At 65.1% G+C, this 53,861-nt stretch carries 63 protein-coding genes (2 of these 63 running past the window's edge); 33 read left to right on the top strand and 30 right to left on the bottom strand.

Annotated features, from left to right (window positions below; all coding sequences use genetic code 11):
* On the top strand, positions 1-645 hold the 3' portion of the coding sequence (locus BJF89_RS01335; RefSeq protein WP_075811575.1) for an MsnO8 family LLM class oxidoreductase. 276 nt of this gene lie to the left of the window's left edge; 645 of the gene's 921 nt are visible here — the last part of the coding sequence; its start codon lies off the left edge, out of view; its stop codon occupies positions 643-645.
* 3 nt (positions 646-648) lie between these two features.
* On the opposite strand, the gene BJF89_RS01330 is transcribed toward BJF89_RS01335, so the two are convergent.
* On the bottom strand, positions 649-1,518 hold the full coding sequence (locus tag BJF89_RS01330; RefSeq protein WP_075811573.1) for a helix-turn-helix transcriptional regulator: 870 nt from the start codon (positions 1,516-1,518) through the stop codon (positions 649-651).
* Positions 1,519-1,651: 133 nt separating this feature from the next.
* On the opposite strand from BJF89_RS01330, the gene BJF89_RS01325 reads away from it, so the two are divergent.
* A complete protein-coding gene (locus tag BJF89_RS01325) occupies positions 1,652-3,106 on the top strand; it encodes an MFS transporter (protein ID WP_075811672.1) in 1,455 nt (484 codons plus the stop codon).
* 97 nt (positions 3,107-3,203) lie between these two features.
* Here the strand turns inward: BJF89_RS01325 and BJF89_RS01320 are convergent, their stop codons facing one another.
* Positions 3,204-3,638 carry an NUDIX hydrolase gene (locus BJF89_RS01320; RefSeq protein ID WP_075811571.1) on the bottom strand — a complete coding sequence of 145 codons (435 nt, stop codon included), beginning with the start codon at positions 3,636-3,638 and terminating at the stop codon, positions 3,204-3,206.
* Between the two features lie 24 nt (positions 3,639-3,662).
* The gene (locus BJF89_RS01315; protein WP_139311830.1) at positions 3,663-3,896 is read right to left on the bottom strand and encodes a hypothetical protein; all 234 of its coding nucleotides are present in this window, start codon (positions 3,894-3,896) and stop codon (positions 3,663-3,665) included.
* An 84-nt stretch (positions 3,897-3,980) separates the two neighbouring features.
* On the opposite strand from BJF89_RS01315, the gene BJF89_RS18385 reads away from it, so the two are divergent.
* Entirely contained in the window at positions 3,981-4,133 is a 153-nt protein-coding gene (locus BJF89_RS18385) for a DoxX family protein (RefSeq protein WP_222843787.1), read from the top strand.
* Here BJF89_RS18385 and BJF89_RS01310 read toward each other — a convergent pair.
* Positions 4,114-4,716 carry a TetR/AcrR family transcriptional regulator C-terminal domain-containing protein gene (locus tag BJF89_RS01310; RefSeq protein WP_075811670.1) on the bottom strand — a complete coding sequence of 201 codons (603 nt, stop codon included), beginning with the start codon at positions 4,714-4,716 and terminating at the stop codon, positions 4,114-4,116. The two genes, BJF89_RS18385 and BJF89_RS01310, sit on opposite strands and share 20 nt — an antisense overlap.
* Before the next feature lie 73 nt (positions 4,717-4,789).
* Here BJF89_RS01310 and BJF89_RS01305 point away from each other — a divergent pair, with 73 nt between their 5' ends.
* The 3 genes from BJF89_RS01305 (at position 4,790) to BJF89_RS01295 (ending at position 7,327) form a co-directional block, all read left to right on the top strand.
* Positions 4,790-5,653, top strand: a complete 864-nt coding sequence (locus BJF89_RS01305; RefSeq protein ID WP_222843786.1) for a siderophore-interacting protein — start codon at positions 4,790-4,792, stop codon at positions 5,651-5,653.
* 62 nt (positions 5,654-5,715) lie between these two features.
* Positions 5,716-6,231 (top strand): MarR family winged helix-turn-helix transcriptional regulator, encoded by a 516-nt coding sequence (locus BJF89_RS01300; protein ID WP_075811567.1) that lies wholly within the window; start codon positions 5,716-5,718, stop codon positions 6,229-6,231.
* A complete protein-coding gene (locus BJF89_RS01295; protein WP_075811565.1) occupies positions 6,224-7,327 on the top strand; it encodes a DNA alkylation repair protein in 1,104 nt (367 codons plus the stop codon). The genes BJF89_RS01300 and BJF89_RS01295 overlap by 8 nt, the downstream gene beginning before the upstream one ends.
* 1 nt (position 7,328) lies before the next feature.
* On the opposite strand, the gene BJF89_RS01290 is transcribed toward BJF89_RS01295, so the two are convergent.
* Positions 7,329-7,766 carry a MarR family winged helix-turn-helix transcriptional regulator gene (locus BJF89_RS01290; RefSeq protein WP_075811563.1) on the bottom strand — a complete coding sequence of 146 codons (438 nt, stop codon included), beginning with the start codon at positions 7,764-7,766 and terminating at the stop codon, positions 7,329-7,331.
* 86 nt (positions 7,767-7,852) lie between these two features.
* Here BJF89_RS01290 and BJF89_RS01285 point away from each other — a divergent pair, with 86 nt between their 5' ends.
* Complete coding sequence (locus tag BJF89_RS01285; protein ID WP_075811561.1) at positions 7,853-9,238, top strand: MFS transporter; 1,386 nt, start codon at positions 7,853-7,855, stop codon at positions 9,236-9,238.
* Here BJF89_RS01285 and BJF89_RS01280 read toward each other — a convergent pair.
* Entirely contained in the window at positions 9,227-10,240 is a 1,014-nt protein-coding gene (locus BJF89_RS01280; RefSeq protein WP_075811559.1) for an aldo/keto reductase, read from the bottom strand. The genes BJF89_RS01285 and BJF89_RS01280 overlap by 12 nt on opposite strands.
* A gap of 72 nt (positions 10,241-10,312) precedes the next feature.
* On the opposite strand from BJF89_RS01280, the gene BJF89_RS01275 reads away from it, so the two are divergent.
* Complete coding sequence (locus tag BJF89_RS01275; RefSeq protein WP_075811557.1) at positions 10,313-11,290, top strand: zinc-binding dehydrogenase; 978 nt, start codon at positions 10,313-10,315, stop codon at positions 11,288-11,290.
* Complete coding sequence (locus tag BJF89_RS01270) at positions 11,287-11,598, top strand: cupin (RefSeq protein ID WP_075811555.1); 312 nt, start codon at positions 11,287-11,289, stop codon at positions 11,596-11,598. The genes BJF89_RS01275 and BJF89_RS01270 overlap by 4 nt, the downstream gene beginning before the upstream one ends.
* A gap of 19 nt (positions 11,599-11,617) precedes the next feature.
* Here BJF89_RS01270 and BJF89_RS01265 read toward each other — a convergent pair whose 3' ends face one another.
* Genes BJF89_RS01265 through BJF89_RS01255 form a run of 3 tightly spaced genes read right to left on the bottom strand, consistent with a single transcriptional unit; the run spans position 11,618 to position 13,938 of the window.
* Positions 11,618-12,388, bottom strand: a complete 771-nt coding sequence (locus BJF89_RS01265) for a MerR family transcriptional regulator (RefSeq protein ID WP_075811553.1) — start codon at positions 12,386-12,388, stop codon at positions 11,618-11,620.
* Positions 12,389-12,403: 15 nt separating this feature from the next.
* Positions 12,404-13,171: an ABC transporter permease gene (locus BJF89_RS01260; protein WP_075811551.1), complete on the bottom strand. Its 768-nt coding sequence runs from the start codon at positions 13,169-13,171 to the stop codon at positions 12,404-12,406.
* Positions 13,168-13,938 (bottom strand): ABC transporter ATP-binding protein, encoded by a 771-nt coding sequence (locus BJF89_RS01255; RefSeq protein ID WP_075811666.1) that lies wholly within the window; start codon positions 13,936-13,938, stop codon positions 13,168-13,170. The genes BJF89_RS01260 and BJF89_RS01255 overlap by 4 nt, the downstream gene beginning before the upstream one ends.
* A 316-nt stretch (positions 13,939-14,254) precedes the next feature.
* Here BJF89_RS01255 and BJF89_RS01250 point away from each other — a divergent pair, with 316 nt between their 5' ends.
* The 7 genes from BJF89_RS01250 (at position 14,255) to BJF89_RS01220 (ending at position 19,036) form a co-directional block, all read left to right on the top strand.
* Positions 14,255-15,271 (top strand): tripartite tricarboxylate transporter substrate binding protein, encoded by a 1,017-nt coding sequence (locus BJF89_RS01250; RefSeq protein ID WP_083650423.1) that lies wholly within the window; start codon positions 14,255-14,257, stop codon positions 15,269-15,271.
* On the top strand, positions 15,271-15,786 hold the full coding sequence (locus BJF89_RS01245; protein ID WP_075811547.1) for a tripartite tricarboxylate transporter TctB family protein: 516 nt from the start codon (positions 15,271-15,273) through the stop codon (positions 15,784-15,786). Before BJF89_RS01250 ends, BJF89_RS01245 begins: the two co-directional genes overlap by 1 nt.
* Positions 15,783-17,420, top strand: coding sequence for a tripartite tricarboxylate transporter permease (locus BJF89_RS01240; protein ID WP_083650422.1), 1,638 nt, complete (start codon positions 15,783-15,785; stop codon positions 17,418-17,420). The genes BJF89_RS01245 and BJF89_RS01240 overlap by 4 nt, the downstream gene beginning before the upstream one ends.
* Positions 17,417-17,896, top strand: coding sequence for a universal stress protein (locus tag BJF89_RS01235; protein WP_075811543.1), 480 nt, complete (start codon positions 17,417-17,419; stop codon positions 17,894-17,896). The genes BJF89_RS01240 and BJF89_RS01235 overlap by 4 nt, the downstream gene beginning before the upstream one ends.
* A 72-nt stretch (positions 17,897-17,968) precedes the next feature.
* Entirely contained in the window at positions 17,969-18,439 is a 471-nt protein-coding gene (locus tag BJF89_RS01230; protein WP_075811541.1) for a universal stress protein, read from the top strand.
* A gap of 19 nt (positions 18,440-18,458) precedes the next feature.
* Complete coding sequence (locus BJF89_RS01225; RefSeq protein WP_075811539.1) at positions 18,459-18,713, top strand: hypothetical protein; 255 nt, start codon at positions 18,459-18,461, stop codon at positions 18,711-18,713.
* 23 nt (positions 18,714-18,736) lie between these two features.
* On the top strand, positions 18,737-19,036 hold the full coding sequence (locus BJF89_RS01220; RefSeq protein ID WP_075811537.1) for a hypothetical protein: 300 nt from the start codon (positions 18,737-18,739) through the stop codon (positions 19,034-19,036).
* On the opposite strand, the gene BJF89_RS19855 is transcribed toward BJF89_RS01220, so the two are convergent.
* From BJF89_RS19855 to BJF89_RS01180, 8 genes are all read right to left on the bottom strand, one after another.
* Positions 19,033-22,377 carry an ATP-binding protein gene (locus BJF89_RS19855; RefSeq protein ID WP_304441319.1) on the bottom strand — a complete coding sequence of 1,115 codons (3,345 nt, stop codon included), beginning with the start codon at positions 22,375-22,377 and terminating at the stop codon, positions 19,033-19,035. The genes BJF89_RS01220 and BJF89_RS19855 overlap by 4 nt on opposite strands.
* A 2-nt stretch (positions 22,378-22,379) precedes the next feature.
* Positions 22,380-23,036 carry a DUF4194 domain-containing protein gene (locus BJF89_RS01210; protein WP_075811533.1) on the bottom strand — a complete coding sequence of 219 codons (657 nt, stop codon included), beginning with the start codon at positions 23,034-23,036 and terminating at the stop codon, positions 22,380-22,382.
* Positions 23,033-24,532 carry a DUF3375 domain-containing protein gene (locus BJF89_RS01205; protein ID WP_075811531.1) on the bottom strand — a complete coding sequence of 500 codons (1,500 nt, stop codon included), beginning with the start codon at positions 24,530-24,532 and terminating at the stop codon, positions 23,033-23,035. Before BJF89_RS01205 ends, BJF89_RS01210 begins: the two co-directional genes overlap by 4 nt.
* 343 nt (positions 24,533-24,875) lie before the next feature.
* Positions 24,876-25,058 (bottom strand): hypothetical protein, encoded by a 183-nt coding sequence (locus BJF89_RS01200; protein WP_075811529.1) that lies wholly within the window; start codon positions 25,056-25,058, stop codon positions 24,876-24,878.
* Between the two features lie 79 nt (positions 25,059-25,137).
* Positions 25,138-26,193: an SGNH/GDSL hydrolase family protein gene (locus BJF89_RS01195; protein WP_075811527.1), complete on the bottom strand. Its 1,056-nt coding sequence runs from the start codon at positions 26,191-26,193 to the stop codon at positions 25,138-25,140.
* A 79-nt stretch (positions 26,194-26,272) separates the two neighbouring features.
* Entirely contained in the window at positions 26,273-27,478 is a 1,206-nt protein-coding gene (locus tag BJF89_RS01190) for an MFS transporter (protein ID WP_075811525.1), read from the bottom strand.
* The gene (locus tag BJF89_RS01185) at positions 27,475-28,683 is read right to left on the bottom strand and encodes an MFS transporter (RefSeq protein WP_083650421.1); all 1,209 of its coding nucleotides are present in this window, start codon (positions 28,681-28,683) and stop codon (positions 27,475-27,477) included. The genes BJF89_RS01190 and BJF89_RS01185 overlap by 4 nt, the downstream gene beginning before the upstream one ends.
* 5 nt (positions 28,684-28,688) lie before the next feature.
* The gene (locus BJF89_RS01180) at positions 28,689-29,255 is read right to left on the bottom strand and encodes an alpha/beta hydrolase (protein ID WP_075811521.1); all 567 of its coding nucleotides are present in this window, start codon (positions 29,253-29,255) and stop codon (positions 28,689-28,691) included.
* Positions 29,256-29,312: 57 nt separating this feature from the next.
* Here BJF89_RS01180 and BJF89_RS01175 point away from each other — a divergent pair, with 57 nt between their 5' ends.
* Positions 29,313-29,672 (top strand): MerR family transcriptional regulator, encoded by a 360-nt coding sequence (locus BJF89_RS01175; protein ID WP_075811519.1) that lies wholly within the window; start codon positions 29,313-29,315, stop codon positions 29,670-29,672.
* On the top strand, positions 29,659-31,443 hold the full coding sequence (locus BJF89_RS01170) for an ABC transporter ATP-binding protein (protein WP_075811517.1): 1,785 nt from the start codon (positions 29,659-29,661) through the stop codon (positions 31,441-31,443). The genes BJF89_RS01175 and BJF89_RS01170 overlap by 14 nt, the downstream gene beginning before the upstream one ends.
* On the opposite strand, the gene BJF89_RS01165 is transcribed toward BJF89_RS01170, so the two are convergent.
* On the bottom strand, positions 31,440-32,102 hold the full coding sequence (locus BJF89_RS01165) for an NAD(P)H-dependent oxidoreductase (protein WP_083650420.1): 663 nt from the start codon (positions 32,100-32,102) through the stop codon (positions 31,440-31,442). The genes BJF89_RS01170 and BJF89_RS01165 overlap by 4 nt on opposite strands.
* A gap of 51 nt (positions 32,103-32,153) precedes the next feature.
* On the opposite strand from BJF89_RS01165, the gene BJF89_RS01160 reads away from it, so the two are divergent.
* Positions 32,154-32,429, top strand: coding sequence for a helix-turn-helix transcriptional regulator (locus tag BJF89_RS01160; protein WP_139311829.1), 276 nt, complete (start codon positions 32,154-32,156; stop codon positions 32,427-32,429).
* A gap of 9 nt (positions 32,430-32,438) precedes the next feature.
* Here the strand turns inward: BJF89_RS01160 and BJF89_RS01155 are convergent, their stop codons facing one another.
* From BJF89_RS01155 to BJF89_RS01145, 3 genes are all read right to left on the bottom strand, one after another.
* Positions 32,439-33,353, bottom strand: coding sequence for an NADP-dependent oxidoreductase (locus BJF89_RS01155; RefSeq protein WP_075811513.1), 915 nt, complete (start codon positions 33,351-33,353; stop codon positions 32,439-32,441).
* Positions 33,354-33,388: 35 nt separating this feature from the next.
* Entirely contained in the window at positions 33,389-33,787 is a 399-nt protein-coding gene (locus tag BJF89_RS01150; RefSeq protein WP_255372441.1) for a MerR family transcriptional regulator, read from the bottom strand.
* Positions 33,788-33,907: 120 nt separating this feature from the next.
* Positions 33,908-35,125 (bottom strand): Cmx/CmrA family chloramphenicol efflux MFS transporter, encoded by a 1,218-nt coding sequence (locus tag BJF89_RS01145; RefSeq protein ID WP_075811509.1) that lies wholly within the window; start codon positions 35,123-35,125, stop codon positions 33,908-33,910.
* 140 nt (positions 35,126-35,265) lie between these two features.
* Between BJF89_RS01145 and BJF89_RS01140 the strand changes: the two genes are divergently transcribed.
* The gene (locus BJF89_RS01140; protein ID WP_075811507.1) at positions 35,266-35,859 is read left to right on the top strand and encodes a TetR/AcrR family transcriptional regulator; all 594 of its coding nucleotides are present in this window, start codon (positions 35,266-35,268) and stop codon (positions 35,857-35,859) included.
* A 28-nt stretch (positions 35,860-35,887) separates the two neighbouring features.
* On the opposite strand, the gene BJF89_RS01135 is transcribed toward BJF89_RS01140, so the two are convergent.
* Both BJF89_RS01135 and BJF89_RS01130 read right to left on the bottom strand, forming a co-directional pair.
* Positions 35,888-37,093, bottom strand: a complete 1,206-nt coding sequence (locus BJF89_RS01135; RefSeq protein ID WP_255372440.1) for an MFS transporter — start codon at positions 37,091-37,093, stop codon at positions 35,888-35,890.
* 103 nt (positions 37,094-37,196) lie between these two features.
* The gene (locus tag BJF89_RS01130; protein ID WP_075811505.1) at positions 37,197-37,778 is read right to left on the bottom strand and encodes a TetR/AcrR family transcriptional regulator; all 582 of its coding nucleotides are present in this window, start codon (positions 37,776-37,778) and stop codon (positions 37,197-37,199) included.
* Between the two features lie 88 nt (positions 37,779-37,866).
* Between BJF89_RS01130 and BJF89_RS01125 the strand changes: the two genes are divergently transcribed.
* The 4 genes from BJF89_RS01125 to BJF89_RS01110 all read left to right on the top strand — a co-directional run bounded on the left by BJF89_RS01125 (position 37,867) and on the right by BJF89_RS01110 (position 41,288).
* Positions 37,867-38,997: an FAD-dependent monooxygenase gene (locus BJF89_RS01125; protein WP_075811503.1), complete on the top strand. Its 1,131-nt coding sequence runs from the start codon at positions 37,867-37,869 to the stop codon at positions 38,995-38,997.
* Positions 38,998-39,131: 134 nt separating this feature from the next.
* A complete protein-coding gene (locus BJF89_RS01120; RefSeq protein ID WP_075811502.1) occupies positions 39,132-39,839 on the top strand; it encodes a histidine phosphatase family protein in 708 nt (235 codons plus the stop codon).
* An 83-nt stretch (positions 39,840-39,922) separates the two neighbouring features.
* On the top strand, positions 39,923-40,507 hold the full coding sequence (locus BJF89_RS01115; protein WP_075811500.1) for a DUF3090 domain-containing protein: 585 nt from the start codon (positions 39,923-39,925) through the stop codon (positions 40,505-40,507).
* Positions 40,485-41,288, top strand: a complete 804-nt coding sequence (locus BJF89_RS01110) for an SCO1664 family protein (protein ID WP_075811499.1) — start codon at positions 40,485-40,487, stop codon at positions 41,286-41,288. The genes BJF89_RS01115 and BJF89_RS01110 overlap by 23 nt, the downstream gene beginning before the upstream one ends.
* A 10-nt stretch (positions 41,289-41,298) precedes the next feature.
* On the opposite strand, the gene BJF89_RS01105 is transcribed toward BJF89_RS01110, so the two are convergent.
* A complete protein-coding gene (locus BJF89_RS01105) occupies positions 41,299-41,937 on the bottom strand; it encodes a YitT family protein (protein ID WP_255372439.1) in 639 nt (212 codons plus the stop codon).
* Positions 41,938-42,039: 102 nt separating this feature from the next.
* Here BJF89_RS01105 and BJF89_RS01100 point away from each other — a divergent pair, with 102 nt between their 5' ends.
* Both BJF89_RS01100 and BJF89_RS01095 read left to right on the top strand, forming a co-directional pair.
* Entirely contained in the window at positions 42,040-42,918 is an 879-nt protein-coding gene (locus BJF89_RS01100; protein WP_075811658.1) for an SMP-30/gluconolactonase/LRE family protein, read from the top strand.
* A 21-nt stretch (positions 42,919-42,939) separates the two neighbouring features.
* Positions 42,940-43,989 carry a glucose 1-dehydrogenase gene (locus BJF89_RS01095; protein WP_075811497.1) on the top strand — a complete coding sequence of 350 codons (1,050 nt, stop codon included), beginning with the start codon at positions 42,940-42,942 and terminating at the stop codon, positions 43,987-43,989.
* On the opposite strand, the gene BJF89_RS01090 is transcribed toward BJF89_RS01095, so the two are convergent.
* Positions 43,961-45,136 (bottom strand): MFS transporter, encoded by a 1,176-nt coding sequence (locus BJF89_RS01090; RefSeq protein WP_075811495.1) that lies wholly within the window; start codon positions 45,134-45,136, stop codon positions 43,961-43,963. The two genes, BJF89_RS01095 and BJF89_RS01090, sit on opposite strands and share 29 nt — an antisense overlap.
* Positions 45,133-45,456 carry a helix-turn-helix transcriptional regulator gene (locus tag BJF89_RS01085; protein WP_075811493.1) on the bottom strand — a complete coding sequence of 108 codons (324 nt, stop codon included), beginning with the start codon at positions 45,454-45,456 and terminating at the stop codon, positions 45,133-45,135. The genes BJF89_RS01090 and BJF89_RS01085 overlap by 4 nt, the downstream gene beginning before the upstream one ends.
* A 104-nt stretch (positions 45,457-45,560) precedes the next feature.
* Here BJF89_RS01085 and BJF89_RS01080 point away from each other — a divergent pair, with 104 nt between their 5' ends.
* The 3 genes from BJF89_RS01080 to BJF89_RS01070 all read left to right on the top strand — a co-directional run bounded on the left by BJF89_RS01080 (position 45,561) and on the right by BJF89_RS01070 (position 47,382).
* Entirely contained in the window at positions 45,561-46,361 is an 801-nt protein-coding gene (locus BJF89_RS01080) for a class I SAM-dependent methyltransferase (RefSeq protein WP_075811656.1), read from the top strand.
* A gap of 103 nt (positions 46,362-46,464) precedes the next feature.
* Positions 46,465-46,743: a PLDc N-terminal domain-containing protein gene (locus BJF89_RS01075; RefSeq protein WP_075811491.1), complete on the top strand. Its 279-nt coding sequence runs from the start codon at positions 46,465-46,467 to the stop codon at positions 46,741-46,743.
* A gap of 9 nt (positions 46,744-46,752) precedes the next feature.
* Complete coding sequence (locus tag BJF89_RS01070; protein ID WP_075811489.1) at positions 46,753-47,382, top strand: bifunctional 2-polyprenyl-6-hydroxyphenol methylase/3-demethylubiquinol 3-O-methyltransferase UbiG; 630 nt, start codon at positions 46,753-46,755, stop codon at positions 47,380-47,382.
* Here BJF89_RS01070 and BJF89_RS01065 read toward each other — a convergent pair.
* Together BJF89_RS01065 and BJF89_RS01060 are read right to left on the bottom strand one after the other, a co-directional pair.
* Positions 47,338-48,783 (bottom strand): MFS transporter, encoded by a 1,446-nt coding sequence (locus BJF89_RS01065; protein WP_083650418.1) that lies wholly within the window; start codon positions 48,781-48,783, stop codon positions 47,338-47,340. The two genes, BJF89_RS01070 and BJF89_RS01065, sit on opposite strands and share 45 nt — an antisense overlap.
* Before the next feature lie 26 nt (positions 48,784-48,809).
* Positions 48,810-49,895 (bottom strand): helix-turn-helix transcriptional regulator, encoded by a 1,086-nt coding sequence (locus BJF89_RS01060; RefSeq protein ID WP_075811485.1) that lies wholly within the window; start codon positions 49,893-49,895, stop codon positions 48,810-48,812.
* An 85-nt stretch (positions 49,896-49,980) separates the two neighbouring features.
* On the opposite strand from BJF89_RS01060, the gene BJF89_RS01055 reads away from it, so the two are divergent.
* Positions 49,981-50,574 carry a TetR/AcrR family transcriptional regulator gene (locus BJF89_RS01055; RefSeq protein WP_075811483.1) on the top strand — a complete coding sequence of 198 codons (594 nt, stop codon included), beginning with the start codon at positions 49,981-49,983 and terminating at the stop codon, positions 50,572-50,574.
* A gap of 16 nt (positions 50,575-50,590) precedes the next feature.
* Positions 50,591-51,811 (top strand): MFS transporter, encoded by a 1,221-nt coding sequence (locus BJF89_RS01050; protein ID WP_075811481.1) that lies wholly within the window; start codon positions 50,591-50,593, stop codon positions 51,809-51,811.
* Here the strand turns inward: BJF89_RS01050 and BJF89_RS01045 are convergent.
* Positions 51,768-52,331, bottom strand: a complete 564-nt coding sequence (locus BJF89_RS01045) for a GNAT family N-acetyltransferase (protein WP_255372438.1) — start codon at positions 52,329-52,331, stop codon at positions 51,768-51,770. The genes BJF89_RS01050 and BJF89_RS01045 overlap by 44 nt on opposite strands.
* A gap of 59 nt (positions 52,332-52,390) precedes the next feature.
* Between BJF89_RS01045 and BJF89_RS01040 the strand changes: the two genes are divergently transcribed.
* Together BJF89_RS01040 and BJF89_RS01035 are read left to right on the top strand one after the other, a co-directional pair.
* Positions 52,391-53,002 (top strand): TetR/AcrR family transcriptional regulator, encoded by a 612-nt coding sequence (locus tag BJF89_RS01040; RefSeq protein ID WP_083650417.1) that lies wholly within the window; start codon positions 52,391-52,393, stop codon positions 53,000-53,002.
* A gap of 47 nt (positions 53,003-53,049) precedes the next feature.
* Positions 53,050-53,607, top strand: coding sequence for a GNAT family N-acetyltransferase (locus BJF89_RS01035; RefSeq protein ID WP_075811477.1), 558 nt, complete (start codon positions 53,050-53,052; stop codon positions 53,605-53,607).
* On the opposite strand, the gene BJF89_RS01030 is transcribed toward BJF89_RS01035, so the two are convergent.
* Positions 53,568-53,861, bottom strand: partial view of an MFS transporter gene (locus BJF89_RS01030; RefSeq protein ID WP_255372437.1) — the end only. The gene runs 990 nt beyond the window's last position; only the last 294 of its 1,284 coding nucleotides appear in the window; its start codon lies beyond the right edge, outside the window — the gene reads right to left on this strand; it ends in the stop codon at positions 53,568-53,570. The genes BJF89_RS01035 and BJF89_RS01030 overlap by 40 nt on opposite strands.

The raw sequence follows: 53,861 nt of genomic DNA, 5'->3' as shown, positions 1-53,861 counted from the left end.
CTGCTCGGCATGGTCCACGGCGACCGGGTGGACACCGGGGTCGGCAGGGCCGCGCTGGATGATCCCGCCTACGCGGAGAAGATCCATGCCCTCGTGGGATCACTGGGCACCGAATACCCCGCCGTGCCCGGTGAGCCGGACGGAAGGGTGTGGGTCCTCGGTGCCGGAGGTTCGGCGGCACCTCTGGCAGGAGACCTCGGCGCAGGCTACGCGCACGGGCACTTCTTCGTCCCGCGCGGTGGCGAGAAAGCCACCGCCGCCTACCGGGAGGCCTCGACGGCGAAGGATCACCGTCCCCATACGGTGCTGGCGGTACGGGCGGCCACCGCCGAAGATCCCGCGCGAGCACAGCAGCTCGCCGATGCCATGCTGTTGTGGCGCGCCCGGAAAGATCTCGGATACGACGGGCCGGTCCCGTCCGTCGATGCCACCGCGGCTCACCCGTGGACGGACGCTGAACGCACCCGTGCGAAAGCCCGGTCCGCGGCGATCATCACCGGGACTCCGGACGTGGTGGTCCAGCGTCTCAACGAGCTCGCGGTGAGCCACGGTGCCGACGAGATAATGGTCAACACACTCACCAGTGATCCGCACGACCGGCTGACCTCGTACCGGTTGTTGGCGGAACGGATCACCGGAGAATGACTGTCACACAGCAGTGAGCAGGCGCAGTGCGGCGAAGGACGCGCTGCCTGGTTCCGCGGTGTGGGTGAGGATGCGCTGGCCGTTGCCCTCAGGCAGGTGCAGGACCTCGTAGTCCAACGTCATCTCGCCGACCTCGGGGTGCCGGAATCGTTTGGCACCGTTGGTGCACAGACGAACATCATGACCTGCCCACAGCCGCGCGAACTCAGGGCTGTTCATGCTCAGCTCCCCGACGAGCTCAGCCAGGCGTCGGTCGTCGGCGAACTGCGCGGCGACGTAACGCAACGAGGCAACGGCGAGAGCTGCCTCGTCCTCCCAGTCGACGTAGAGATCGCGGACATGCTCGTCCAGGAACAACAGCTTCAGCTGGTTCGGCCGCTCATCAGCTCGCGACGGGGCGTCACAATCCAGGTGGCCGGCCAGCAGAAGGTGACCGGAGTGGTTCCACGCGAGGATGTCGTTGAACCTGCCCAGCAGCACCGCCGGGACGTCCCCCATCGAGTGCAGCAGACGTTCGGCGCCAGGTTTGGCGACCTCCGGCTTCACCGCGGACCGTGGACGCTTCACCGGGGCGGGGTGTGCCAGGGCATAGAGGTGTGCCCGCTCATCGGCGTCGAGCTGCAGGGCGCGCGCGAGGGCGTCGATGATCGCGTCGGAGGCGTTCTGCGACTGCCCCTGCTCCAACCGGGTCAGGTACGTCACCGACACTCCCGCCAACTGGGCGAGTTCCTCGCGTCGTAGGCCTGGGACGCGGCGGCGTCCGTAGCTGTTGATCCCGGCGTCGTCAGGGCTGATGCGGTCGCGACGTGACCGCAGGAACTCCCCCAGCTCGGTGACCGGACCGCCTGCCTGCAACGACTGTGATGTCTCCATGCAACCTATTGTCGCCTACCTGGCCGATGGTTGCCTACCCCTGTCAGTGCTAGGCAACCTCAGGCCATGCGACCCCAGACCACGCACATCAGGGCTCTGGCTACCCTTGTCACCTCCCCCGATGCTGGGACACATGAGAGACACACATACAGCACCTCCACCCACCCAGTCCCCCGCCGAACGCTTCACCGCCGCGCAGAAGATCGCGATGGTCGTCCTGTTGACCGCCAACTTCACCCTCGCCGTCGACTTCTCGATCCTGAACGTGGCGCTACCGCACATCGGCTCCGAACTCGGTTTCGCCACTGCGTCCCTGCAGTGGATCGTCACCGCTTTCGCTTTGTGCGCCGCCGGGTTCACCCTGTTCTTCGGCCGGGTCGCCGACCTCTTCGGTCGCAAGAAACTGTTCATGATCGGCATCGTCCTACTCGGCATCTCCTCTCTCGCCGGCGGGCTCGCCGGAGAGCCCGTCCTGCTGCTCGCCGCCCGCGTCGGTCAGGGCATTGCCAGTGCCATGGTCATTCCCGCAGCACTGTCGCTTATGACGACGATGTTCCCAGAAGGCCCCGCCCGTTCCAAGGCACTCGGCCTCAACGGAGCACTCATGGCCGCCGGTTTCACCGCGGGTTCCGTCCTCGGTGGCCTGCTCACCGGTGCGGTGTCCTGGCGCTGGGCCTTCTTCATCAACGTCGTCGTCGCCGTCGCCGTGATCATCATCGCCCCTTTCGTCCTGCGCGAGCCGGCGTCCGACGCCCGTCCGAAGCTCGATGTCCCCGGCGCGATCACGATCACGCTGGCTCTTGTCGCACTGGTCTTCGGTATCGACGCGGCCGGCCACAACGGCTGGACGCACCCGGGCACCTGGGGTCCGATCCTCGCCGCGGTCATCCTGGTTGCCGTCTTCCTGGCGATCGAAGGACGCGTCAAGGAGCCTCTCGTCGCTCCGTCACTGCTCAAGCGCTCCAACATCGGTTGGGGTAATACCGCCGGGCTCCTTGCCTTCGGCACGTTCACCTCACTGGTGTTCCTGCTGACCCTGTACCTGCAGCAGATCCTCGACTACAGCGCGATCGCTGCGGGACTGATCCTCGGTGTCCTCGGTATCGGTACCGTCATCGGCGGTCTCATTGCCCCACGGATCATCGGTAAGACCAACCCGAAGACCGCGATTGTCATCGGTCTTCTCGTCCAGGCTGCCGCGACCGCCCCTCTGGCATTCGCCGGGGAGAGCCACGGCTGGCTGATCCCCCTGTTGATCCTCACGTTCCTCGGTGGTGTGGCGAACCTGGTGGCCATCGTGGGCTACACCGTGACCTCCACCGCAGGTGTGCCGGCTCACCAGCAGGGGCTGGCCACCGGGTTGGTGACCATGAGTCAGCAGGTCGGTATCGCCCTGGGCACCCCGGTCATGTCAGCCATCGCCACAGGTATGGTCACAGCGACCCTGCTGCCCGGACTGCAGCTGGCGATCGGCGTCAACGCCGCCATCGCGCTGGTTGCGGCGATCCTGCTCGGCGTGTTCCTGCATCTGCCGAAGGAGAAGGAGACGTCCGAAACAGCTCCGGAGGCTGTACCGCTGGCTGCTTAACGCCGCAGCACGACAGCACCAACCACGATCCACACTGAACAGGCCGCGACGACGGGATAGATCTCGTCGTCGCGGCCTTCTCGGCCGGAATACGATCTCATCTCGCTCTTGCTTGCTGCCGTGCAGCGCCATCGATGAACCTCCGGTACACCGCGGGAAGGTTCTCGGGCAGCGCGTCCACCCCGAACCATCGCACGTCCTTGTGCTCGAAACTGGGCGTCGGTGCCTCTGCAGTACCCAGTCGGCTTGTGAGGCAGACGAGAGTCACCTGGCGCCCCGGGACCGGGGCGAAAAGTTCGGCACCGACGAGTACGAGATCATTATCAAGAACGATTCCTGACTCCTCCAGCACCTCCCGAACCGCGGTATCCGCCAGGGTCACGTCCTGCTTATCCGGCCACCCACCAGGCAACTCCCACTCCCCTCTGCCATTAAGCCCGAGCAGGACCTTCCGACCTGCGTTTCCAGCGGCGAGGACCACCACCTTCACCGAACTCGGAACCGCGTAGAATCCTGTTCCCTCCTCGATCATGGACCAGATCCTCCCTCATTCGCTTCACTTACACTGGTTCCACGCTACAAGTTTCTCCGGGTTACGTACCGCCCACGCTTCGATGACCCGTCCGCCGTCGACCAGCAGGCTGACCACCGCAACCACCCGTCCCTCGTGCGATGCCACCAACCCGAGTTGCCCGTTGACCTGGTCTTCCACAATCGTCAGCCCGGGCTGTCTCGTCAAAGCCCCGACGAAGAACTCCGCCGCATCCTCGCCACCCGCGTGCCCGGCCATGTCGTTCCACGGCACATATCCCGACACGGGTTCCGGAAGCCACTCCCGCCATACGTCTCCTTGCCGTGTTGAAGGAATCTGGTGGTGCCGACCGTCGCTGCCGCCGGACTGGTGAGCTTCTTCCTCGGGGCGAACCTGGCGCATCTGCGGGCGCGAGTGCTCCACAACATCGTCTTCCCCGGCTTCTACCTTGCCCTGGCGGTCAGTTCACTCACCCTCATCGCTCTAGGGTCCTGAGGAAGGCGTCGAGGCCGAACCCGAATCGGCGGTCAAAAGGATCGTTCAGGATGATGTCCCCCACCTGTGCCATAGCGGTGTAATCCCCGGAATGGATCACCTCCAGGATGTCCTTATGCTCCTGGGCGGGGAGTCCCTGCTCCTCCTGGACGAGACCGAGAAGGAAGTAGTGGAGGCCCCAGAACGTCCGTACAGCACTTTCATGGTCGGCACCAGACTCCAACAATGCCCCGATGATCGCATTACCCACCCGTAACGTGTTCTTCTCCACGGCGACAGTGCCGGCCACCAGGCGTGCTCCGTCACGATGGGAGAGCAACGACGTCCGGTAGCGGCGAAGGATCTCCGTCACCCTGCCCACCGGGTCACCGGTCAGGCCGTCCAGGGAGAGCGAGCCGAGCATCGCGTCTGCCATGAGTTCACGTAACCGGGCTTTCGTCTTCACCTGGTACGAGACCGTGTTGAGGTGCACACCCAGGCGCCGCGCCACCTCACGCAGAGTGAGTGCTTCCAGTCCCGCCTCGTCGAGCAGCTCGAAGGCAGCGGCGATCACATCTCCACGTACCCGTCGCTCAGTGGCCATCGTGTCCTTCCCCGTGTCATGCCGCATTCTCGACCCTGTTGACCTGCCGTCCAGGTTAGCCTACAGTAACTCCTTGGTCGATGACCAAGAAGTTTACCCGGTCGCACACGTCCTGGACGCCACTGGAATGGAGATGAGAATGGCCCGCTTCGGGAAAGAGAACCGGCGTCAGATGATGTCGCTGACGGTGGTGAGACGAACCAGGATGTCCGAGCACCTGGTCAGAGTAACCATCGGAGGCGACGCCCTCGACGGCTTCTCTTACAAAGGTGGTGACCAGTGCTTCCGTCTGTTCTTCCCTCGTCCCGGACAGACTGAGCTACGGATGCCCACGTTCGCCAACAACGGTTGGGCTGCGCAGTACTTCCTGATGTCCAAGGACGTACGACCCTACGTCCGGAACTACACGGTCCGCGCCTTCCACCCCGAGTCGAATGAACTCAACGTGGACTTCGTCGTCCACGGTGACGGGCCTGCCTCCGTCTGGGCACAACAGGCAGAACCAGGGAGCCCGGTGGGGATGTTCGACGAAGGCCGCAGGTACCGGCCACGCGAGGAAGCGGAGTGGCAGCTTCTGGTCGCCGACGGAAGTGGCTTACCCGCCGCACTCGCCATCGCCGAGGAGACGCCCCCGTCCCTTCCCACCCGTCTCATCGTCGAGGTCCCGACACCGGACGACGTCCTCGGAACGACATTCGGCCCTCATGTGTCGGCGACCTGGCTGGCGAGCTCTGACGGGGACGGCGAGGTGCCAGGCGAGCTGGCCCGCGGCGCAGCTTTGGCCACGCCCCCGCCCAGCAGTCCTGGCACCGTCTTCGTGGCCGGAGAGAACTCACTGGCGACAGGCACGCGACGTGGGCTCGTTGCGGCAGGCGTACCGAAATCGGCGATTTCGTTCTACGGCTACTGGAAGGTCGGACGCTCCTCGCCCAGCTGATCGTTCTCGCCGACATCGTGTGCTGGTCGCCGATGTGGTCTCAGCACCGTTATTCTGGTGAGATGGCTGATACCCCGGACCCCGACTTCTGTCTCCCCCTGCCACGCCACGGGGGCGACGAGTTCGCCGAGGATCTGGACGCACGGGTCGGATCGCACATCAAGCAGGCAGAGCAGGCGATGATTACAGCGAAGACTGCCGCCCTGCGTCCTCTCGGACTGACAGTGCCCCAGTACGCCGTGCTGATGTCGCTACATTATGTACCGGGGCAGTCATCCGCCCAGCTCGCCCGCGTCGCCGCGGTGACACCGCAGACGATGGGAACGATCCTGGACAAACTGGAGAAACGCGGCCTGGTCGAGCGCACCCCGTCCACCATCCACCGTCGGGTGTTGGTCACCACCCTCACCCAGGACGGTGCTGAGCTTGTCCTCCGGGCCGATGACCTCGCCCGCGGCATCGAAGAACGACTCGGCCAGGCTTTCAGCGCCTCCGAACGCAGGCAGCTACGCGCTCTGCTGCAGCGGGCAACGTCCACGCTGCGCGGTGAGGCTTCGGAGGTGCAGCCACATGGCTGATTTCAAGGACGAACTGTCACCTGGGCTCGTCGGCCGCCTGGCCGATGCATTCGCGGACACCTCGGAAAGCTTCGACAGTGCCAGCTTCCAGCAACGAGCGGTATCCGGACTCGACGGTCTCGAACTGAAAGCCCGGGTTACCTGGATCGCCCGAGCACTCGCCGAGTCGCTACCGACGTCACCTGATGACGCCGCCCACCTAATTCGGCACGCGGTCGACAACGACAACCGGACTGGGACGGGGAACCTGCAGGGCTGGGCATCCATGGCCGTCAACGAGTACATTTCCACGGCCATGCTCGACCGTCCTGACATCGCTCTACCCCTCTTGGGTACTCTGACGTCCCACTACACGGCGGAGTTCGCGATCCGTCCGTTCATCGACGCGCACTACGACACGACGATGGAGCAGTTGCGGGCGTGGACGACCAGCACTGACGAGCATGTCCGACGGCTCGTTCCCGAGGGGTCACGGCCACGGCTCCCGTGGGGACGCCGTCTCCACCGGTTCATCGACGACCCCAGCGATTCGCTGGCGCTCCTGGAACCACTGGTCAACGACGACTCACTCTACGTCCGGCGTTCAGTGGCCAATCATCTCAATGACGTCAGCAAAGATCACCCTGGCCTCGTCCTCGACACCGCGCGTAGATGGGCCGGGGAATCCACCCAGGGTGACTTCGTGGTGCGCCACGGCCTGCGCACGCTGATCAAACGAGGCGATCCCGGGGCTCTCGCCATTCTCGGCTTCGACCACGACGCTCCGATCGAACTCACGGAGCTGTCCAGCAGTCCGTCGACGATCGCCATCGGAGAGACGACGACCATCTCCTTCACGTTGCAGGCGTCCGCCCCGACGAAGGCGGCGATCGACTACCTGGTGCACTACCAGGGGGCGCACGGCCCGAAAGCAGGCAAGGTGTTCAAGCTGACGGTACGGGATCTCCCGGCGGGTGAGCCCGTGAGCTTCTCGCGGCGCCATGCATTCAAGCACGTCTCGATCAGGACCATCCGGCCCGGCCCACACCTCATCGAGATCCAGGCCAATGGGCGGATTCTCGGCGCAACGACGGTCGAGGTCGTCGCTGACCGCTAACCTACGACTCTTCAACCAACAGCCGTATCCCCTCGACCAGCACCTCCACCTGAGAATCCGGCCAGTGTGCAACCCGCTCGGCAAGATGCCGCGTCAAAGCCTCGCGGAGCTTAGCCACCACGGAGTCGCCCTCAGGCGTGAGAACAAGCAGTGTGGCCCGTCCATCGTGCGGGTCGGGACGGCGCTCGAGAAGGCCGGCCGCCTCAAGACGGTTGGCATAGCGACTCGTCCCTGAACGATCGATTCCGACTTCTTCCGCCAGACGTGCTGCCGACCGGGGCCCCAGGCGAGCGAGACCGCTGATTACGGGATATGTCTGTCGATCCACTCCGTTCGGTGCTCCATCGAGGATGGCGTCATACAGGGTATTTCGATTGCGCCGTAGCAGTAACTGCCCCAGTGCTTCTTCCAGGTCATGGGCAAGGGCGATGTTCGTCATTTAGTCATGATACGTGCACAACACACGCAGTACGCGTATGCTGCCATTTGCGTGCAAATCGCACGCAAAAAGCGGCAGGAGGCCTCATGAGAAACCTCAGCAGAAGCACACTGATCGGTCCAACCCTGGTGCTGGCCACACTGGTTTCCAGCATCATCAGCTCGTTCGGCGCACCACTCATCCCAACGATCGCCGATGATTTCCATGTGCCACTGAGCACAGCACAATGGTCTTTGACGGTCGCACTCCTTGTCGGAGCGATCAGCTCCCCGGTTCTCGGCAGACTCGGGGACGGCCCCCGACGCCGCGCCACGCTGCTCAGCGGTCTGGTCGTGGTCACGGTGGGCAGCATCCTCGCCGCAATCGCCGGAAGTCTGGGAATGCTACTGGTGGGTCGTGCCCTCCAAGGGGTCGGCCTCGGCTTGTCCCCGTTGGCGATGGCCACGGCACAAGACGCATTACCCCGTGACAAAGTGGCGCCGATGATCGCACTCTTATCGGTCTCCGCCGGCGCCGGTCTCGGTGCCGGATACCCGATAAGCGGTTGGCTCGCAGAGGCATGGGGCCTGGCCGGCGCGTACTGGTTCGGCGCTATCGTCTCCGGTCTGACCGTGATCTGCGTCGCCGTCGTTGTTCCACACACCACCACACATGATCCGGCTCCGCGGCTGGATTGGCCCGGAATCGCACTCCTCACGCTCGCGTTGACGACCACCCTCGTGGCCATATCTGAAGGAGCACACTGGGGATGGGGTTCGCCGTCGATTGTTGCGCTGCTGATCAGTGGCATCGTCCTGTTCACCGGCTGGACTGTCCAGCAGCTACGCACCAGACATCCGTTGGTACAGCTCCGACTGCTGCGACATCCGTCCGTACTCTCCGGCGACGCGTGCGCGCTGGCGCTCGGAGCAGCCATGTATATGGTGTTGTCCGGGGTGACCGAGTTCGCACAGTCACCCAGCTCCGAGGGTTTCGGATTCTCGGCCTCTGCAGCGGTCGCTGGCCTCACCCTCATCCCGCTGTCGTTCTTCATGCTGGTCAGTAGCTCACGCATCCTCCCTGCCGCACTCCGCCGGTTCGGTAGGCGCCCAGTCCTAACACTGGGATGTTTCATAGCGTCGATTGGCTGCGGCTTCTTCGCTCTTGCCCACGACGACCTCTGGCAGGCTTTCGCCATGACCGCGATCCTCGGAATCGGACTGGGTGTCACCTTCGCCGCGATCCCCGGCGCGATTGTGCAGGCGGTCCCGTCCGGGGAGACGGGGAGCGCAACCGGTTTCTACCAGGTGGTGCGCTTCACCGGCTTCGCCATAGGCAGCGCTTTGACGGCGACCATCCTCACCGCGCGCGCCACCGCCGGCAATCACGCGACACTCGAGGGGTATACGACCGTGCTGTGGGTGTCCGCGGCGCTCTGCGTTTCCGCCGGGGCTCTCGTCTGGCTACTTCAGCCTGCCCGCTCAGTACCGTGACCCGACCGGTGCAGGGAGATTGTCCAGTACGGCCCGCTCATCGTCTGTGAGCTGGATCCGTCCCGCTCCGAGATTCTCCCGTAGGTGTGCGCTGCTGCGCGTACCTGGAATGGGAATCACGTGGTCACCCAGCCCGAGCAGCCACGCCAAGGAGACCTGGGCAGGTGTCGCGTCATGAGCGGCAGCGATGCGTGCGACCTCGTCGGTGATTGCCTGATTCCGGAGAAAGGCTTCCGGGAGGAAGCGGGGGTTTGTCGCCCGGAAGTCGCCGACCTCGAAACCGTCGACAGTCAGAGTACCGGTGAGGTAGCCGCGCCCCAATGGCGCGAAGGGGATGAACGCGACACCATGGCGCTGCGCCCAATCTACGAGATCTCCCTCGGCAACGCTTCCTGCCCCTGCCACGTCGTCAGACGCTGTGTCCTCTGACTGAACGCCGAGCGGTTCCCGGGTCCACAGGGACAGTTCCGACTGGATCGCCGCAACCGGGTGAATGTGATGTGCCACCTCCGCCTGCCGGATGGTCACCTCAGACAGGCCGAGATGACGGATCTTCCCTTCAGCCACCAGCTCGGCCAGTGCAGACCAGCTCTCCTCCAGCGGCGTCGTCGGGTCCACGCGGTGCAGGTAGTAGAGGTCGATGTCATCGACGCCGAGCCGCCGGAGGCTCTCGTCGACCTGGCGGCGCAGAGCGTCCGGTCGCCCGTCGCGGTGCATGGTCCTGGTGGCGAGGTCGTCAACGACGAGGCCGCCTTTGGTGGCGATGACGGCATCATCCCGCCGTCCCGCGACTGCCTTGCCGACGAGCTTCTCGTTGTGACCGTCGCCGTACACCGCGGCGGTGTCAAGCAGTCTGATTCCCGCATCCAGTGCGTCACGGATAACACGGCCAGACGCGGCGTCGTCCCGCCCACTTTCCGCATATCCCCAGCTCATTCCCATACATCCCAGCCCGATCCTCCCCACTGCCGGCCCGTCATCACCCAATGTTTTCTCCTTCATCTTGCCTACTTTCCGTCGATATCAGTATGCTTACATAAACCAGCATACTGATATGAAGAAAGAGGCGCGACCATGAAAGCTGTACAGATCACCCGTTACGACGGACCCGAGGGGCTGAGCTACGACACGGTCGACGCCCCCGAACCGGGTACCTCAGAGATCGCGATCGACGTCCACTACGCCGGGGCGAACTATGTGGAAGCCCTGTTCGCCGACGGGCTGGTCCCCAATCCCCTACCGTGGGTCCCCGGCATCGAGGTGTCCGGCAGCGTCCGGGCTCTCGGCGACGGCGTCGGCGGGTTCTCTGTCGGCGACGCCGTCGCCGCGCTCACGATCAACAACGGCGGCGGTTACGGTCAGGTCGCCGCGACCCACGCCGACCTGGTTGCACCACTACCGGCGGGCATGGATCCCGCGCTGGCCGCCGCGGTGCCGTCCAACACCACCACTGCGCTCCTCGCGCTGGAGAAGGTCGCCCGCCTCGCCCGCGGGGAACACGTCCTCGTCCACGCCGCCGTCGGCGGGCTGGGATCGCAGTTCGGACAGGTTGCCCGTGTGCTCGGTGCTGGTCGTGTAGTCGGGGTCGTCGGCTCCGAGGGGAAACGACGGGCTGCCCGTGAACTCGGGTATGACGACGTCTGGCTGCGCGACGAACTCACTGACGCCACCGCAGGGCAGTTTGATGTGGTGGTCGATCCGGTGGCAGGACCGGGACGGATCACCAGTCTCGGACTCCTGCGCCTCGGTGGGCGACTCCTCGCCGTCGGTGACGCGGCACAGTCCGGTGACCAACTCATCAGCAGCAATAGCCTGTGGTTCAACGGAACCGGTGTACTGGGGTTCAACCTCGGCGCCCTCTCCGCCGAACGCCCGGACGTCGTGGGGTCCTATCTCCGCCAGGCACTTGCACTGGTGGCCACAGGCCAGGTTCACGTCCAGGTCAGCGACCGGGTTCCGGTCCAGGACGCACCGCGGGTACTCACCGCGTTGCGCACGGGAAACACCGTGGGCAAGACGGTACTCGTCCACCCGACAGGGCGCATTTCATGAGATTCATTGACGCCAGCACCTTCACCGCCGACCGCCCCTGGGGCGCCGTCGACCTTGGCGAGTTCGACACGGCGACGGCCAGACTCCACTGGACGAACGAACCCTATGTGTGGCACGTGAACGACGGTCCAGAGATCTTCATCGTCCTCGGCGGCGCGGTGGACATGCACTACAAGGTCGGCGAGGAAGAACGGGTGGAACACCTGACTCCCGGCACGGTGTGTTGTGTCGAGATCGGCGACTCCCACGTCGCCCGTCCCACGCCCGAAGCCCGGATCCTGGTGGTCGAGCGCAAGGACAGTGTGTGACCTGGGTCAGACGCAACCGTCACGTCTCGTCGACCGGCCGGCGTTCAATACGCGTCCATCCCTCCCAGCCTCGCTTCGCCAGCAGCTCCACCATCCGTGCGGCAGCGGGCGCCGATTCGATCATCGTCGTATCGAGCAACTTGATGAACGGATCATCGAAGCCGTCCTGGTTGAGGTTGCCCCGTTCAGCCGCATCGGTGAACACACGGTCGAGGATGTCGACGGCTTCAGCGATCCGTGGATCATCGGCGTCCCAGTCGGGCGCGCTACTGATCAGGCGGTAGAGACGCACCATGTCGGGGTTGTCCAGATCGTAGTGTTTTCCACGCATGATCTCCTCGATCTCGTCGGGCACCTGCGCTGCGATCATGATCCAGGCGTCCCGCTCCATCTCGACGTAGCTTTCGCCCACACCGAGCGCCCGCAACCGGTCGAGATAACCGACCACGGAGTCCGGGAGGGCCAGCTGTTCCCCCGCACCGAGATGGTTGAGCCGTCTGCGGGTGTCCTGCAGCCTCCTGATCTCGACACGGAGCGTCCGGTCGATCTCACGGAGTCTCCCGGCGAACTCCTCGGCATCCGCCTCGAGGAGTTCCTCAACCCGGGCCAGAGGCGCACCGGCACTGGCGAGCACGTGAACCCGAATCAACCGCACCACCGCAGCAGCGCCGTAACTCCGGTAACCGGAGTGGTTACGTTCCGGCTCAGGCAGTAACCCGATCCTGTGGTAATGACGGACTGCCGCCACGGTCACACCTGCGTACGAGGCAAGCTGGCTGATGGTGAGCATGACTCCCACCTTGCCTCAGGCCGTCCTGCGACGGTAGACCAGCATCGCCGCAGCGTAGGCGACGACGCCCACCCCCACACACCACGCCAGCGCCGTCCAGATGTCGGTGTCCACCCGCTGACCTTCCAGGAAGTTCCGGAGAGCGTCGGCAATCGACGTTGCGGGCTGATGTTCGGCGAACCAGCGAACGGGGCCGGGCATGGACCCCGTCGGGACGAATGCCGAGCTGATGAACGGCAGGAAGACCAGCGGGTACGAGAACACGGTCGCCCCTTCAGACGTCGTCGCCGATAGCCCGGCAATCACGGCGACCCAGGTCAGCGCCAGGGTGAAGAGCAGCAGCACACCGGCGACCGCCAGCCATGCCACCACCCCTGCGCTGGTCCGGAAGCCCATCACCACGGCCGCTGCGATCACGAGTACAAGAGAGATCACGTTGGCGACCAGTGAAGTGAGCACGTGCGCCCACAGCGCGGCCGACCGACTGATCGGCATCGAGTGGAAGCGGTCGAAGATTCCACCGTTCAGGTCGGCGTAGATCCGGAACGCCGTGTACGAGATCCCCATCGCCACGGTGATCAGGAGGATACCGGGCAGCATGTAGTCGATGTACTCGCGGGAGCCTCCCCCGGTGTTGATTGCACCGCCGAACACGTAGACAAACACCAGCATCATCGCGATCGGCATGACCGCGGTGGTGATGATCGTGTCAGGGCTGCGGGTGATGTGCTTCAGCGACCTCCCGGTGAGTGTGACGGTGCCGGAGAAAAAGTGGGTGCTCATGCCTGCTCCTCCCCGGTGACAAGTGCGAGGAAGACGTCCTCGAGGGACGGTTGCTTCTCCACGTACTCCACCTCGACCGGCGGGAGTAGCCGTTTCAGTTCTTCCAGTGTGCCGTTCACGATGATGCGTCCCTGGTGCAGTATCGCGATCCGGTCGGCGAGCGCTTCCGCCTCCTCCAGGTATTGCGTCGTCAAGAGCACGGTGGTGCCCTGGTCGGCGAGTTTCTCGACGGTCTTCCACACCTCGATGCGTCTCTCCGGGTCAAGGCCGGTGGTCGGCTCGTCGAGGAAGACCACCGGAGGGTTTCCGATGATGCTCATCGCGATGTCGAGCCGTCGACGCATTCCGCCCGAATAGGTGGCAACCCTGCGGTCTCCGGCGTCGGTGAGCGCGAACCGGGCCAGGAGGTCCTCGGCGATGCTTCCGGGATCCTTCAGCCGTCGGAGCCTGGCGACGAGCACCAGATTCTCCCTGCCACTGAGAATGTCGTCGACAGCGGCGAACTGGCCGGTCAGGCTGATCGACTCTCTCACCTGTGCCGCCTCCGAATCCACGTCGAAACCATGGACGACCGCCCGTCCGGCGTCTGCGCCGAGAAGCGTCGAGAGGATCCTCACGACGGTCGTCTTTCCAGCCCCGTTGGACCCGAGAAGTGCGAAGATCGTCCCTGCGGGGATCTCGAAGTCGACACCGCGCAGGACGGGAAGGTCCCCGTAGGACTTCTCCAACCCGGCCACAGATACCTCTGACGTGACCTCTGTCGTCATCATGATGCATCTCCTTGTCTCAATCCGCTCCGCCGTGTCAGCGGGAGCTCCGTCACAGCATGCAGGGTTGATGCAGCATCAAGGTCAAGCCGGGAATGCGGGAGAATGCGGACCGCAGAAACGACCGATACATCACTTCGTGATTATTCATGTGTTCTATAGCTATGCCACACGCACCACTATGTGATCTACATCGCTTTTTCCTCTCGATGTTGGGACTAACACTTTCCGTGAGGTAAGTTTTAGTCGTAAAGCGAACGAACGTGCGCACAGCGAACGATCGTCGCCGAAGACGTTGAGACCAGAGGACACATGAATGAGTGGACAGATCCCAACCAGACGAAGAACACGAACCTGCAGCACCGCACGCACCAGCATCATGGCCCTCACGATGATCGGTGCACTGGCACTGACCTCCTGCGGCTCCGACGATGCACCGGAGAGCTCGTCCTCCGGCAGCGGTGCACCTTTGAACCTCGTCGTCCCCTTCGACCCCGGTGGATCCGCCGACGGCACCGCCCGACAGCTGGCCGTCTACGCCCAGCAGACCTGTGGCAGGGACGTCATCATCCGCAATGAGACCGGCGGCTCCGGAACCGTCGGATTCCAGTCCGTCGCATCCTCCGCCGCCGACGGCAACACCATCGGCGTCGCGTCCATCGAGCTGTCGATCCTGCCTCACCTGGGAGTCTCCGAAATCGGACCGGACGACGTCCGCGGCATCATGCAGTACAGCGAACAACCCATCGCCTACGGCGTGTTGCCGGACTCCGACATCGAGGACATCGACGAGTTGCTGACGACTGACGAAGACGTCACCATGGCCAGCTCCGGTACAGGCTCGATCTACCACATGGGCTTCGCCGGGCTCGCCCAGGAGGCGGACCAGCCCAATATCCGCAATGTCCCCTACGGCGGCGCAGCCGGCGCATTGCAGGCCGTGATGGGCGGAGAGACCCGGGCAGTGTCCGTCGGCGCCGCAGAGATCGCGCCCTTCATTGAGGGCGGCCAGCTGCGGGCCCTGGCGATCGCCGGTGAAGACCGCCTGGACGACTTCCTGCCAGGGGTCCCCACTCTCAAGGAAGCGGGCATGGACTGGACGAGTTTCGCCATCCTCGGGCTCTTCGCGCCTGCGGGAACACCGGACGAGGCCGTCGAGGAACTCAACGGATGCTTCAACGAGGCACGCCAGAGCGAAGGTTTCTCCACCTACATGGACAACCTGGGATTCACCCAGGAGTACAAGAACGCCGCCGACTTCGACGCCTTCCTCTCCGAGGAATACGACCGCTACCAGACGGTCGTCGAGGACGCCGGACTGGGAGGTAACTGATGTCCACACCCCCTGACACATCCACCGACACCCCTGTCGACACCGCGACGCCTGTGAAGGACGGTTCCCTGCTCGGCGACCGCATCATCGCCGTCACCGTCATCGTGCTGGGAGCGGTCGTCCTGTTCCTGGCCTTCGGGTTCCCCGCCCCGGGACAGCCGGAGGACCCGGGAACCGCGGCCCTGCCCCGGCTCATCGGCGGAGCCCTGGTCGTCCTGGGAGTGATGCTCTTCTTCAACTGCGAGAAGAACGTCTTCCTCCCGGAGCCGGGATCGCGACTGAGGACCGGACTGATCGTCGTGGCGAGCGTGGCCTACACCTTCGCGCTGACGCCGCTGGGCTTCATGCTGTCCTCGCTGGTCTTCATGGTGTGCGGCCTGTTGATCATGGGTATCCGGAGCATCCTCCGGCTCGTGCTCGTGCCTGTCATCATCTCGGTCGCCGTCTACTACCTGTTCACCGACGCCCTGGGGGTCTACCTGCCCTCCGGCATCATTGAGGGGATCCTGCCATGAGTAATTGGATGGACGGCTTCAGCGCCGTCGCAGACTTCCAGGTCGTGATCATGCTGGTCCTGGGTGTCCTGATCGGCATGGTCGTGGGCGCCCTCCCCGGGATCTCCGCGACCGTCGGAGTGGCGCTGCTGCTCCCCTTCACCTTCGCCCTGGAACCGCTGGCCGGCATGATGCTCCTGCTGGGCATTTACGGCGGAGCTGTGTATGCCGGATCGATTCCCGCGATCCTCATCCGTACGCCGGGGACGCCGGCGTCCGCGGCGACCGTCGCCGACGGCCATGCCATGGCGATGGCCGGAAAAGGTGTGCAGGCGCTGAAGATCTCGGTGCTCGCCTCCTGCATCGGTGGTTTCGTCGGTGTGCTGCTGCTCGCCTTCTTCTCCCCCGTCATCGCTGACTTCGCCCTGGGCTTCGGTTCTTCGGCAAACTTCATGCTGGCCCTGTTCGCACTGACCATCATCGCCTCCATCTCGGAGGGCCGGATGGTCAAGGGGCTCATCGCCGGCTTCCTCGGTCTCGGCATCGCCATGATCGGTCTTGACACGATCCAGGGCTTCCCCCGCCTGACCTTCGGCAACGCCGACCTGATCTCGGGCATCTCCTTCATCCCGCTGATGATCGGTCTCTTCGCCGTCTCGGAAGCCTTCCTGCAGGTCGAACGGGTCGCCAAACTGAACCTCAAGATGAAGCCGGAGAAGTTCCGTGCCACGCCCTCCTGGTTCCGGAAACTCATGCCCTCCGGCATCCTGGGTTCCGCCATCGGCTTCGTCATCGGAATCATTCCCGGCGTCGGCGGTGACATCAGCTCCTTCGTGGCCTACAACGAGTCCAAGCGGGCGGCGAAGGACAAGTCCCGGTACGGAAAGGGCGACCCGCGTGGTATCGCTGCCGCCGAGTCCGCCAAGAACGCCGGCACCGCCGGTGCGCTGGTCCCCACCCTGACTCTCGGCATCCCCGGCGACGTCACCTCCGCGGTGTTGATCGGCGCCCTGACCGTGCACGGCCTGCAGCCCGGACCGACGCTGTTCACCGGTAGCCCGGACCTGATCTACGGCCTGTTCATCGGCTTCGCCGTCGTCTACCTCGTCCTGTTGGTCCTCGGCTGGTTCGGAACAGGTTTCTGGGTGAAGCTCATCGAGTCCGTCCCACCACGCCTGCTCTGGCCGTCGGTGATCGTCCTGGCCGTCGTCGGCTCCTACGCCATGCGCTCCAGCGTCTTCGACGTACTGGTGATGTTCCTGGCGGCGATCCTGGGCTACATCATGGTCAAGGGTGGCTTCCCGCTGGCGCCGCTGATCATCGGTGTGATCCTCGGCCCGATCGCCGAAAGCGGGTTCCGTCGCGCCATGATCATCAACGACGGCAGCTTCCGGTGGATGCTCGAACCCATCCCGCTCGTCCTGGGAATCCTGACCCTGGCGTCCATCGGCTTCGCCATCTGGCAGGCCGTCCGACGGCCTAAACTGATCGACAAAGCCGACCAGCTCAGCAGTGTCCGTGATAATCACCCGGACGACCACGCGGACGACGATCCTGTCGATGTCACGACTGCACCGGCGTCGACCGGCAATCAGCACGACAAGGACAACGAAGACAACGAGGCCAACGAGGCCAACGAGGAAGGCACACGATGACCGAGACGTCCAGAACAATCGTGACCGGCGTGGACTCCAGCCAGACGGCTCTCAACGCCGCGGAGAAAGCAGCCGAGCTCGCCGAAGGCCTGGGGGCAGAGCTCCACGTCTTCTGCGCCTACAGCATCAGCACCGCCGACACCCTCCAGTCCTTCAAGACCAAGGACCTCGGGATCTCCACCTCGGTGGCCTACCAGAACCTGACCGACGGACAGGCCCGGGCGGCTGCCCAGGTCGCGGATGCTGTCGCCGCCGTCCTCCGCGAGACGCATCCGGACCTGACGATCAAGGCCTCTGCGGAGGAAGGCACGCCCGCCGAGGTGCTCCTTCAGCAGGCCCGGACGTTGAAGGCCGACACCATCGTGGTGGGTAACAAGCACGTCCAGGGGTTCTCCCGGATCCTCGGCAGTGTCGCACGGAAAGTCGCGGCCGAGGCCAGCTGCGATCTCTACATCGTCAACACGACCCACCGTTGACGTTCCGAGACAAGCTACACTGACGGAACATAAACCACCGCGGTGTCCGCGACACTTTCCGAAAGGCGCACGATGACGAAGACAATTGTGACCGGAGTCGACTCCAGCCAGACAGCGCTCGCCGCTGCGCAGAAGGCAGCGGAGCTGGCCGACGGAATCGGCGCGGAACTGCACGTGCTCTCCGCATACAGCATCAGCGCGTCCGTCACCCTGCAGGCAGCCAAGAGCAACAACATGGGGCCCGGAACCTCCGCCGCCTACCAGAAACTCACCGACGGCTACTCGCGCGCCTCCCAGCAGGTCGCCGACTCCGTGGCCGACGTCCTGCGCGAGGCCTACCCGTCACTGACCGTCCACGCCTCCGCCGTGGAAGGAACCCCGGCCGACGTGCTCCTGCTCCAGGCCGAGAAGCTCGGTGCCGACACCATCGTCGTCGGCAACAAGCACGTCCAGGGCATCTCGCGGATCCTCGGCAGCGTGGCACGCAAGGTGGCGGCGGAAGCCGCGTGCGACCTCTACATCGTCAACACCACCCAGCAGTAGGACGGCACGGCACCGAACCGTGTTCCTGGTCTCCCTGGTTCTCGGCCCCCTGCTCATCGGGGCGGCGTGGCTCTGTCACGTCCTCCGCACCGGAGGAGTGGTCAGCTGCGTGACGCTGCTGTTCCTCGGCACCGTCCTGATCTTCCTGGATGTGGTGGTGTCCTTGTCCGACTTCGACGAGGTGACGGCCGCTGCCGCAGTGACGAACGGCGTCGTCGCCCTCGTCGCGGTGGTGGTGTGCGCCTGGTCTCTGAAGGTGTTCACGGCCCGCTGAGAATCCTCCGTACGATAAGTCGTATGGACAGCCTCATCACCCTCCGCGTGAGCCATTCCCACCTCTTCCCCGGGGCGGTACTGCGTCTCCGGGACGGCCAGCAGTTCCCCGCTGATCCTGCCGAGTGTCTGCTGATCTTCTCCGACGAGTCGGAGGCAGAGGCCGAATTTTTTTCCGGTGACGGCGGTAACCCCTCACACGGCCGTCTGCTCGTGAGCGCCTACACCACCGGCGCGGGAACGGCGATCAGCGCGAAGAACTGGCACCTCACCGCGACTGCCCCCGGCGAATTGAAAGTTACCCGCCGCACCGACGACGGCTAGACAGGCAGACCCACCTTCGGCTTCGCCCAGGAGCGGCCCCGGGTGTCCTTGAGGATGTCGTACTCGACGTCCACATGCGGTTCGATCGCACTGTACTTGTCATTCGGGGCCCCGATGACCAGCTGGAATCCCAGACCACGCCACGCGCCGATGGCACGTTTGGTGAAGTGCGCGTCCGCCTTGATCAGCGCCTCATCCAGGAAGACCGGCGCATACCGGGGCCGTTCAGCGTCGGCGTCACCGAGCTGGTAGCGCAGCGCAGCGCCGACGATGAAGGCGATCAACTCCTGCGACTCACCTCCGGACTTCTCTCCGATGTGGTCGTACAGTGCGGCATGCTCCTTGGTCTCCGCATCGATCTTCTCCGCGCTGACCCGTACGTGGTTACGCACGTCAACCAGGTCGGCGAAGTCGGGCGCGGTCCGACGCATACGGTTGATCAACCGTGCCATGCGCTCGTAGGCCTGTTCCCGCTCCGCGTCGTTGACGGCGTCCTCGATCAGGCTGCGGACGTCCCGCAGGTCCTTGCGGAACCGTCGGCGCACCTCCGACTGGTTTTCCCGGGGGACGATCTGGAGACGGTGGTCGTCGTCGTAGAACGGCAGGTTCTCCATGATCCGGTTGATCGGCTCAATCCGCTCCCGGATCTCCCGCAGTGACCGACCCAAGGTCGATTCCAGGTTGGTGAGGTCGTTGCCCGACAGTGTCAGCAGACTGTTCTTCCACTCCGCCTCCAGCTCGTGCAGACCGCTGGTCTCCAGGTCCTCGAGAATCCGCTCGAAGTCCTTGAGGGACGTGTCCGGATCAGCACGCAGCGTGGGATTCGGCCAGGTGTCGAGGAAGGTCTCAAGGGTGCGACGCAACGACTCGCGTTGCTCGGTCAGCGTGGCTTGAGCGGCCCCACGGTCCTCTTCGAGTCGTCGGGACGCGGTGTCGAGCGCGGCGTCGAAGCGGGCGAGCCGGGATCCGGATGCGGTGTCCCCGGCCGGGTCGAAACGCTCGTTCAGGTAGGACGTCTGGGCGTCGTTCAAGGTCCGCCCGGCGCTTTCCGCCTCGTCGAGGGCCTCCTGCGCTGCATCGACCTCGTCGACCGTGTCGGCCCACTGGCGAGCCAGCCGGTCCTGTTCGCCTTTGGCGCGACCGGTGCTCTCCTGCAACCGGGTGACCTTAGCTTTCAGATCCGCGATCTGTTGCTGCAGGTCGGCGATCTCCGGGTTACCGTCGGTGATCTCGGCGATGATGCCGGCCCAGCGGTCACGTTCCTGCTCGACGGTGCGGACGTCGATCTGGTCCCAGGTCACGTCGGTCACCCGCGCGTAGGCGGCATGGCGGGCATCCAGAGCATCCAGTTCGGCGCCTGCCCGTCGCTCAGCGGCTTCGGCACCGTTGATCTCGTCACGGAGGGCCGCGATACTGTCGCCCAGTTCCGCCAGTCGCCGTCGGCTGGAGAATCCCAGCACATTACGCCCGCCGTGACCGCCATGGGCGCCACGGTCCCCCTGGGACACCTGACCGGTGATCGTCAGCGCGGGTTGCCGCGCTGAAAGCCCCTCGGCGGAATCGAAGGAATCGACACAGTGGAACCCGAACTGTCGTTCCAGCCGGTCCTGCAGCCACCCGGTGAAGGCGGTGTCCCGGTAGTCGAGTCGTCCGGGCAGGCAGTGGGGGTCGAGGCTGTCGCGCTGTTCGAAGTCGGTGTGCACGCCTTCGTACCGCAGCCGGACGTCCGTGCGGACCGCATCGACGGCAGCACGGAAGCGCGGCAGGTCATCGGCGTCGATGAGCATGGTCGTGGCGAACCCGCCCAAGGCGAGGTTGAACGCCTCCCGCCAGGGTTCGTACTCGGTCGACACGTCGACGAGCTCACCGACGAACGGCAGATCGTCGATCTGCAGGCCCGCAGCGTCCGCCAGAAGTCGACGGGCGACATGGAGACGTTCCGGGATGTTGTCCCTGCGTTGCTCGGTCCACCGCTGTTCGGTCTCCAGCTCGGCGAGCTGGCGCCGCAGCTTCTTCAGTTCCACACGGGATTCCGCATAACCGTCGCGGACGGAGGTCTTGGCCCCGGGGTCGGCGAGGGCGGCGCGGGCACGCTCCGCCAACGCGGTGAAGTCCTGTTCGGAATCGATGTCCTGCTCGAGGCAGACGATGTTCCCGTCGAACCGCGCGCGGTTCTGCTGTACCGCCGTCAGCCGACGTTCCACCTGTGCGAGCTCACGCTCGGCGGTGTCCAACCGGTCGCCGCCGGAATGCCGCAGGACGTCCAGCAGACCGTCGCGTTCCACCTCCGCTGCCTCGGCCAGGGCCGCCTGCGCCCGGACGTCGGCGTCCGCCGCCTGCTTCTGCTTCCGGACCTCGGTCTCCGCCTCGTGGAGCAGCTCCAGTCGGCGTCCCGTGCGCCACAGGGCCGCCAGCGACGACGGGTCCGAGAAGCGTCCGATCTCATCGAGCAGGCGCAGACGCTCGGCGGAGTCCTCGATCTTCGTCCGGATCCCACGGACAGGCTGCAGCATCCGCACCTGTTTCTGCGCGGTGACCATCCGGCTCCGGGTGCTCTCCAGTTCGTCGAAGTGGGCGACGACGGCGTCGGCGGTGGCCATCGTCTCGGGTTCTTCGAGCACCATGCGTTTGTAGAGTTCATCAACGGTGGTGATCTGCTGACCCGCCTGGATGCGGGCAAGCAGGCTCATGGCCTTGGCACCTGCTCCGGCGGCCCCGATACCCAGCACCGAGTGCACGCGCGCCAGGAACTCACGGTCGGTGGCCATGGTTTCCAGACCCGTCGCCTTCACCGCGGCGTCCGAGAGCCGTTGCGTCGCGGCACCCTCGAGCGCGGCGAGGTCGAAGTCCCCGTCGACCACACCGCGGACCTTCACCGTGTCGTCGAGCACCCGGGCCGATGCCGGGATGTACCAGGCGCGCACCGCGGTGAACCGCGAACCGTCGTGGTCACGCCAGGTCATCGACACCGCGGTCCAGGTGTCGCACCCGTCACCGCGCAGGACGGTGACCTGGGTTCCGTCATCGGTGCGGGACTCGTCGATCTTCCCGCGGCCGTAGGACAGGATGTTGCGCTGGTCCTCCCCGCGGGGACGTCCCGTCACACCGCCGTTGGATGCGCCGTTGAACGGGGTCGTGTGCGGCATCATCAGGGCGATGTAGGCGTCCATCAGTGTGGACTTCCCGGAGCCGGACCCGCCACACAGCAGCGTCGCCTCGGGCGAGAACTTCACCCGATGGGCGCCGTCGTACCCGCCCCAGTTGACCAGGTGAAGTTCGTCGGCGAGCCACTGCTGCCCGCGGGACTCCGCCGGCACCAGTCCGAACAATGTGTCGAGCATGGTCACAGCTCAGTGCCTCCCTGTGTCTGTCCACTCCGTGTCTGTTCCTGCAGCCAGTCGTTGAGTTCACGCAGCCGGTCGGCACTGAGCACGATCTCGACCAGCGGGCTGATCCGGTAGCGCCCCTCGGTCTCCTCGTCGATGATGCCTTCCTGGCGCAGCCGGCCCAGGGCATTTCGGATCAGTTTCTGTCGGCGTGCGATGTCGCCGTTGGCCTCGGTGAAGTAGGTCATCACGGTCTGCTCCACCTCCTCGACGTCCACCCGGGCGGCAAGTTCACCGGCGGTGGACTCGCGCTGGTAGACGGTGCGCAGGTAGACCAGCACCAGTGTCTCGGCCCGGGTGTAGGCCTCGTCGCGGAGCAGGATCGGCACATCGAGTTCATCGGAGCGCACCTGCTGTTTGTAGGCGACCCCACGGCCGGAATCGACCACCAGCCGGACAAACAGGTCGTGCAGCCTCGACTCGATGACCTGCTGGTTGTCCATCAGCACCTTCCAGTCGTCGCGGTTACGGTCGGCCTGCAGGAACCGGCGCTGCAACAACCGCACCAGTACGCGCCGCACCTCCGGGTCGAGTACGCCGCGGTCACCGGCGAAGCATTCGTCCGGGTCCTGCTCCATCGAGACTGTGTCGATGAACGGATCGTTCTCGGTCATTCTTCTGCTCCTTGTACAGACTGGGCGGTGACAGCTCCGAAGGCGAACCGTCTGACAGTACCGTCCGGACGGAGCGTCTCGACGACGGACATCTCCTCGCCCTCCTCCATGCCGTTGCGGTGGGCGATCTCCAGCAGCCCCAGCAGGTCGACGGGACGCCGGGAGTCGTCCGGCACCGTGCCGAAGGCCGTGGCCAGATCGAAGGGGCCGTCGAGGTCCGCGACGAACTGCTCCAGCTCCGGGTAGTGGGGCCCACCCCAGGCGCGCGTGTCGGCGTGAAGGAACTCGATGTCGGTCCCGTCGTCATCCTCGCGTCGAAGCGGCTCCGGGGCGCCCGGCAGGTGCAGGTCGTTGAGTGTCTGGCGCAGATGCCCGGGATGCGCGGTGGGGAAACTGCGCAGCGGCTCGACGGCGTCATGTCCACGGGAATCGGTCTTCGTCTCCTGCATCCAGGCCTGCAGGCCTGACATGACGTTGCGCAGCAGGTCGTCGACCTCGCGGTCACGGACGGGGTCGTGGGTTCTCACCTGCGCGGTGATCACGTGGGACGCGCGACGTTGCGCCGTCAGCACCTCCTGCACGCCCTGCTCGACGCGGCGGGCGATGGCGAGCAGTTCGCGGCGTTGATCGGCACTCATGTGCCGGGAGAAGGGCAACGCCATCAGCATGCTGAGCTGGTCGGTGAGGTGGTCGATGTTCTCCGGGTCGCCGATGAGGTTGAGTGCACCGGAGAAGGCACGACCCTCGGGGGTGGCCTCCATGACATGCTGACCACGGTGCAGGTACTCCCGCAGCACCTCGCCGGTCGGGCGGACGTCCCGCCGGAGGTCGGCGACGACATCGCGCTGCATCGCATTGATCGACTCCGCCACCCGGGCGAAGTCAGCGGGAAGCTCACGGGACAGGTGGACGACGTTCTCCGCCTCTTCCAGGAGCTGATCGTCGTCGACCGGGTCGATGTCCCCGCGCTCAAGCCGTTCGATCTCCTCGTCGATCGCCGCACGTTCGGCACGCAGCGTGGCGATGCGTTCCTCCGGGTCGGTCTCCGCCGCATGGGCGAGCTGGTCGACGGCGTCGAGGAGGGTCCGGACGCGGGAGCGGGACACCCGTGCGCGCCCGAGACCGCTGCGTCCGACGATCTCCAGGGCGCCGACCGCCTGAGCGGAGAGCCGGTAGACCTCGACATCGTCCTCGATCTGGGGAACGAGCCACCCGACGCGGACCCAGTAGCGGCAGATCTCCCGACCGTTCCCGGACGGCAGGCCACGGGAACCCCGGTCATCCTCGTCATATCCGGCGGCGCGGAGTTCGTCCACGACGTCGCCGACCTCCACATGTGCATCAGAAATGGCGACGGTGGGACGGTCCGGGGTGAAGATCAGCGACAACGCTGCGACGACGAACGGCGCGTACCGGCCGTGAAGCAGGTCGAGTGTCGGGTTCTTGAAGGCCGCCGCTGTCCGTTGATAGGCCGCCTCTGCACGCATGATTACCATCGGGGAAGAGTGTAGCGCCCGGGGTCGCGGCGCTGGATTCGGCGTGGTCGGGGCAGTTTTCCGGGGTGGGTTCCGGGCGGTGTGGGCCGGGCCGACGTGCCTGCTCCCGACTCCGTGTGCACGCCCTGTCATCTGAGTCACCGCTCAGGACGAATCGGAGGTCAGAATCGCTCTGAGCGGTGACTCAGATGACAAACGGCCTCAGCAGAGACGTCTTCGAGGGTGAGCCAGAGTGCCACCGCCTGCGAAGGCTCTGCATCTCGAGGAGAACACCCATCGCGAGCACGGTCGATCCCTGTGGTAGCCATCCGATGTGATGCAGCAGGAACCCCAGCTATTTGAGCTACCTGCCGGCCCTGCGGTTCACCCAGTGGACGAGCCCCGCGCCACAGAGGACGAGGGCAAAGAAGATAAGTCCGCCGACGAAGGAGTCGTTCCGTGCGGCGAGCCATATCGCCGCGACTGCACCGAAGATCCCGACGATCACTGCTTTCGGTTCCACCGAGCCGTTGCGCCCAGCCATCATGGTCTCCCATCTCCGCTGTTCGGTATAGATGCCGTCCTATTGAACGGACGGTCGAGTTCGCGTCCTGTGGCGACGGTCTTCAGCCCTGCATATCGCCATTAACCTCCCCAAGAACTCGGTCGGCGATAATCTCGTTCGCCCGGGTGGTGAGGTGAACGCGGCCAGCGAATACGTAGTCTCGGTCAGCGGTCGGACTCTTCCACTCATCTTCTTCACACCATTCAACATCAGCAGGAGCGCAGGCATCCTCGTTTGCGCCATAGGTGAACCCGTAGTCCTCCGGAGAGGCCACGATATCGCTCATAAGGGTATGCAAATCAAACAGATCCACACGCGGGTCATCAGGAAGCGAAGACTCGAACTTCTCGTTGTATACATCTGTCATCTCCCCCATGAAATCCCGTGTCGCCGCATTGTCGGACCATGGTGCATCAGCGAGATCATAAAGATTGAAGGCAAGTACGTGCTCAGCGCCGTTGTCTAGGATCTTCCGTACTGTGTCACCGGCAGATTTGGCAGCGGCCTCTATCCTCGATCCTTCCGCCCTCATGACTTCGGCGGGCAGCTGCTCGTCGCCACTTAGTTTCCCCGCAATCTCCTCGTTCTGGCTCGGGTCGAAGTTCAGTGCGACATCGTTCGTGCCGATGAAGAGAGAGACCAGCTGGTCCGGATGAAAAGACCCATGCTGGTCCAGATATCGCTCCAGCTGAACGGTTGCTGCGATCGGGGCGCCTTCGGGATTATCAGATACGGCGGAATAGGGTTCTTCGGCTCGCGCCCCACCTTCGGCATAGTTCAAACCGCCTGGGCCAGGCTTCCCGGGGATCCCATTATGTACATCGTCAACACTGTCGACATGTTCATTGCTCTCAGTACTCTGCCCGAACTCCTCGGCCACCATCTGGGCCCAGCTTCCCCCCGGCATGGTGGTCCAACGAAATCCGTAGGTCCCGGCATCAGTGAGACTGTCTCCAAAGAAGACGCCCTCCTCAATCGCGGAAGTGCGCTCGACAGCCGACGCCTGCTCGGTGGCAGTCGTATCCGAGCCAGTGCCGTTAGTGTCCTGTCCACCACAGCCAACCAGCATCAATGATGCAAGCAGCGCCAGTACCGCAGAGGTGTTCGTCTTCTTCATGCAGTCTCTCGCTTTCCTCAAAGCATTTACTTTTCCATGTAAATCATTATTATTGCGAAAAATATGTCAGCGTCGCAAATCACTGTTTCGATGCAGACGTCGGACGGCGGACGATCACAAGCACGAGGACAACCAGCGCCACCACCGCCGACACCTGCGGCAACCATGTGACGGACTGGGCCAGGATCGGGGCACCCAACGCGGATCCGGTGGCGATGCCGACCTGAACGCTCGTGACGTACACCGAGGACGCCCGGTCGGCGTCGCCCTCCGCGATACGCATGACCCCGGTCTGAAACACCGGGCCTGTAGCGGCGAACGCCAGCCCCCACACCGCTGCGGCAAAGAACACTCCGGCGTACTGAAGCCCCGTGGGCAGCGGCAGCATGGGCAGTGCAAGGATCACCAGACCGGCAGCGAACATCGACATCGTGACCACCTCCGCACGCCGTGGCCCGTGGTCGATGACTCGTCCGATGACGACCGTACCGACAGCTCCAGCAAGACCGAAGAACGTGAGTACTGCGACCACAAGGTTCGCCGTCCCCGTGGCCTCGGTGATGATGACCGCGATGTAGGTGTAGGAGATGAAGTGCGCGGTGACAAGCAGGATCGAGATCCCGCAGAGCACCAGCACGGCCCGCCAGTTCACCTCGTCGCGAGACGTCCTGGCGTCCCCGTGTGGCACTGCAGCTCCCTCCCCCACTGACCGTAGAGAGTAGAAGACGGCGACGGTGACTACGATCGTCGCTGCGGTGAGCAGAAGAGCAGTGGCCCGCCAGCCGATGATCCCACCGATGAAGGTGGTTCCGGGGCTGCCGAGGATCAACGCCAGCGAGGCTCCGCCGAACACCACGGCAGTCGCGGTACCGACCCGCTCACGGGGGACGAGTGTCGCAGCGGCGGGCGCCACCAGTGACCAGACCACGCCGTGAGTGAGTGCAGCAATGAGCCGACTGACAGCGAGCATCGCAAACGACGTCGATGCGACGGTAAGCGTTTCCGCGGTGACGAGGAAGACAAGCGCGACAACGAGGGCAGTTCGACGTGATACCCGCGAAGCGAGCGCCACCGTGGGGATCGTGGCGCAAGCAGCGACGATCGCATAACCACTGACCAGCAAGCCGACCTGCCCTTCACTGACGTCGACGCCGTCTGCGATGTCCCGGATGAGCCCCACAGGAAACACCTCGAAGGTGACGTAGACGAACGTCGCCCCGGCAAGCGCGATCAGCTTGGCCGTCGCTGTTGCGTTGACTCGGGTATGCCCCGTGGATCCTCTCATCGCGAAGCCTCGATCCCCGCTGCGCTCCCGTCCGTCGTCGACGCAGTGGCACGCCGAGCGGCATACACGACCTGCGTGATCACGAGTGCGCCGAGGGCACCGAACAGGGCGGCAGCGAGAGTCACGGCGCGGACGCCGAAGCCGAGGGTGATGACCTGTCCCCCGGCCCACGACCCGAGCGCGGCACCCAGCGCGAAAGCTGCCATATTGACCGTCAACGACAATGTCGGGGCGTCCGACGCCGTCGAGAGGATCCTCACCTGTAGCCCCGGGATCAGTGCGAACGTCGCGATCGAGAACAAGACGAGCAAAGCTGCGCTGCCACCCGCCGAGGGGGCGGCGATCCAGAAGATGACGCACACGACGGCGAGCGCCCAGGAGAGTCCGAGGACGGTGGCCTCGACGGAACGGTCGGCGCACCGGCCACCGATGACGTTGCCGATAATGGAGCCAACGCCGTAGGCAAGGAGTACCGCGGAGACCCACGCTGCGGGGAAACCTCCGACGTCAGTAAGCAAGGGCACCATGTAGGTGATGACCGTGAACATGGCACCCGAGCACAACACCGTAGCCAGTACGGTGCCGATCACCTGCCGGTTCGCGAACGCCAGGATTTCATGTCGCACCGAGGAGCTATCCGATGAAGTACCGGCGTCGGGGATCGTCAGCAGGATGAGAATGATTGCGACAGAGGCAAGGACGGCGACGGTGCCGAACGTTGCCCGCCAGTCCACCTGCTGTGCCATCAGTGTCCCGAACGGCACGCCGAGCACAGTAGCCAGCGTGACACCGAACTGCGTGCCCGCCACCGCGGATCCCTGCCGATTCTCAGCGACCATGGCACCGGCGGTGACGACACAGACGGCCATGAAAGTTCCCTGGATAACGGCGGTGATCACCCGACCGACGAGCAGGACGCCGAAGCTGGGGGCGGTGGCGCAGACCACGTTGCCGAGGACGAAGACGAGCAGAAGAAGGACCAACAGGTGTTTGCGTCGGATCCGGGTGGTGACGGCAGTGATGATCGGTCCACCGAAGACCACCGTCAGTGCGTACACGGTGACCAGGAGACCCGCAGTGGGGATGGTCACGGACATGTCCCGGGACAGCTCGCCCAGCATGCCGCTGGGTGAGAGTTCCGCGGTACCGACGCAGAAAATGGCCAGAATCAGGACGGCCATGCGGATATACATGGGGTCTTTCATGAATCTCACTGTCCGATGACCTCCAAGACCTCGGGCAACGAGGTGACGCCGTCAGCGGCCAGAAAATGGCCGGCGCCGGGTACAACCTGTGCCGCCGTCCCCAGAAGCTCGGCCAGCCGATCCGTGTGCGACGGCGGGACGAGGGAATCGTTGTCGGAACGCAGAACGGTGATTCGGTCGATGTGACCGTCCAGTCCTGTCACATCACATCCGTCCGCAATATAGTCGTCCAGTTCGGGCAGGGCGGGAAGTCGGTCAATGAAGCCGGAGACCAGCACCAGCGCCCCCAGGCGCCATGCACCACTCAGTGACCGCAGAAACCGAAGGGCGGTGAGGGATCCGAGACTGTGCGTGACGATGACCGAGTTCTCGTCCACCTCCCCGACCGCGGTGCGCACAGCGTCGGACCACTTCACGGGGTCCGGGTTAAGGGGGTCGGGTAGAGCGGGGACGGTGGTCGGGGTTCCGTTGGCACGAAGATGTTCGGCGAGCCAGCCGAACCAGTGATCGTCGGGTGCCGCACCGTAGCCATGGATGATCGATGCATGTCGTGGGGTTGTTCCAGTTACCATGCGACGGAACGATAGGGGTTCACGTTAGTGTGAAGGTCAAATCCACGAGGAGGACATGTGCTCATCGGTGAACTGGCGGACCGGACCGGGGTATCCACCCGCGCACTGCGCCACTACGAGGAACGCGGACTACTGATTCCGCACCGCGACACCAACGACTACCGGATCTACGCAGAGCAGGATGTCGTTCGAGTGGCGCAGATCCAGACCATGATCGCTGCCGGCCTGGGAACTGATCCGATCCGCCGCTACATCGACTGCGCCCGCACCGGTGACCACGGCCTGTCGCTGGAGATGTGCCCGGATCTGCGTGCCGAACTCGATGCCCTGGCCACAAAGCTGACGGCCCAGCAAAGCACACTCGAGCAGAAACGCGAGCGCCTGTGCGCTCTCGCGGCAAACAATGACTACTCCTGACGCCTCGACGGCCGACGTCCCCCTCCGTAAAGGGCTTTCACTGCTGGTCTCCTACGCGCGGCCACACCTGCGCATTCTCCTCGTCGGCGTTCTCCTCGGACTGTTCGCCACCGCGGTCACACTGGCGACCCCGATGGCAGCGAAATGGGTTCTGGACGGGTTGGGTACCGACCGTGGTCTCGCCGGCCCGGTGACAATCCTGGTGGCGCTCCTGCTCGTCGGCACCCTCGCCGGCTTCGTACAGAGCGTGCTGCTCGGCCGACTGGCGGAGCATATCGTGTTGGACGCCCGCCGGTCGCTTATCCACCGGTTCTTCCGTGCACGCCTGGAGCAGATCCAGCGTTTCAAGACCGGTGAGCTTGTCACCAGGGTCACCAGCGACACCGTGCTGCTCCGCGAGGCCGCAACGTCCAGCGTTGTCCAACTGATCAACGGAGCGGTGTCCCTGGTCGGCACCATCGTCCTGATGGCGCTCCTCGACCTTCCGTTGCTGGCGACCACCTTGCTGGCACTGCTCATCATCGGTGTGATGTTCGGCGTTCTCGTGCCCCAGATCGGTAGGGCCGACAAACAGGCGCAGGACGCGATCGGAGAACTCGGGTCAACGCTGGAGGGCGGGATGCGGGCCCTACGCACGGTGAAGTCGAGTCGTGCCGAAGACCGTGAGATCAACCGCGTCACCGGTAAGGCGGAGGAGTCCGCGCGCTACTCCATCCGGTCCGTCTGGTACTCCTCGCTGATCTGGACGGTGGCCGGCGGTGGCATGCAGTTGGCGATCATCGTGATCCTGGGGCTGGGTGCGTGGCGGGTGAGTTCGGGCGAGCTCGCCGTATCGACGCTGGTGGCTTTTCTGATGTACGCCTTCAATATTGTCGATCCGATCACCTCTCTGGCCGGGGCATTCTCGTCCATCCAGTCCGGCTTGGCCGCCGCCGCACGTATCCAGGAGACAGAGCACCTGGCGCTCGAAGACACCGACGCACGGCCCGCCGACGGCCCACAGAATGCATCCTCGGACGGCGGACCGGCACTGGCGCTGCGACAGGTGACCGCCGGTTACCAGAGTGCCGATGAACCGGTACTGCTCGATGTGACCATCGAGGTCCCGCGGACCGGGCATCTCGCCGTCGTCGGGCCGTCGGGAGCAGGAAAGACAACCGTGTTCTCGCTGCTGCTGCGTTTCATCGACCCGCGCTCGGGACGCCTGGAGCTCGACGGCGTTCCCTACGAGCGGTTGAGCATCAACGACGTGCGCTCACGCATCGCCTATGTCGAGCAGGAGACCCCGGTCATCCCCGGTACCGTCCGGGACAACGTCCTGTTCCGCGCCCCCGACGCCTCTGACCAGGAGGCGTGGGACGCTCTTTCCGCCGTGCAACTGGACGCGAAGATTCAGACACTCCCGGAAGGACTCGACAGCGCTGTGGCGGACACCAATCTCTCCGGAGGCGAACGCCAGCGCCTGGCCGTGGCACGAGCGCTGGTGCACAGACCGGACGTTCTGTTGCTGGACGAGGCCACCGCGCAATTGGACGGCACGACCGAGGCCGCGATCCAGAAGGTCATCAGTACAGCTGCCCGAACCGGAGCCGTAGTGACCATAGCCCACCGGCTGTCCACCATTCTCGATGCTGATCAGATCGTGGTCCTGGACGGAGGAAAGGTCCGTGACTCCGGTACCCACCATGAGCTCGTCGCTCGCGATGAACTGTACCGGGAGTTCATCGAAGCCCTGCGCATCCATACAGGAGCGCCTGATTCAGGTGCTTAGTTGTTGACCCACCGGGCGTAATCCTGTGCCGCACGGTCAAGTTCAGCATTGCTGAGATCACCGACGCCGTGCAGGAAGAAGCCTCCCCCGTAGCGCATACCCACGCGGGCTGCGGTAGCGGCGAAGGGCGACGTCAACTCGTCCATCGTCGTCCGGTAACGCCCGTCGGGCAGGTAGTCGTCGGCCCGTGACCAGGTCGAGACAGCGATGCAGAGCTCTTTGCCCTCCAGCGAATGACCGCCCGGACCGTAGGCCCACCCCCGTTCAAGAACAACTTCAAGCCATTCCGCGAGTAACGGCGGAGCATTGTACCAGCGGAAGGGAAACTGCAGGACGATACGTGCATGGTCGGCGAGCACCGCCTGCTCCGCCGCAGCATCGAAGCCTCTGTCTCCTCTGCTTTCGGACAGAATCCGCAGGTCCACCAGGCCATCCTTGCGAAGAGCCTGCACCCAGGTGGCGTTCACCCGGGACTCGTCAAGATCAGGATGTGCCACGATGACAACCGTTGAGCGACTCGTCGGCTCCGCGACTGCGGACGACGGCTCGTCCGTCACCGGTTCCTCGAGGTACCGGTGAGTGCTGCCAGCGACGACGGGGAGCGCGATCAGCGCAAAACCTCCGAGGACCAGTGCGAAGACGACGACGGCTCTGGCCATCCCGACCGGTTGTCAGAGCCTGCCGCAGAAGACATTCGCCTCGAGCGGGTCATGGGGGTCCTGTCCGAACCGCTACGACTGACGATCGTCCAACGCCTTCTTCGCGGCGCGGAAGAGTTCGACCAGACCTGCGGCTGGTTCGGGTTCGACAGGCCGAAGTCCACCTTGACCCACCATTTCAAGGCTCTGCGTGAGGCCGGAGTGATCACCCAGCGCCAGTACGGCCTTGAACGCCGGAGCCGCGTGCGTCTCCACGACTTAAACAGCAGATTCCCGGGGCTCATCGATCTCGTCCTCAACTGGAACCCTGCCCCTTCTGCACAGTGACCCTCCAGGTCAGGGAACCAGCAGAATCTTTCCGGCCGGATGCCCCGTCTGACTGAACGTCAGCGCGTCTGCAGCCCGCGCCAGTGGAAAGGTCGCACCGATCCTCACGCTGACCACGCCCTGCGCAGCCAGTGCCACGGTCTGTTCCAACTCGTCCGCCGGGTGTCGCACCCACGGAATTCCGGCGGCGTCCGAGTGGGGGTCTCCCCACGCCGTAACGGCACGACCGCCCGCGCCCAGGACCTCACGAGTCACGGCCACCGTTTCCCGCCCGCCGACGGCATCAGCGACGGCATCAATGGGACGGTGGCGCCCCAGTGAGTCGAGGAGCCCGGGGCCGTACTCCACGGCGACCGCGCCGAGCGAGCGCAGGTAGTCGTGGTTACCTGCCGATGCCGTCCCGATGACCCTGGCTCCCCGACTTACAGCGATCTGCACCGCCGCGGAGCCGACGCTGCCGGCGGCGCCATGCACCAGCAGTGTGTCCCCCGCCGTCACACCGAGGTTCTCGACCAGCGAATACCCGGCCACTGCGGAGGACGGCAGCCCTGCCGCCTGCTCGATACTCAGCGAGTCCGGACGGGACACGACGAGGCTGGCATCCACCACCAGATCCTCCCGGAACGCCCCTCCACGGGCACCGGCAATCACCGGATCGCCGATGCGGACATGAGTCACTCCAGTTCCGACAGCCTCGACCACCCCGGTGCCTGCCCACCCCGGGACGTGCGGGAACGGCACACGGTCAGTGTGCCGGAAGTATCCGGCGACCATCTTCCAGTCCACCGGATTGACCCCGATCATCTCCTGCCGGATCCGTACCTCTCCTGCCCGCGGATCAGAAGGTTCGTCAGGCTCCCAGCAAAGGACCTCCGGGGAACCGTAGCGGTAGTAGGCGATTCGATTACTCGTGTCATTGCTCATGGTGTCGACGCTAAAGGCTCACACCGGTGTGAGAGTCAAGTCGTCGTGGGACGCGGGCTGGCAGTGATCACAGTGTCCAGTGCCGTCACTGAGGTGCGTAGTGCGTCAATACGGTCGAGGAGTTCATCACGCTCAGCGACGAGCTCGTCGTAGAGGTCCGCACAGGCCAGCGCCACAGGATCACCCTCGTGGCCCTGGAGACACGGCAGGATGTGTTCGATCTTGTGGGTGCTCAGCCCCGCAGACAGCAGAGCCTGGATACGGTGCACGCGGACAACGTCAGCGTCGTCGTAAACGCGGTATCCGCTGGACAGCCGAGCCGGGTGCAGCAGGTTCTGCTCTTCGTAGTAGCGCAGGGAACGGATACTCACTCCGGTCTGCCGCGACAGTTCGCCGATCTGCATCGAGGACTCCTTCCCGGGAATGACTCTCACATAGGTGTCAGAGTCTAGCTCCTCAAACTGACGTGCCTCCGGGACAGACGCTCAGGGGTGGCCGCACTTCTCAAAACCAACCAGCAGTGCACGTCCCAGGAAGCCCCACGCCTTTGACGCCTATCCACAAGGAGTCTCGACTCCTTCCACCTGCCGACTACCCTGCTCTGGCCGTTGATTGGCAGATGCTTGCTTCGCCCTACCGTCCAGGAGCATGTCCCACGCCCACAGCACCAGCGCAAGAACCGCGACGGCGGCACCGATAGCGGGAATCACCGGATAGTCATGCCCGGCCGACAGCGCCAACCCGCCGAGCCACGGCCCGAGAGTGATCCCGACATTGAACGCCGACACATTCCCCGACACCGACAACGTGGGAGCGTCCGGCGCAAGAGGGATGAAGCGCGAGTTCAACGCAGGGTTGGTGCTGAAACCGAGGAAGCCCAACGCGACGACGAGTGCAACAACTGCTCCCGGATACTGCGCGAACAGGGCCAGTAGCACGGACGTCACCAGCAACCCGGTGAACCCGATACCGAGAACTGACTTCGGGTAACGGTCGGCAGCCTTGCCACCGAGGACGATGCCGACGAGCGCCCCGAAACCGTAGCCGAACAACACCGCGGGCACCCAGGATGATCCAAGACCGGTGGTCTCGATGAGCATCGCCGAGAGGTAGGAGAACGTCCCGAGCAGTGCGGTGGTCGCCGTCGCCGTCATCGCATAGGACAACCACAGCCGGGGCGGACGCATACCCCTGAGCTCCACGCGGAGGTTCGGCGGATTCTCCGGGCGCAGGGCAGGCACACAGAACACGATGACGACAGCCGCAATGGTCGAGAGCACCGCAACTGTCCAGAATGCACCCCGCCAGCCGAGGTGCTGCCCGATCCACGTTCCTGCCGGTAGGCCGAGCACGGTGGCCACGCTCAGCCCGCCAGCGACGATGCTCATCGCCTGCCCACGTCGCTCAGGCCCAGCCAAGGCCATCGCGGCACTCCCGCCGACGGCCCAGAACCCGGCGTAGGCGAATGCTCCGATGAATCTCATGGCGAGCAACAGTTCATAGCTACCGGTGAGCGCGCTGACGACATGACTGAGAACAAACACCGCGAGGAACAGAAGAAGGGCGAAGCGCCGGGGCCAGCGCAGGGTCAGCGCCGCAAGTACCGGCGCCCCGACGAGCATGCCGAGCGCGAAAGCGCTGATGAGCATTCCCGCCTGTGGGATGCTCACCTGCAGGTCCTCGGCCATGTCGGGCAACAGTCCGGCAAGCATGAGCTCACTGGTGCCTTGGGCGAAGATGCCGAAACCGATGCCCCAGATTGCGAGTGGCATCACAGCAGTGCCCCCTCTTCGTACCCCCACAACTGCAGTGTTCGTTCCCGTCAGCGTCTTCATGCCGTCCTCCGTTTTATATCGAGTGCTATAAAAAGCGACCGTAGCATGTTTTGTAGCACCCGACATACAATGGGGGGATGACGTCCACACCACCCCGCGGCAGACCCCGCAGCTTCGACCGGGACACCGCCCTCGACACCGTGATCCGGGTGTTCTGGCGCAAGGGTTACGAGGCCACGTCGGTACGCGACCTCAGCGAGGAGCTAGGGATCGGGCAGCCCAGTCTCTACAACGCCTTCGGCGGAAAACGCGCCCTGTTCACCGAAGCAGTCGGCGTGTACGACCACACGTACGGCGGATTCATCGATGCCGCACTCGACGAGGAGCCGACGGCCACCCTCGCACTGCGCCGGATCCTGACGGAAGCACCACAGCGCTACACCCGCGACGGATTGCCCCCGGGTTGCCTGATTGCCGGTGGAGACGCCGGTACGGACGACGAGGACGTCCACCATGAGTTGTCCGAACTCCGCCGGCGCAAGACGGCCCAGATCGCCGCCAGGATCGACGATGACATCACGGCAGGACGTCTCCCCGAAGAAACAGACTCAGCCACGACAGCGGCCTACGTGATGACCGTGTTGAGCGGGTTGGCCCAGCGAGCTCGTGATGGTGTTCCACAAGACGACCTCGCCGCAATCACCCAGATAGCGAGCGCCGCACTCCCCTGACACCAGGCACGTCAGGCGGGGTGAACACCTACGCTTCCACCCGGCGCAGCGCGGCGCGGCGGGCGAGGACGATGAGAATCAACCCGACAACAGTCAGTGCAGCACCGGTGAGCGTCGGACTACGCAGCCCGAACCCGGCAGCAATGGCAGCTCCGGCGATACTCACACCGACGGTGTTGCCGAAGTTGAAGGCCGCGATATTCGTGGCCGATGCCAGGGTGGCCGCGCCATGCGCATGCCGCATGACCCGCGCCTGGAGCCCCGGTACAGTGGCGAAACCCACGAGCCCGAGCAGGAAGAGCATGATGCCGGTCGCCACCGGCATCGCAGCAACAGCCCCGAGGACGAGCAGAACGACGGGCAGCAGCAGAGACAGGATCAGGACGGCGTTGTCGGCGTTACGGTCAGCCGCCTTTCCACCGACGATGTTTCCCAGGAACAGACCGGCACCGAACAACACCAACAGCCACGGCACCGTCACAGCAGAGAAGCCACTGACCTCACGCAGCAGCGGCTCGATGTAGGTGAAGACGCCGAACATGCCTCCGAAAACAAGCGCGGTGGTGAGCAGTGACGCCAGAACCTGCGGCCGTGCCAGTACCCTGAACTGCTGGCCGACCGGGAGTTGGTCCTTCTCCGGCTCAGTGCACGGGACGAGGGCGACGAGTCCGGCGAACGCCACCACGCCCACCGCCGAAATGACCCAGAAGACCGTCCTCCACCCGAACTGCTGACCGATCAACGACCCTGCAGGTACACCGAGGACGTTGGCGATGGTCAGCCCAGCGAACAGCGCCGCCACTGCGGACGCCTGTCGTTGCCGCGGGACCAGGGACGCCGCCAGCACGGCACCGATCCCGAAGTAACCGCCGTGGGCGAGTGCAGCGAAGACGCGCCCGGCGAACATGATCTCGTAGTTCGGCGACCAGGCGGACAACAGGCTTCCAGCAATGAAGAACGCCAGCAGCACCAGCAGTGCCTGCTTGGGCGGACGTTTCATCAGCAACGGAGTGAGAACAAGCGCGCCGGGCACCACGGCCAGGGCATAACCTCCCACAAGATGACCAGCGACACTGATACCCACCCCCAGGTCGTCGGCGACTTCGGTGAGCAGTCCGGCAATCACGAATTCCGTGAGCCCGATCCCGAAACCACCGATACTCAACGCGAGCAGGGCCAGGGAGGCGGTGCGTTGCGACATACCGCGTGAACGAGTGTCCTCGACTGTTTCCATGCCCGTCACCGTGCCCCGGCGCGAATCAGGTAGCCAGGCCCCTGCCGTGACTAGCACCGGCAGTGACAGTCATAACCCGTAGGGCTGCTTCGGACCGCGACCGTCAGCGTTCGCCGGTGACCAGTCCGGCAAGGTAGTGACGGACGATCCGCTCCACACCGGCATCGTCGCCCACGTCGACACCGCCTCCCCGAATGACCCGTTGCATCAGCAGGCCGTCGACCAATACGACAAAATCGGCGGCCGCCTCTGCAGCGTCATCCACCCCGAGGAGCTGGAGGCACCGCTCGGCTGCTGCAACCAGCTGCGGACGCACCGGTGGGTCCCCCGCCAACAGGCTGCTTATCCCGTCGTCGTGACGGTACTCGACGTGCAGGGCGATCCGGGCGACGTGCTCCTCCTCGCGCCGCAGCGTCGCCTCGATGGCCCGTGCAACGAGCGTCGCCGCGGTGGACACCGTGAGAAACTCCGGCCACTGCACCGCTGACATATCCGCTGTCGTGCGCGTCGCCAACCTTCCCACGATGAGGACGATGAGGTCGCGTCGGGTACGGGCATAGTACGACGTCGAGCCAGCGGACAGTCCCACCTCCGTGTCGATGGCCCGGTGAGTGAGGGCACGGACACCCTGCGACGCGATGATCCGGATTCCGGCATCAGCGATCTCTGTACGGCGGTCTTGCACTGGCGACTGCTCCGACACATCGGCAATCCTAGTGCACATCGAGTACTCTACATATGTAGAGCCACGATAACGCGAAAGGGTGCACGCCATGAGAATCGCCGTCATCGGCGCCGGGATCGCCGGGCTGGTCGCCGCCGCCGGCCTGCAGAAGGCCGGGCACGAGGTCACAGTCCATGAACGCAGCAGCAACCCGCACCCTGTCGGCGCGGGGCTCACTCTCTTCGGCAACTCCTTCGAGGCCCTTGATCTCGTCGGTCTCGGGGATGCGGTACGTGACGCGTCCACCGGAACCATCGGATCGATGCGCGCTGGTCAACGCACTCCCTCAGGACGCTGGATGACGACCGCCCCTCCGGCGACTTCAGGAGCGGTACGCAGCATTCATCGCAGCGACCTGCACAGAGTCCTTATAGACTCCCTTCGCACGGGGACGCTGCGCCTAGGCTCGCCCGCCACTGTCTCGGCCGACGGGACACCACGCATCGTCGCGGCCGGCCAGTCCGAGGATGTCGACCTGGTCATCGTCGCCGACGGGATCCACAGCCCCAACCGTCGGATTCTCGGGTTGGACACCGGCCTGCATTACGCCGGGTACACCGCCTGGCGCGGCGTGACCGGCGCACCGGTGGACATCCACCACGAGGCAGGTGAAACCTGGGGACGCGGGCAGATCTTCGGTATCGTCCCCCTCCCCGACCATCGCATCTACTGGTTCGGAACGCTGAACTGCCCCGCCGGGTCAACCTTCCCCGATGAACATGCCGAGGTCCGCCGACGCTTCGCCGACTGGCACCCGCCGATCCAGGAATGCATTGAAGCGACCCCTCCGGACGCTCTCCTGAGACACGACGTCTACGACCTCGCCGCACCACTCCCCTCCCTGGTGAAGGGCCGCACCGTGGTCATCGGTGACGCCGCCCACGCCATGACCCCGAATCTCGGCCAGGGGGCGGGCCAGGGAATCGAAGACGCCGCAACGCTCACCGTCCTCTTACGGGACGCCTCCCCTGATGCCCTCGAATCGACGCTGTTCACCTATGACGAACTCCGCCGACCCCGTACGACCTCAGTAATGAGGGGGTCTCGTACGGCCGGGCGGGTGGCCCAAGCGTCCAATCCACTGCTCGCCGGTCTACGCGATGGAGCACTGCGACTCACCCCGGCCCGGGCGCTCACCGTAGCGAACAACCGGCTCGTCAACTGGCCCCGGCCTGCCTGACCCCTCAGCGCTACCCACCCCGCAGCAGTCAGCAACCCCGGAGGCCGGTCGCACCAACCTGCGGGGTTGCTACCTCAACGGGACAGCACCGGCACCACTGCACGACTGGCCCCGTCCCGACTAACCTCGGCCGCATGGCCACAGTCATCCTGGTCCGTCACGGACGCAGCACCGCGAACACCGAAGGCATCCTGGCGGGACGAACACCCGGCGTCACCCTCGACGACACCGGCCACCGGCAGGCCGAGCGCACCGGAGACCGTCTCGGGACCGTCCCGTTGCGTGGGGTCGTCTCCAGTCCCCTGGAGCGGTGTCGCCAGACCGCCCAGGCCATCCTCGGGCATCAGTCAGGCGCACCGTCCTTCACCACCGACGACGGCATCATCGAGTGCGACTACGGCGACTGGCAGGGCCGCAAGCTCGCCGATCTCGGTAAGGAAGAGCTGTGGAAGACCGTCGTCGGGCAACCCTCGTCGGCCGTGTTCCCCGGCGGGGAATCCCTGGCCGGGATGCAGGAACGGGCGGTCGCCGCTGTCCGGCGGCACGATGCAGTCGTGGAGGCCGATCACGGTGCCGGCGCGGTCTGGGTGGCCGTGACACACGGCGACATCATCAAGTCCGTCATCGCCGACGCCTACGGCATGCCCTTCGACCATTTCCAGCGGGTCCACGCAGATCCGGCCTCCGTGTCGGTCATCCGCTACACCGAGGCTATGCCGCACGTGCTCTGCGTCAACACCGAGGCCGGTGATCTGTCCTGGCTGGTACCGTCCCCCGACCAGCAGAAAGACAGCAAGGATGACGGCGCCCAGGTCGGTGGCGGCGCTGGTCACGGCGACTGACCTGGTTCCCCGCGTGCCCGGTGCACGCCTTTCACTGCACCAATCACTGCACCAATCAGCGTAAGGCTCCTACAATGGCGCTTATGCCCACCACCACATATGGATTCGACTGGCCGGACCGTTTCGTCGTCGGCACTGTGGGATTGCCCGGTGACCGGACGTTCTATCTGCAGGCACGTGACCGGGGTGTGACCGTCAGCGTCTCACTGGAGAAGCAGCAGTCCGCCGCGCTCGCCGAGGGTGTCGCCGAACTGCTCGGCAAGCTACGCAACCAGGACGGCAACCCCTTCAACGTCCCTGATGAGACCGATGAACTGCTCATCGACGACGAGCCGTTGGACATGCCGGTCGACGAGGAGTTCCGCGTCGGCGTCCTGAGTCTGGGTTGGGACCCGAAGACGTCCCAGGTGGTCATCGAGGCCGCTCCCCCGCCTGAGCTCGATCCGGACGAGATCGAGGAACTGCAGGCATCCGTCGACTCCGATGAACCCGTCGAGATCCAGGTGGAGCCGGACGAACTGTTCTCCGTGCGTATCCCTGTCGGCGCGGCGAAGGCGTTCGTGGACCGGACACTGGCGATCGTGAACTCCGGCCGCCCCCTCTGCCCTCGCTGCGGTGAACCGATGGATCCGGAGGGTCACGAGTGTGACATCCCCGACGGGTTCTGACGTGGCCGCGCCGGAGGGCGACCTCGAGCTGGAGGGGCGTATCGTCACCGCCTCGAACGCGACGTTCCGTGGGCAGATCGGTGACACGACGGTGGTGTACAAACCCCTGATCGGCGAGAAGCCACTGTGGGACTTCCCCGACCGCACACTCGCCCGTCGCGAGGTCGCGGCCTACCTGCTGTCGGAGGCACTGGGATTCGGCGTGGTTCCGCTGACCTGGTTACGCGACGGGCCGTTCGGCGAGGGGATGGTGCAGCTCTGGTGTGAGACCGCCGGTGCCCGGCATCCCGTCGACCTCGTTTCCCCGGACGAGGCTGACGTCCTGCAGGACGCGGGGTGGTGCCGGGTACTCGACGGTGTGGACGAGGAGGATGAGCCTGTCGTCCTGCTGCACGAGGACTCTGCCGCCCTCCGCAGGATGGCGGTCTTCGACCTTCTCGCCAACAACGCCGACCGGAAGGCCGGGCACATCCTGCCGACGGCCGACGGGCACCGTTTCGGTGTGGACCACGGGCTGACGTTCCACACGCAGAACAAGGTGCGCACCGTGCTGTGGGGTTGGGTCGCCGACCCCTTGTCGGACGAGGAACTCGCTGCCGTGCGCCGGGTCCGCGACCAGCTGGGTTCCGGCCAGGACGACTCACTCGGAGAATCGCTGGGAGAGCTGCTGTCCATGGCCGAGGTGACCGCCGTGGCCGACCGGTGCGACCAGCTGCTGGCCGCCGGCGTCTTCCCCGGTCCGCAGCCCGGGTTACCTGCCGTGCCCTGGCCGGTCTTCTAGACGGTCCGTCTCAGGCTTTGCCCACCAGTCGGTCGACGGCGGGCTGGTTCACCTTCTCCGAGAAGAACTGGATCAGCGGGCCGTTGAAGAAGGCGGTCATGATGGTGCCGAAGCCGACCTGGCCCTTGAACAGGATCGCACCGATCACCGTCAGGACGTCCTGTGGGACACGGACCTTGGTGTAGTTCCAGCCCGTCTTGTCGACGATCATCGGCGCGATGGCGTCATAGGGGGCCGTGCCCACGCCGGCACTCATGTATGCACTGGCGCCGAAGGCGAAGACGCAGATCCCGGCGGCGAAGAAGAAGGTCATCAGCAGCAGGGACGGGTCATCGGGAATGACGGGCCCCAGCAGGAAGGAGAACAGGTCGATGAAGAACCCGGTGAGCACCATGTTGATCACGGTGCCGGGCCCGATGTACTTACGCCCCCAGATCAGTACGGGGATGAACAACACCAGGTTGCTGACCAGCTGGTAGGTTCCCAGCGTCCACCCGATGGAGGAACTGACGCCGGTGTTCAGCGCCGTGTAGGGGTCCACACCCACGCCCCCGGTCTGCAGGATCGCCGCCCCCAGTCCGATGATCATCACCCCGACCAGGGAATAACCACTGCGCAGCCACGTCTCCCGGCTCCCTAGTTTCGCCACGTCGTTCTCCTCTCGCCGGTTATGTCGCCGCCACGGTACTCCGAGTGGAGTGCGGGGGTGGCACCGCTGCACCCGTCGAACAGCCTGCTTAGACTCGGCAGGATGAAGGCAGAGCAGTTCACCGACCCGGTCGCTTACCACGCTGAAGGCCCCGTGTGGTGGCCCCAGGACGGGTCGCCGGTGGCAGGCATGCTGCGCTACGTCGACATGACCGCCGGTCGGATTCTCACCGCCGACGGGGACGGCTCCGTCACAGCGGCAGACGTGGGCAGCCCGGTCGCTGCGTTCTTCCGCCCCCGTGCCGACGGTGGTGCGGTGGTCGCCACTGAACATGCGGTCTGCCTGGCCGACGACGCCGCCCTGTCGGACCTCCGTCCTGCCGTAACGGTGCTGGACTCCCCCGAGGTGCGCTTCAATGACGGCGGATGTGCACCGGACGGCACCCTCTACGGCGGATCGATGCGCTATGACCAGGCGTCCGGCGGCGGTGTCCTCGTCTCGGTGGCCAGCGACACCTCCGTGACGACCGTGCGCGACGGCGTGACCGTCTCGAACGGCCTGGACTGGAGCCCCGACGGAACACTGGCGTACTACAACGACACCCCCACCCGCTCAACGGCGGTGTACTCCTGGGACGCGGACCGGGGCCTGCACGACGGTCGGACATTCTTCACCCTCGATGACGACGACCCGGCCGGTGGCCCGGACGGCCTGTGCGTCGACGCCGACGGCAACGTCTGGACGGCGATCTACGGAGGCTCCCGGGTCGAGTGCCACGATCCCTCCGGCATCCTGGTCGACGTCGTGGAACTGCCGGTGACCAATGTGACCGCGTGCACCTTCGGCGGCCCGGAGTTGGACCGGTTGTACGTCACCACGACCCGGGAGAATGTGCCGGACGGCGCCCAGCCGACCGCCGGGGCGGTGTACGTCGCCGTACCCGGGGTCCGCGGGCAACCTGTACGGCCGTTCGCCGGATAATCCACGAGCTCAGGAGGAACCATGAAAGCCATCACCGTAGAACCGGGAAAGGCGGACTCGCTGTCCGTCGAGGAGTTCGACGCCCCCACGCCGGGTGACGGTCAGCTTCTGGTGCGAGGCCTCGCACTGGGTGTGTGCGGCACCGACCACGACCTCAACTCCGGCGGGTACGGCTGGGCCCCGGAAGGCCACAAGAGACTGATCATCGGGCATGAGTCACTCGGCGAAGTCATCTCGGCACCGGAGGGATCCGGCTTCAAGAAGGGTGATCATGTGGTGGGCGTGGTACGACGCCCCGACCCGGAGCCCTGCGGAGCGTGTGCCCGGGGCGAATTCGACATGTGCCGTAACGGGAAGTACCGCGAACGTGGCATCAAGGAGATCGACGGGTTCGGTGCCGAGCAGTGGGTCATCGACAAGGACTTCGTGGTCAAGGTCGACGACGCCCTCGGTATCGCCGGTGCCCTGCTGGAACCGACATCCGTGGTCGCCAAGGCCTGGGACCAGGTGGACCGTCTCGGCAACCGCGCCTGGTTCGAACCGTCCTCGGTGGTGGTCACCGGTGCCGGTCCCGTCGGCCTGCTTGCCGCGCTGATCGGTAAACAACGCGGTCTGGATGTCCATGTCGTCGACCGCGTGACCGAGGGCATCAAGCCGAAACTCGTCGCCGACCTGGGCGCCGAGTACCACACCGGAGAATTCCGGGAGATCCTGGACTCGGTCGACCCGGACATCGTCATCGAGACCACCGGCGCCGGTCCGCTCGTCGGTGCCGCGCTCACCCACGAGCACCCGTATCCGGTGATCTGCCTGCTGGGTATCCGCGAGGGCGACGAGATGGAGGTCGACATCGCCGCGGCAGGCAAAGGCATGGTGCTCAACAACACCGCTGTGGTGGGGTCGGTGAACGCCAATGTCGACCACTGGCGTACCGCTGCGGAGGTACTGGGCAACGCCGACCGCGACTGGTTGTCATCACTGATCACCCGGAAGGTACCGTTGTCACGGTTCGCCGAGGCGTTCGAGCACCAGGACGACGACATCAAGGTACTGATCGACCTGCAGTCCTGACGGAGCCCTCGGCCTGCAGGTACCGCAGGCTGACCGTGCCCGCCGACAACAGCGCCGCCAGGGCGGGGATCAACGCCCATCCGGCGAGGTCCGCAGCCACTGTCCCACCGCTGAGCAGGCTGCTTCCGAGCGCGGCACCGACGGCTGAGCCGAGGTACATCGCCGCCATCTGGAAGGCGATGACCGGCATGGCCTGAGCCGGCCGGTCGGCGGTCAACGCCTGCTGCAGGGTAGGCACCGTGGCCCACCCTGCCGCTCCCCACAACACCGCGGCAATGGTCCACGCGACGGGATTGCCGCTGAGCCAGGCGACGGCGAAACCGAGGGCGAGGATCACCGGCAGGGCGATCAGGAACGGCCGCGGGCCGACACGGTCGAGTGGCCGTCCGATCAGTGCCGTCGCCCCGACGCCGCCGATGCCCCAGGCCCAGACCAGTGCGAACCCCCAGTCCCCGAGGCCGCGGGATTCCGCCATCGGCAGGAGATAGGTGTAGAGCCCGAGACTGGCGATACCGAGAAGAAACGCCGACAGGACGCCGAGACCGGTCTTCGCCGAACGCAGCACGCTGAACACAGGTGCGCCTCCGCCGCTGTCCAGCACCGGGAGGCTGCGGGCACGCGTGGCCAGTGCCACCATGCTGCAGACTCCGAATGCGACGACCAGGGCCATCGTCCACCGCCAACCTGCGGTGTCACCGATCAGCATGCCGAGCGGAACCCCGGCGACGGTCCCTACGGAGAGTCCGAAGGTCACCATCGACATGGCGCGTCCCCGTTCTGTGTCATCGACCATCGCTGCGGCAGTAGCCGTGGCGACGGCGGTGAGAATGCCGGCACCAGCGCCGGCGATGACCCGTGAGATGAGGAAGACCCCCACTCCGGGAGCCAGGGTGGTGATGAGATTGCCGAGGTTGAAGAGGCCGAGCGCGAGCAACAGCGCGCGGGCGGTACTTCCGCGGGTCAACCGGCCTGACAACAGCGGGCCTGCCACAGCATATGCGGCGGTGAAGGCCGTGACCCCGAGCCCGACCATCGCGGCCGTGGTGGACAGGGAGTCGGCGATCTGGGGCAAGACACCGGCGAGGACGTAGGCGTCGATGCCGAGCGCGACGGCGGCGGCGGTGAGCGGCCAGACCTTCCGGATCACCGCCCTACCTCGTCATATCCACTCAGCACGGTATCGATGAGCCCCGGGAACCGTGATTCAAGGTCAGCCGTGCGTAACCGGATCATGCACTTCCGTCCTTCCGCGTGGACGAAGACCACGCCCGATTCCCGTAGGAGGCTGGTGTGATGGGTCAGCGTGGAGCGTGGCAGGTCGGGTCCGAGGTCGATGCTGTCGACCTCTCCCCGGTCGGCCAGGATCCGCACCATGTTCAACCTCAGGGGTTCACTGAGCGCGAAGAGCACCCGGTGGATGGTGATGTCGTCGGTGTGGGGATGTTCGTAGGTCCGGGACGGGGACATGTCCTGCTCCTTGTTCGTTCAACTATTTCCGCACGATGATAGTGCGGGAATTGTCGCACGGTCAAGAAGCTGGATATCTCCGACCGGCCGATACAGTGATCACCATGAGACCTTTCGATGAGCTCGTCGCCGAAGCAGAAACCGCCGACGTGGACGGATGGGGCTTCGAGTGGCTCGACGGCCGGGCCACCGAGGAGCGTCCCCCCTGGGGGTACGCGGGCCTGCTGGCAGCCCGTCTGGGTGCTCTGGCAGAGTCGGATTCCACTGCCTCCGATGCCTCCGGCGTCGCAGCCCTGGACATGGACACCGGCGGCGGCGAGGTCGTGAATGAGGCCCCGACGCTGCCGCACCACATGACTGTGACAGAAGCATGGGCGCCGAACGCGGCCCGTGCACGCGAACTCCTGGAACCACGGGGTGTCGATGTCGTCGAGACCGCCGTATCCGGCAGTGACCCACTCCCCTTTCCCGACCGTTCCTTCGACCTGGTCAGCGCCCGCCACCCGGTAACTCCGGACTGGGCGGAGATCCACCGCGTCCTGAAACCCGGCGGACACTACCTCGCACAACACGTGGGACCGGCCTCCGGGTTCGAACTCATCGAGTTCCTTCTCGGCCCCCGCCCGGTGGAACGCAAAGGCCGCGATCCTGAGGGGCCTGACGGAGAAGTCGCCGCCGCCGAAGCGGCGGGCCTGACTGTGGAACGCCTGGAGAAGGCACGCTGCCGGATGGAGTTCTTCGATGTGGGAGCCGTGGTGTGGATTCTGCGCAAATGCGTGTGGTGGGTCCCGGATTTCTCCGTGGACCGGTACACCGACAACTTGCGTGAGCTGGATGCGCAGATGCGAGCCGGGCGTCCGTTCGTCGCCTACTCGAGTCGGCACCTCATCGAGGCACGGCGGTGACGGACGGCGGCGTCCGAGAACAATCAGACCGTGGGATGATGCGGGCACTGGACTCAGCGCCAGATAATAGCTGGGTTCAATCCCCACCATCCATGGAGGAATCATGCAGTACACACTCGCCGCTGTCACCAACTCCGACGGCAGCCTGTCCAGCGGCTGGGCAATCGCCCTGCTCGTCGTTATCGCCGTCATCGCGCTCGCGATCCTGGCCTTCGTCATCGCCGCGATTGTCAGCGTCGCCACCAGTGACGTGCTCGCCGGGGGTGGAAAGGCCGTGTGGATCCTCCTGATCCTGGCTTTCCCTATTCTTGGCGCGGCCCTGTGGTTCCTGTGGGGACGGACCGGCCAGTTCACGAAGAATGATGTCCCACAGCCCCGGTAGCATGCGGTCATGTTTCCCTGGGACCACAACGCCTACTACCACCGCCTGCTCCTCCGGCAGTTGCCGGAGGACTGCGACCGGGTGCTGGACGTCGGTTGTGGTTCCGGCATGTTCGCAGCCAAGGCCGCCGAACATGTGACCCGTGTGGATGCCCTCGACCGGGATCTCCGGATGATCGACCGTGCACGGCGCCGCGTCCCGGATAACGTGACGTGCACTGTCGCAGATGTACTGGAGTCGCCTCCCTCGCCGGATACCTATGATGCTGTCGTCTCGGTCAGCGCACTGCACCACATGGACCTGGCGGATGCACTGCCCGTGCTCAGCGATGCACTGCGTCCCGGAGGGGTGCTCGCGGTCATCGCATTGCCGAAGACCGACCTCCGGCGGGAGTGGCCGATTGAGCTCGCGGCAACCGCCGCTCACCACGCACTCGGGGGGTTCTTCCTCGTCAGGCAGTCACTGGGGTTCCGGAACCCGTATGCTACTGACCCCGCGGATGACGTCATGCCGGTGAACCTGTCGCCGACGTTGACCACCCGTGAGGTCGCCGAGACAGCAGCTGCTCTTCTCCCCGGCGCCCGGGTGCGCCGGTTACTGTTCTGGCGCTACCTGCTGACCTGGCGGAAGCCCGGCTGAGACACCGGACCGGTGCCGGAGAATCCACCCGACCGCCCCTGCCGTAGCGAAACACAGCAGGCCGGCGACAACCCCTACCGCGCTCACTCCGAATCCCCACCCATGGCCCGCCTCCCGACTGACCCGCACTGTCAGTGCGCACCCTGCCACTCCAAGGCTGATTCCGAGCTGTCTCGCCGCATTCATGGTCGTGGATGCGACCCCTGTCTGGTCAGAAGACATATCCGACATCGCCGCAGCGGGCAGGACCGGAGAGATCAGTCCCGCACCCACGCCGGTCAGGCTCATCGCGGGTAACAGTGCTGACCATCCCGGAACCACCGTCACCAGGAGAAATGCGGCACATCCGGCACCACACAGAAGCAACCCCCACAGGAAAGGAATCCTCCTGTCCACCACCCCCAGTCGAGGTCCCAACACCGCGGAGACCGCGAAGAAAAGGACCGGTTGAATCGAGAGCGTGAGCGCCGTTCCGACTGCCGCCTGCCCCGCTTCCTCCTGCAACCACTGAGACAGCACCGGAAGCGGCCCGAAAGACGCACAGTAGTAGGCAAGTGCCACCAGCACTGCGGCGATGAAACCCGGACGCGCGACCATGGTCCGCGGGAAGACCGGAGTATCCGCCCGTCGTTCATGGACAACGAACCACACAGCGGATATCAGGCACAGCACCGTCCCAGCGGCGATCTGCCACCCGGCCGCGCCGTCAGCCAGAAGCAGGGCCGTCACCACCATGTCCCCGACCCCGAGTGAGAACAGCACCATCCCGACCATGTCCACAGGGCCGGGTCGGTGAGTCGGCTGGCGAGGAAGCACCCGCAGGGAGAGCACAGCGGCAACCGACGTCACAGGGACGGCCATCACGAATATCGCACGCCAACCGAAGACTGAGAGCAATCCCCCGATGACGTTGCCGGCCGCTGCCGCGAGACCGGACACCGCACCCCATATGCTGAACGCGACGGTCCTGGCGCGGCCGGTGTACGACGACTCCACGAGGGGCAACGTCGTTGCGAACATCATCGCGGCAGCGATGCCCTGAGCGCACCGTCCCACCGTCAGGACCGTGGTGCCGCCGGCCGTCGCACAGATCAACGAGGAGAACGCGAAGAGACCGAAACCCGTCGCCAGTAACGTCCTGCGGTCGACCCTGTCGCTGAGACTTCCGACCGGAACAAGTAGCGCGGCCAGAGCGATGGTGTAGACGTCGATCACCCACTGCAAGGTCCCGAAACCCACATCGAGATCGGTCGCGACGGCCGGTACGGCGACGGTGACGACGGTGGTGTAGGCGATCAGCAGAAAAGTTGCGACGCTGGCCAGCACCAGTGGCATCCAGCGACGCCACCCCGGGTCGGCCGCGCTGCCCTCACTCTCGGAAACTCCATGTCCACATCTCATGGAGCAATCGTGACGGAGGGAGGTCGTCACGGGTGTGGAGCAGCATCCCTGACTGTATGGAGCGCGTGACTCCGGTACGTGCCGGGAGTACACCCCCGTCGACGGCGGAACGCGTAGATGAAGTTCGATGCGGAGACGTACCCGCACTCATGGGCGATATGTTCGACCGTCCAGTCCGTCCTGTCGAGGAGGTCCGCAGCCTGATCGATGCAACGTCGACGGTGCCCCTCGATGATCGTCGTGCCGAATTCCTCGTAGTGGAGACCGCCGAGACGTTTCGGTGACATGCACAGTCGCCGCGCCAACTGCGGAATCGTCGGCAGGTCATGGCGAAGCGTCCAGAGCAGGTCCGGGATCCTCCGGATCTTGGCCCTCTCGAACTCGTCCATCCGTGGAGAGCATTCGGCATGCAGTCCCTCGTTCTCGGGGAGAAGAAGGCTCAGAGCCGACATCACCTGCGCCTCCAGACGGAGCATGTCACCGGGGCCGGGGGCACGGGGAGTGTCGCATACCTCGCTGAGCCAGTGATAGATCTCCCGCCCGCCGTCGAGCAGCTTCTTCTGCCGTGGTACGGCTCCGAGGTAGTGGCCGTCGGAGTCCCGGGAAGCCCGGTTCAGCATGCCGCGGTACTCATCCGGTGCCAACGACCCCAGGCACGATGCGAAGTCCCGGAGCCGTCCGGACACCGACACCGCGCGATAGCGTTCTCCGGCGGGGAAGGACACCACACCGCGGGTCTCACGGGGCGGGGACACAGACACCCGACCGGAGGTCACCTCTCCCCTACCTGCCCGGCGTTCCTCGATCTCCATCCGCCCACCGAGGCATATTTCCAGTTCAAAGCGATCGGCGCCGAAACTGTAGCCAAGGTGGTGAGGCACCCTGAAACACGTGTCATACCGCACAACACGGAGATGTGCGGGGGTCTGCAGGACGTCGACGACGCCATCGCCGACGTCCTGACGTAGCGCGTACCTGTGAGCCGCCGGCAGTTCTCCCGTCACCGGAGGAGGATCCAACGGCTCCGTGGCGATGCTGGCGTAGTAGCTCGCGTACTGCTGGCCCTGTTCCGGTGACGCAGGCTCCGCACCGACGACAAACATTTCCGACATGAGGTAATCCTAACTCCCGCACCGAAGGCCGGGTGGCCGCGCGGAGTCGACTTGACGCCTTTTACATACATGCTAGTTTGTATGTATGAGACGAACAGCTGAGGACGCGGAGAAGACGCGTCTGTCGCTGCTGCAGGCGGCGTTGATGTCCTTCGAATCGAAGGGGTGGAGGGGGGCAACGTTCGAGCACATCGCCGAACGTGCCGGCGTCACACGCGGGGCACTCAACCATCACTTCCGATCCAAGACTGACCTGCTGTCCGCCGCGCTCGAGTGGGGATGGCGCACCTACGGAAACCGGCTCTTCACCGACGACCTCCCCGAGAATCCCACTGTCAAGGACTCCATCCAGTGGCTGACCGACCTCCTCACGGGCTACGTCACGCTACTGCAGAGAGACGACCAGTTCAGGGCACTGGCTTCCACCACGGTCCTCGTGGCCCCACAGGCAACTGACCGCGGTGACGCCAAAACCCACGCACTGGATGCATGGAAGGACCGCATCGCAGACGCCGTCGTCCTGCAGACAGCACCGTCCACGGAAACGGTCGCAGGCATGGTTCTCACCCTTCTCCAGGGCCTCACCGTCACCGCGGTGACCCGACCACACGATCTCCCACACCCCGATGACCTGGACGCAGCAATGTCGGCTCTGGTGAGGGGGTTGCTCAACACCTAAGGAACACCGATTCATCATGACTGTTCATGATCCCTCCCCGTCCCAGCGGGGCACCTCATCAACCCGTGCGCTGATCGTCGCCTCGATCGCGCTCTTCACCGACAATCTCGTCGTCGGACTCGCGGTGCCCGTCCTCCCCCTGCTGCCCAGCGTGGTCGACGCGGGCCCCACGTGGACCGGCGTCCTGTTCGCCTCCTATGCGGTGGCCGTCGTGGTCTCAGCCCTCGTCGCCGGACGCTTCGTCGACCGGTACGGACCGAAAACCCCCTTGCTGATCGGCATGGTCGGCCTTGCCACCGCCACCCTGCTGTTCGCCACCGGTGGCCCGTACTGGTTGCTGCTGCTCGCGCGGACCGCCCAAGGGGTATCCGGCGGCATGTCCTGGGTCGGCGCCCTGTCACTTATCGCTGCGACGACCACCTTCGAGAAGCGCGGCCAGCAGATGGGCATCGCGATCTCCATGATCACCGTCGGAGTACTCATCGGCCCGCCTCTGGCCGGTGTCATGGTCGAGCATTTCGGCACCGCCTCACCGTTCCTGTTCGCTGCCACCGTCGCACTGATCGACGGCCTACTCCGGATCATCCTGATCAAGGACTCACCCCGGGTCGCAGACGACACCTCCGGCCCGCTCGCGGTACTCCGGGTTCCCGGTTCGGTGTCCATCGTGGTGGCCATCGTGATCGGTGCGGCCGTGATGGCGGGGGTCGAACCTGTCCTGCCTGTCCACCTGAACGCCAGTGCGCTGACCATCGGCCTGCTGTTCGGGCTCGCCGCCCTCACCGGCGTCATCGCCAATCCGATCGTCGGTGGCCTGGTGGCTTCGGTGTCGTCGCGCATCCTCATCGGTCTCGGAATCGCGGTCGTCGTCGCCTCGCTCCTCACGATCGGTTTTTCGACCGAACTGTGGCAGACAGCGACCGGCATGGGCCTGCTCGGCCTGTCCGCTGCCCTCCTCCACGCCCCGGCAACCACACTGATCAGCGAACAGGGATTCCGTGCACAACCACCGACGCTGGGTGGCTCGTTCTCCCTCTACACCCTCGCCTACGCCGTAGGACTCGCCGGTGGCCCACTGGTGACCGGCGTCGCCGTTGAACACGCAGGCTTCACCACCGCAATGGTGATCGCCGCCGGGATTCTCGCGGTACTCGGGGCCGTGCCACTGCGTCGATTGCCGGTACCTACGGCCATCAGTGGCGATGGACACGATCCTCGGCAAGGATGCCGTAGATGACCGTGTCGGTCCACTCCTCCTTGTTCCACCAGTCCTGGCGGAGATGGGCCTCACGGGTCATTCCGATCGCCGCAGCCAACTTCGCCGACGAGTAGTTACGTGCGTCCATCTGTGCCGCGACGCGGTGCATCTGGTGACGCCGGAACGCCAGGTCGAGGACGGCACTGACCGCTTCGCGGGCCAGTCCCCGCCCGCCGTACGCAGGATCCAGGACCCACCCGATCTCGGCGACACGGTGTTCCCGGTCAGTCCACCAGAGCAGGACGTCGCCCACTGCCTGTCCTTCCCGTTCGATGACCACGGCGAGAGCTCCACTGTCGCCGTCCATCCCGGTCTTGACGCACCGGTCCGCAACGTGGCGGGCCGCGTCTTCCTCGGTCCAGGGGTCATCCAACAGGTACCGGGCCACGTCTTTCTGCGAGTAGATCCGCAGCAAGGCACCGGCGTCACCGGGTGTGTGCAGTCGGAGGCGGAGTCGGTCCGTGGTCAGGACGGTCAGCGAATGGTCATCCATAGACATGTACACAAACCTAACATAGGTCGCTTAGCTGGCGACGCCCACCCGATAGGCTGGTGGGCGTGAATTACTGGGAGCACCGCAAGCCCGTCCAACGCACGCGGACCATCACGGAGCAGGACATCGCCCGCGCCGCCGCCACACTCCTCGACGCCGGCGGGCTACGCGCACTGACGGTCCGGGCGGTCGCGAAAGAACTCGACGTCGCCGCACCGAGTCTCTACTCACGTATTGAGTCGGTGGACGATCTCTTCGATCTCGCACTGGACGAGACACTCGGGAGCGACCCCGAGATATCCGCGGCACTGGAGGGCGATTCCATCCAGCCACTGATGCTCACCTACTACCACCACCTGGTGCGACACCGGTGGGCCTGTCAAGTCATCGGCATGCGGGCTCCCCGCGGCCCGAATTATCTCCGCCTGTCGGAACGGATGTGTGTCCTGCTCGATAACGTCGGAGCCACCGACCCGCTCGGGTCCGCCTACATGCTCTCGAACTTCGTTGTCGGCAGCGCCAACGCCTCCCCCATGGTGGACAACGAGCGCACAGCCGCCGTTGATCCCGAAATCGCTCCGACCTACTCCCGACTCCATGCCCGACACACCGTCAACGCTGAAGCAATTGTCGCTGCCGGACTCGCAGCCCTCTCAGCGCAAGCAGCAAGACCATGAGCCCGATCTCGACGACGTTTCTAAACTAGCTATGTTAGCTTTGTAGAATGCTCGACAGCTCACTCCTCCCCCTCGAGGGCACTGGCATCCGTCTCCGACTGCTCGCCGGCAGAGATGCGCAAGCATTCGCCGAGGGCACCAAAGACGTCGCCGTCCGCCAGTACGGTCACCTGCCGGAACCTACCTACACCCCCGAATCCGTCAGGGCCATGGTCCGCGACGAGGCCGTCCCCGGCCTGGCCCGCGGCGACCTTGCCGTCCTGACTATCGCCGACGTCCCCACCGACAACTTCTGCGGCAGTCTTGTTCTCTTCGACGTCACGGATGACCATGCCGAGGTGGGATTCTGGCTCCATCCGGCGCACCGCGGAACGGGCCGGACAACCGAAGCCCTGGATCTGGCGGCGTCATTCGTCCGTCGTAGCGGCCTGTCACAACTGACAGCGCGGACCGTGCCAGCGAACACCGCCTCCCGGCACATCCTGACGCGAGCAGGCTTCACCCTCGTCGAACGATCGGCAGACCGTGCTCCGTCCGGGGACACCACGACGCTCCTGCACTACCGCTACGACATCACCGGGGACGCCGCAGCACGGTCCACGTGACGTCGACGCAGCAGCATCGTCGGGACGAACACGACCAGACCCCCGACAGCCAGCGCCGCCCCGGCCAGCGCCGGGTACGAGTAGTTGAATCCAGCGTCAATCACCGCACCACCGACAGCTGCACCGGCAGCATTGGCGATGTTGAACGCCGACTGGTTCATCGCCGCGGCAAGGTTCTGCGCTTCTCCGGCGACGTCCATGAACCGGGTCTGCATATTCACCGTCAACACTCCGCCACCGACCGACAACAGTCC

The organism is Corynebacterium sp. CNJ-954, from assembly GCF_001942345.1.
Classification (GTDB): domain Bacteria; phylum Actinomycetota; class Actinomycetes; order Mycobacteriales; family Mycobacteriaceae; genus Corynebacterium.
The sequence above is the reverse complement of the archived record's forward strand: the minus strand, read 5'-3'. Positions and strand labels throughout refer to the sequence as shown.

Excerpts from the sequence above, each read along its gene's own strand:
- BJF89_RS01055 (WP_075811483.1), top strand. The coding sequence starts at position 49,981 with ATGAGACGAACAGCTGAGGACGCGGAGAAGACGCGTCTGTCGCTGCTG.
- BJF89_RS01285 (WP_075811561.1), top strand. The coding sequence starts at position 7,853 with ATGAGAAACCTCAGCAGAAGCACACTGATCGGTCCAACCCTGGTGCTG.
- BJF89_RS01080 (WP_075811656.1), top strand. The coding sequence starts at position 45,561 with ATGAGACCTTTCGATGAGCTCGTCGCCGAAGCAGAAACCGCCGACGTG.
- BJF89_RS01240 (WP_083650422.1), top strand. The coding sequence starts at position 15,783 with ATGAGTAATTGGATGGACGGCTTCAGCGCCGTCGCAGACTTCCAGGTC.
- BJF89_RS01070 (WP_075811489.1), top strand. The coding sequence starts at position 46,753 with ATGTTTCCCTGGGACCACAACGCCTACTACCACCGCCTGCTCCTCCGG.
- BJF89_RS01205 (WP_075811531.1), bottom strand. The coding sequence starts at position 24,532 with ATGGTAATCATGCGTGCAGAGGCGGCCTATCAACGGACAGCGGCGGCC.
- BJF89_RS01045 (WP_255372438.1), bottom strand. The coding sequence starts at position 52,331 with ATGTCTATGGATGACCATTCGCTGACCGTCCTGACCACGGACCGACTC.
- BJF89_RS01050 (WP_075811481.1), top strand. The coding sequence starts at position 50,591 with ATGACTGTTCATGATCCCTCCCCGTCCCAGCGGGGCACCTCATCAACC.
- BJF89_RS01180 (WP_075811521.1), bottom strand. The coding sequence starts at position 29,255 with ATGGTAACTGGAACAACCCCACGACATGCATCGATCATCCATGGCTAC.
- BJF89_RS01270 (WP_075811555.1), top strand. The coding sequence starts at position 11,287 with ATGAGATTCATTGACGCCAGCACCTTCACCGCCGACCGCCCCTGGGGC.
- BJF89_RS01300 (WP_075811567.1), top strand. The coding sequence starts at position 5,716 with ATGGCTGATACCCCGGACCCCGACTTCTGTCTCCCCCTGCCACGCCAC.
- BJF89_RS01315 (WP_139311830.1), bottom strand. The coding sequence starts at position 3,896 with ATGGCCGGGCACGCGGGTGGCGAGGATGCGGCGGAGTTCTTCGTCGGG.
- BJF89_RS01245 (WP_075811547.1), top strand. The coding sequence starts at position 15,271 with ATGTCCACACCCCCTGACACATCCACCGACACCCCTGTCGACACCGCG.
- BJF89_RS01295 (WP_075811565.1), top strand. The coding sequence starts at position 6,224 with ATGGCTGATTTCAAGGACGAACTGTCACCTGGGCTCGTCGGCCGCCTG.
- BJF89_RS01035 (WP_075811477.1), top strand. The coding sequence starts at position 53,050 with ATGCTCGACAGCTCACTCCTCCCCCTCGAGGGCACTGGCATCCGTCTC.
- BJF89_RS19855 (WP_304441319.1), bottom strand. The coding sequence starts at position 22,377 with ATGCTCGACACATTGTTCGGACTGGTGCCGGCGGAGTCCCGCGGGCAG.
- BJF89_RS01220 (WP_075811537.1), top strand. The coding sequence starts at position 18,737 with ATGGACAGCCTCATCACCCTCCGCGTGAGCCATTCCCACCTCTTCCCC.
- BJF89_RS01115 (WP_075811500.1), top strand. The coding sequence starts at position 39,923 with ATGCCCACCACCACATATGGATTCGACTGGCCGGACCGTTTCGTCGTC.
- BJF89_RS01065 (WP_083650418.1), bottom strand. The coding sequence starts at position 48,783 with ATGAGATGTGGACATGGAGTTTCCGAGAGTGAGGGCAGCGCGGCCGAC.
- BJF89_RS01075 (WP_075811491.1), top strand. The coding sequence starts at position 46,465 with ATGCAGTACACACTCGCCGCTGTCACCAACTCCGACGGCAGCCTGTCC.
- BJF89_RS01265 (WP_075811553.1), bottom strand. The coding sequence starts at position 12,388 with ATGCTCACCATCAGCCAGCTTGCCTCGTACGCAGGTGTGACCGTGGCG.
- BJF89_RS01235 (WP_075811543.1), top strand. The coding sequence starts at position 17,417 with ATGACCGAGACGTCCAGAACAATCGTGACCGGCGTGGACTCCAGCCAG.
- BJF89_RS01230 (WP_075811541.1), top strand. The coding sequence starts at position 17,969 with ATGACGAAGACAATTGTGACCGGAGTCGACTCCAGCCAGACAGCGCTC.
- BJF89_RS01325 (WP_075811672.1), top strand. The coding sequence starts at position 1,652 with ATGAGAGACACACATACAGCACCTCCACCCACCCAGTCCCCCGCCGAA.
- BJF89_RS01210 (WP_075811533.1), bottom strand. The coding sequence starts at position 23,036 with ATGACCGAGAACGATCCGTTCATCGACACAGTCTCGATGGAGCAGGAC.
- BJF89_RS01250 (WP_083650423.1), top strand. The coding sequence starts at position 14,255 with ATGAGTGGACAGATCCCAACCAGACGAAGAACACGAACCTGCAGCACC.
- BJF89_RS01100 (WP_075811658.1), top strand. The coding sequence starts at position 42,040 with ATGAAGGCAGAGCAGTTCACCGACCCGGTCGCTTACCACGCTGAAGGC.
- BJF89_RS01155 (WP_075811513.1), bottom strand. The coding sequence starts at position 33,353 with ATGAGCAATGACACGAGTAATCGAATCGCCTACTACCGCTACGGTTCC.
- BJF89_RS01255 (WP_075811666.1), bottom strand. The coding sequence starts at position 13,938 with ATGACGACAGAGGTCACGTCAGAGGTATCTGTGGCCGGGTTGGAGAAG.
- BJF89_RS01120 (WP_075811502.1), top strand. The coding sequence starts at position 39,132 with ATGGCCACAGTCATCCTGGTCCGTCACGGACGCAGCACCGCGAACACC.
- BJF89_RS01280 (WP_075811559.1), bottom strand. The coding sequence starts at position 10,240 with ATGAAGGAGAAAACATTGGGTGATGACGGGCCGGCAGTGGGGAGGATC.
- BJF89_RS01160 (WP_139311829.1), top strand. The coding sequence starts at position 32,154 with ATGGGGGTCCTGTCCGAACCGCTACGACTGACGATCGTCCAACGCCTT.
- BJF89_RS01095 (WP_075811497.1), top strand. The coding sequence starts at position 42,940 with ATGAAAGCCATCACCGTAGAACCGGGAAAGGCGGACTCGCTGTCCGTC.
- BJF89_RS01170 (WP_075811517.1), top strand. The coding sequence starts at position 29,659 with ATGACTACTCCTGACGCCTCGACGGCCGACGTCCCCCTCCGTAAAGGG.
- BJF89_RS01125 (WP_075811503.1), top strand. The coding sequence starts at position 37,867 with ATGAGAATCGCCGTCATCGGCGCCGGGATCGCCGGGCTGGTCGCCGCC.
- BJF89_RS01200 (WP_075811529.1), bottom strand. The coding sequence starts at position 25,058 with ATGATGGCTGGGCGCAACGGCTCGGTGGAACCGAAAGCAGTGATCGTC.
- BJF89_RS01165 (WP_083650420.1), bottom strand. The coding sequence starts at position 32,102 with ATGGCCAGAGCCGTCGTCGTCTTCGCACTGGTCCTCGGAGGTTTTGCG.
- BJF89_RS01145 (WP_075811509.1), bottom strand. The coding sequence starts at position 35,125 with ATGCCACTCGCAATCTGGGGCATCGGTTTCGGCATCTTCGCCCAAGGC.
- BJF89_RS01140 (WP_075811507.1), top strand. The coding sequence starts at position 35,266 with ATGACGTCCACACCACCCCGCGGCAGACCCCGCAGCTTCGACCGGGAC.
- BJF89_RS01135 (WP_255372440.1), bottom strand. The coding sequence starts at position 37,093 with ATGGAAACAGTCGAGGACACTCGTTCACGCGGTATGTCGCAACGCACC.
- BJF89_RS01330 (WP_075811573.1), bottom strand. The coding sequence starts at position 1,518 with ATGGAGACATCACAGTCGTTGCAGGCAGGCGGTCCGGTCACCGAGCTG.
- BJF89_RS01260 (WP_075811551.1), bottom strand. The coding sequence starts at position 13,171 with ATGAGCACCCACTTTTTCTCCGGCACCGTCACACTCACCGGGAGGTCG.
- BJF89_RS01290 (WP_075811563.1), bottom strand. The coding sequence starts at position 7,766 with ATGACGAACATCGCCCTTGCCCATGACCTGGAAGAAGCACTGGGGCAG.
- BJF89_RS01310 (WP_075811670.1), bottom strand. The coding sequence starts at position 4,716 with ATGGCCACTGAGCGACGGGTACGTGGAGATGTGATCGCCGCTGCCTTC.
- BJF89_RS01185 (WP_083650421.1), bottom strand. The coding sequence starts at position 28,683 with ATGAAAGACCCCATGTATATCCGCATGGCCGTCCTGATTCTGGCCATT.
- BJF89_RS01190 (WP_075811525.1), bottom strand. The coding sequence starts at position 27,478 with ATGAGAGGATCCACGGGGCATACCCGAGTCAACGCAACAGCGACGGCC.
- BJF89_RS01085 (WP_075811493.1), bottom strand. The coding sequence starts at position 45,456 with ATGTCCCCGTCCCGGACCTACGAACATCCCCACACCGACGACATCACC.
- BJF89_RS01195 (WP_075811527.1), bottom strand. The coding sequence starts at position 26,193 with ATGAAGAAGACGAACACCTCTGCGGTACTGGCGCTGCTTGCATCATTG.
- BJF89_RS01320 (WP_075811571.1), bottom strand. The coding sequence starts at position 3,638 with ATGATCGAGGAGGGAACAGGATTCTACGCGGTTCCGAGTTCGGTGAAG.
- BJF89_RS01060 (WP_075811485.1), bottom strand. The coding sequence starts at position 49,895 with ATGTCGGAAATGTTTGTCGTCGGTGCGGAGCCTGCGTCACCGGAACAG.
- BJF89_RS01275 (WP_075811557.1), top strand. The coding sequence starts at position 10,313 with ATGAAAGCTGTACAGATCACCCGTTACGACGGACCCGAGGGGCTGAGC.